Here is a 56,247-nt window from a genome sequence, read left to right as displayed (position 1 = left end):
CGAGGAGTGACTCCGGGCGGCCTTCGGCCGCCTGGGCGACTCTAGTCCGCTTAGCGCGAACTCCGGACATTCGCAAATCGGATGTTATGGAATTTTGACAGCGACTTCGCAGCCTCAGATGAAAAACGTCGTCCAACTCTTGGCCACTCGACCATCCCCGATAAGTTCATAAAACTTAGTGCGCCCGAGTTCACTTCACAGGCCTCCGTGATGGTGCAGGTCAACCGCTGCGCAAATGGGAGGCGACACATGGCGGGGCATCAACTCATCTGCGGCTGCACCACGTTCAACTTCGATATCGTCTTCGAGGTCTGGACCACGCCGTCTCAAGATTAGGCCTCCTTCACAGCCGAAGGAGCTACTCTGGGGCGAGCCGCAGTCCACATCAAGGAAGCAAAGAGCAGAATGGAGAGCCTTAGCGAGGAACAGAAAACGTCGGAGAAGTCTAGGCTATGAAAAGCGTCGCAATTTTTCATAACTGGTATTGACGTACAAGTTCGATGTCGGCCAGCGGCGCTAACTACATCGATGCGCCGTGGCAGTTTTCTGCTGAACATCGATACGACGCTGACGACCGACCCACCAAGGATCGGGCAATTCAGGGCAGCACACGATGGAGCATGAACATGTACTTTGCAGCTGTGCAGCAGTGCCTCGATGCGAACCCGCAAGCCATGCGCCAGCGTCGCGAGACGGCCGAGCATCCATTCGGCAAATCGACGCTCCCAAGGGGCGACGCAGTCCCGGGGTGTAGTAGCACCCAACGCGTCGGCACTCGGGTGAAATTGCTGACAGAGTATCTTGAATAGGCTATTCGGGTCGAGCGGCTGGCGAGCGGTGAGCCGGACTCGGGCTCAAAGAACAGCTTTGCAACAGGCTGAAGCGCATCGGAAGCTCGCATCCGGGCGGGCAAAGCACTGTGGGATGCCCTCTAGTCCGCCGGAGAACGCAAATTTGGGACCTCGAAGTTCCACTCAGGGCACTGACGTCTTCAGTGCGTGTAAATCGACAAGGCCCTTGATCCCTCTTGCCCACTAACATCGTCCTTTGGCGTCTCAGAGCTGACCAAGTTGTACCGTGATATCGCCTGGCAGTAGCGCTCCCGATTCTGCGGGGACTCCTCGCCACAAGCAATCGCCTGCGACCAAATCCGGCATGGGCAGCTGGTGGTCGCCAAAGTTGGCGACAATCTGCAGAATGTCCCCCCTCTCAGTCTGCCAGCGCACGTCCACACCGCCACTGCCGCTATCCTGGCCCAGTAGCTCACGTCGCGCCGAAACGAAGCCCTGTTTGATAAGAGGTACGATCTTGTCGTGCCGTATCTTCAGCAGCTGCGTCGTCAGCGTCCGAAACTTGGCGCTCCCGGGAGAATGGTCGATGCTATTCCAGTCGAGCTTCGAGGCCTGAAACGTCGTTTCGTCGCACGGGTCTGGAATCCTGGCACGCATTTCGGGCGTCGAGAAGGCCTTGAACTGGGAAAACTCCTTGCGCCGCCCTTCCCGCGTCAACTCGGCGGCTTGTCCCGTCCAGTCTGCAAAGAACAGGAACGGCGTTTCGACAGCCGCTTCCTCCCCCATGAAAAGCATCGGAATGTGCGGATTGAGCAAGACCAACGCCATCGCCTGGCAAAGCTTTTCCGGGCTCACCAATTTTGATAGTCGCTCGCCCAAACCCCGATTGCCGATCTGATCATGGTTCTGCGCGAAGAAGATCGTGGCGTCCGGCGGCAGATGGGCGCTCGGCTCGCCGCGAGGCTCGTTATGAAGCGCGAAGATCTCGCCTTGGTAGGCAAAACCTTCCGTGAGCGATCGCGCAAGGTGTTCGAGCGGCTTGTCCGCAAACGCGCGGTAATATCCCTCCTCTTCTCCCGTCAGCAGGACATGAAGCGCATTGTGGAAATCGTCACCCCACTGGGCGTCGTAATATCTCGGGGCTCCGTCCACTCGGTCCAGCAGGTGCGCCTGATTGGCCTCATTCTCCAGCATCAGATGCACGCGCCGGCCCGGCAATTCATGCCGGATGGTCTCGGCAAGCTCGACCAGGAAATGCCGTTCGGAATCGTCCTTCAGCGCATGAACGGCATCGAAGCGTAGCCCGTCAAAGCCGTAGTCGCGCAACCACATCAGCGCGTTCTCGATCAGGAACTCGCGCACGAACGCGCCATCGCGTCCCTCGAGGTTGACGGCAGGCCCCCAGCCGGTGCTGTGGCGTTTGTTGAAGAAATTCTCCGCGTAGCTGTGCAGATAATTCAACTGCGGTCCGAAGTGGTTATAGACCACGTCGAGGTAGACCATGATGTCGAGATCGTGGGCTGCCCGCAACAGCCGCTTGAGATCCTGCGGCCTGCCGTAGCGAGCATTGGGCGCATTCAGCAGCACGCCGTCATAACCCCAATTGTGCCGGCCGGGGACGTCGTTGATCGGCATCAGCTCGATGGCCGTGATGCCGAGATCGCGCAGATAGGGCAGCCGCTTCTCGACGCCGGCATACGTCCCCTCCTCGCTGAAGGTGCCGACGTGCAGCTCGTAGATCACGGCGTCCGCCCATGGCCGCCCCGGATAGAGGGTGGCATCACGTAACCCCGACGTATCGATCACCTCGCTGGGCGCACCGACATCATCAGGCTGGAAGAACGAGGCCGGATCCGGGACGATGAGGTCCTGGTCGATCCTAAACTGATAGCGCGTGCCGACATGCGCTGTCGAGCTGAGCAGCTGGTACCAGCCGTCGTCATCGCCCACCATCCGCTGTGGCGGTCGCCCCACCTCCAGCAACTCCACCGAGCGAGCCGTCGGGGCCCAGAGGTTGAAGCTTATCCCCTGATCGACGATGTAAGCACCGTGTCGCCGGGCCTGTCCGGCAATTCCCAGTCTCTGAATCAAATCTTTCCCTTTCGCGCCCCATGCACGGAGTTGGGCATGCCTCGGCGAACTGCGATGGGTCGGTCGTACGATCGCTTGAAAGATGCCTGCGCAGGAAAAAGCTGGCGTGCGTGCATTCGTTCCTCGCCACAGGCGTTCGCGCCAGCCACAGCCGATCCGAGCCCTGCCACCGTGAACCCGCAACCGAAGAGGCGATCCGGATGCCCATACCTTCCGCCGGTCTGGAGATAAGCGCGACCAGCTAACGCCATTTGCTACCCGCTGGAACGGAATGATCAGGCGACTGTTACGACCAACACACAGGAGTTGCCACCATGCGCCGCTCGACGCCAAAATCGATTCGCAACAAGCTCGACCTGACCGACCGCACTCAAATGCGCCTCGTGAGAAAACGTTTGGGTCTGTCCGATGCCGAGCTGACCGCGATCGCCGAGCGTATCGGCAATTCGATCTCCGCGATCAGCAAGGAAGTCGCCAAGCAGCGCGCCAACCCGCCGGCCAAGCCGGCCGACGTACCTCCCGCGGCCGTGATCGCCTCGGCTGCGGCCACCGAGCAGGCCGCAACCGAGATACCCACACCAGCGTCGACATCCTGACCGGATTGTCATCGGAGGCAGACATGGACCAAAAGACGCAATCGGACGACGCCCTGACGCGGGCGGCGTCGAGCCTCCGCCGATCCCGTATCACCGAGGGCAAACCGTTTCCGCTCGGCGCCACCTGGGACGGCCTCGGGGTCAATTTCGCGCTGTTCTCGGCCCACGCCACCAATGTCGAGCTCTGCCTGTTCGACGACAACGGTGAAACCGAACTCGAGCGGATCGAGCTTCCGGAATACACCGACGAGGTCTGGCACGGCTATCTGCCCTCGGCCCGTCCCGGCACCGTCTACGGCTATCGCGTCCATGGACCCTATGAGCCTGACGCCGGACACCGCTTCAATCCCAACAAGCTCCTGCTCGATCCGTATGCCAAGCAGCTGGTCGGGCAACTGCGTTGGGCGCCCGAGCTGTTCGGGTACCAGCTCGATCACGCCGACAAGGACCTCTCCTATGACGAGCGCGACAGCGCGCCGCTGATGCAGAAGTGCCGCGTCATCGACCCCGCGTTCACCTGGGGCGCGGCGCGCAAACCCGAGGTACCGTGGGAGCGGACGATCGTCTACGAAATGCACGTCAAGGGTTTTACGCAGCTGCATCCGCTGGTGCCCGAGGCAGACCGCGGCACGTTCTCCGGCCTCGCGCATTCGGAAATCCCCGCGTATCTGCGCTTGCTCGGGATCACCAGTGCGGAGCTGCTGCCGATCCATGCCTTCGTCGACGATAGCTACTTGGTCGACAAGGGCCTGCGCAATTACTGGGGCTACAATTCCATTGCCTTCTTCGCGCCAGAGCCGCGTTACCTGAGGACGCCGTTCGCGAACGAATTCAAGGAAATGGTCAACCAGTTCCATGCCCATGGCATCGAGGTCGTCCTCGACGTCGTCTACAATCACACGGCGGAAGGCAACGAACTCGGCCCGACCTTGTCGTTCAAGGGGATCGACAACGCCAGCTATTACCGCCTGCTGCCGGACCAGAAGCGCTACTACATCAATGATACCGGCACCGGAAATACGGTGAACCTCTCCCACCCAGGGGTGCTGCAACTGGTTGCGGATTCCCTGCGCTATTGGGCGACGGAGATGCGGGTCGACGGTTTCCGCTTCGACCTGGCCACCATCCTCGCACGCGAGCCCTATGGCTTCGACGAAGGCGGTGGCTTCCTCGACGCCTGCCGTCAGGATCCGGTGCTGTCCAGCGTCAAGCTGATCGCAGAGCCTTGGGACATCGGCCCTGGCGGCTACCAGGTCGGCCAGTTTCCGCCCGGCTGGGCCGAGTGGAATGACAAGTTCAGGGATACCGTGCGCGCCTTCTGGAAGGGTGATGAAGGCACGCTGGCAAACCTTGCCAAACGTGTGTCAGGGTCCGGCGATCTCTTCAACAAGCGGGGGCGGCGGCCATGGGCGAGCGTCAACTTCGTCACCGCGCATGACGGCTTCAACCTCAATGATCTCGTCTCGTACAATGAAAAGCACAACGAGGCGAACGGGGAGAACAATCGCGACGGCCACAGCAACAACCATTCCTGGAATTGCGGCGCCGAAGGAGCCACGGACGATCAAGAGATCACGGCGCTGCGCGAACGCCAGAAGCGGAACATGCTCGCGACGATGCTGCTGTCCCACGGCACGCCAATGCTGCTCGCGGGCGACGAGTTTGGACACACTCAGCGAGGCAACAACAATGCGTATGCCCAGGACAACGAGACCACCTGGCTCGACTGGATGGGTATCTCGGCAAACGGCCGCAATCTTCGTGAATTCACGCGCAAGCTGATTGCGACACGCAAGGCCTTCCCGATCCTCTATCGCAGCCGGTTCCTGATCGGCTCCCACCACGAAGAACTCGACGTCAAGGACGTGACCTGGCTGTCACCGTCCGGCGAAGAGATGACCGACGAGCAATGGCAGGACGGCAACGCCAAGTGCTTTGGCATGCTGCTCGACGGGCGCGCCCAGGAGACCGGCATCAAGCGACGCGGCTCGGACGCGACGATGCTTCTGGTCTACAACGCCCACCATGACATCGTGAACTTCATCTTGCCGGCGGTCACCGACGGGCGCAGCTGGCTCAGCCTGATCGACACCAACCAGCCGGATGCGTCCATGACGGACTTCGAGCTCGGACACGCCTACGGTGTCACCGCGCGCTCGCTGGCAGTGTTTGGACTTGCCAACGATAGCGTCGCGACCCGCCGCCTGCGTCAGGGGCTCGGCGCGTTGCTCGACATCGCCGATACGCCGTTATCGCGCTAGATCTGGGCCGCACGCTCCATCGTTGACTTCGCCCAATAGGGCCACGCGGACGATCACCTTAATCCTGAAAATGCATCAGTCGCGTGCAAAACATCAGGCGGTACCCAGCCGATCTCTTCAGTCGTGCCGCGACTACCGCACTGCTCGAGAGGCTCCTTCAGGCTGCCCCCCGCGATCTATCAGATCTTGACGTTCTCGAGTAGCTCGGCCGCCTTCGCACGCCTGTCGCCTTGGCCACGCCTGCCCCGGAAGTGGAGGCGTGGCTCTCTTTGGAAATCACCAGGAGAAGGGGCGAGCTCTCTCTCAAATCGCGCGTGTGTGCACATTTGCACAGTCAGTTCCGGTTTGTGGAACTAAGGTGAAAGTGCCGATCGTCCTAGAACATTCCGGATAAATGATGCGACCGACTCCGGCGCATAAAGCCGCCACCACGCGTCCGGCCAATAATCTTCTTCGAAATCTCAGCGATGAAGACCTTCTGCTAATCCAGCCCTACCTCGAGATCCGCCAAATCGTTGCCGGCCAGGTTTTAACCCACCCTGGGGATCCCAATGATGCGCTGCATTTTCCCTGCGGCCCAAATTTTGTCAGCTTGGCCGTTCCGGTCGACGAAGATCGCGAAGTTGACTCAACAATCGTGGGCAGTGAAGGAGTAGTAAGCGGATTTATTGTTTCGGCCCTTCCAACCTTCTCTCGGACCACAGTGATTGTTGGAGGGGAAGCCATCCGGTTGCCTGTGCGGAGGTTCGCACCGGCGATGCAGCACTCGGCCACGTTCCGACCCGTGTTTGCGCAATACTCGATCGTGTCCCTAAGCGTGGTGTAACTGGCGGTGGGAGACCGCGTTCGCCGGCAAGAGCCGGACTGGTCAGCTGGCGATAGCCGGGAGGCTGACGGTTGGATCATCGCTCAACAGAGCGATAGTTTCCAGCGTCATGTAGCGGGCGCGCTGGACGGCCCATTCGTCGTTCTGCTCGAGCAGGATCGCGCCGATGAGGCGGACGATGGCGTCCTCATTGGGGAAGATGCCGATCACCTCGGTGCGCCGCTTGATCTCACCGTTGAGCCGCTCGATCGGATTGGTCGAGTGCAGCTTGGTCCGGTGCTGCGGTGGGAACGTCATGTAGGCGAGCACGTCGGTCTCGGCCTCGTCGAGGAAGCCGGCAAGCTTGGGCAGCTTGGGACGGAGCTGGTCGGAGACCTTGCGCCACTGCATTTTAGCGGCCTCGGCATCGTCCTGGGCAAACGCGGTGGCGATGAAGGCGGAGACGACGCGACGGCCGCTCTTGCCGGCATGGGCCAGCGCATTGCGCATGAAGTGGACGCGACAACGCTGCCAAGAGGCGTTGAGCACCTTGGCCACGGTGGCCTTGATGCCCTCGTGGGCGTCGGAGACGACCAGCTTGACGCCGCGCAGGCCGCGGCGGGCGAGCTTGCGCAGGAATGCCGTCCAGAACGTCTCGGCCTCGGAGGGCCCGACGTCCATGCCGAGAACCTCGCGCCGGCCGTCGCTGCTGACGCCGACCGCGACGATCACCGCGACAGATACGATACGCCCCTGCTGGCGCACCTTCACGTAGGTAGCGTCGATCCACAGATACGGCCAGTCGCCCTCGATCGGACGGCCGAGGAATGCCTTTACCTTGTCGTCGATCTCCGCGCACAGCCGCGAGACCTGGCTCTTGGAGATGCCGCTCATTCCCAGGGCCTGAACAAGGTCGTCCACCGAGCGGGTCGAGACGCCTTGCACATAGGCTTCCTGCACCACGGCGGTGAGCGCCTTCTCGGCCATCCGGCGCGGCTCCAGAAAGCCCGGGAAGTAGGAGCCCTTGCGCAGCTTGGGGATACGAAGCTCGACCGTGCCGGCGCGGGTCTCCCAAGTCCGGTCGCGGTAGCCGTTGCGCTGTGCCAGACGCTCCGGGTTCTTCTCGCCGTAGGCGGCCCCGGTCTGGCCTTCCACTTCCAGCTCCATCAATCGCTGGGCAGCAAAGCCGATCATCTCGCGCAGTAGATCCGCATCAGGGGTCTTCTCCACGAGCGTGCGGAGGTTCATCATCTCATCGGTCATCGGTGGTTCCTCGAATCAGGTTGGTGTCAGCAACCCGACCCTACCGGCGAACTGCCGGTGACCACCCCAAAGCCGCCCGCCCGCTACGGCACTATGTGACGGCGCGCGTCCGGGCGGCTTTGCTCTACCGAGCTACACCACCACCGGGGACACGACCGCGCCGACGCCGATCGGCAGGTTCGCGAAGACGGGCCCGGCTCTGGTGCCATCGGGCCTTTGTCCAGCCGTCGAACCCTCGGACTATATTTCTCAAGCGATGAGGGACCTACCCGCCTACGCGGCTTGCCATCTCTTTGCACCAGGTTAGCGCTGATGGCCCAAGCCAACTCCAAGACTACGCGCCTTTTGCCTCAACGAACCCTCTGATCGCTTCATCAGCTTAGAAACTTGGGCCACCGGCCTGCGAGCCTTGGAATGTGCCTTGATTAGCCTGACATCGTCCTTGGTGTACTCTTTGCGCTTGCTCTTGGTCGCTTTTGCCACTTGGTGCTCTCCAACTTGATCGCACGCGGGGTTAAAGTGCTCTTGTGAATCCGTCGAGCCAGGATGATCTTCATGGGGCACTCCGATCGCAATTGATGGTTTGTGCCCCAGGCAGCATGTGAGGACTTCGATTCCCAACGGAGTGTGGTTACATTTCGTGATTGAACCTCTTAACTCTGCCATCGACCAACTTTCTATATTCAAAAAATTATGAGGCGTACGATGTCACCTTCAGAAGAAGAAGACGATCGGCGCGAGTTTTTAGAGGCTTGCGGCAGGTTCACCTCCGTAACACCTCCGGCCATTACAGCGTTGCTTTCGACCTCACTTAGTAGCGGCGCAATTGCGCGCTCCGACGGCCGGCGCGGTGTATCCTTGATCACTGCCGCTGAGAACCGGAGGCCGCGATCAGCATCCTCAGAAGCGGCGCAAGAATCCAGGGTCACCGCTCCCACTCAGGCTGCTCCACAGACTTAGCGAAGGAGGCGCTTGCAAGCTGCTGGACTCCGCTGCTGACTTGCCCCACGCCGCTGTCGCTTTGCGCCCGCCTGCCCGCTCCCGGGGACTCGATCCTCCATCGGCACGAAATCGCGAGAGGTAATTTGGGGCGTTCGGATCATGGCGCGAAGACTCTCGCGCGCTGCCCTACCGCTGCGGCCACATGATCCGGCTATCCCCTGGCCGAGGTCGACCAATGCCCGGACGATGTCCGCCTCTCCGGTTTCGGGCCGAAATTCACCTGCACCACATGCGCGGCGCCGACGCATGGCCAGATTTTGAGGGACCGAGGATCGACGCCGGCGATTGAGGCTGGGACGCTGGGACTGACGGTGGATAAGGCGAACGGGCCGCCGCAACCGGCACGGTGGCTCCTTCCCGCCAGGGCAGGAGTGACAACCGCAGACCCCGCGAGGAAGCTCGTCCATGCGGCGCCGAATAACGCACCGGCGGACCGCGCTGGCGGACTGAGCGGCGGGGTTAAGCGGGCGCACCCGGTGTTTCACTGGCAATGCTCGAGATGAGTCTCATTCTGACGATCGGGGAGCCGTCGTTGGGGTGCGTTAGTGGCGCTCTTCGAGATCTTGCCGTCGATCGCGGCGCCGCGACCTGAGGCGCTTGCCACCAGAGAAATCACTGGAGGCCGCGGCGCGTACCCCCCGAACGACGTCTGAGTAGCGGATTTTTCTGCGGCCGCGATTCTTTCCACTCGGCGGGTTTCGCCGCGCAGCTCCTGACACTGGCCAAGATCTTCCGGTCTTCAACCCAAACGATTTTTGGTCGACTTGGCCGCGGGAGCCCCATAGTCCTCGCCCGCTTTGGGCCAGCTCGCGATATGGCCCGGCTAGTTGAAGCAGCTGAATTTCAACGCTGAATCCGGTTCGCTGATCGCCAGATTTAGCTGGACCGCGCGCTCAAGATAGTCGGTCAGAAACTTCATGAGATGGCCTTTTCGCCGTGCCAGCTGCCTGCCCAAGTGCAGTAGGCGGCGCTACCCCTGGTGCGGCCAACCAGTCATTGATTTGCAAAGCAGCCTCAGCCTGCCTGACGCGCTTCATTAGAAGGTCTCGCTGAGTACCGCCCACAACTGTTCGGCGGCTTCCCGAAACTTGGCAGCTTTCTAAATGAGACGCTGCTTAAACGAGCTAATAACAGGAATTGCCGTTTTGCGAGCGCGTGAGATCGATCCTGCAGGTTGTCCTGAATAGGTCTCCGCGAACTGCCGATCGCCTGGCAAGATTACCGAGACGTTTTGACCGCTACTGATTACTGGGCAACGGCCGAAAATTGGGACGCCACCGCACGCTGAAGGCGTAGCTAAGAGCTGACCAACTCCTTTGGCGTTCTGGACAAGCCTATCTGACGCAATCGTCCGGCGGTCTTTTTCCCGTGAAGCGGTCAGTCATCCAATTTACCGCCGCCATCGCGCTCGCCTGGGCTGCGCGTCCGTGGCCGATACCGGGCAACATCACCATCCTGACCTTGCTGCCGGCTTTGCACAACTTGTCCATGTAGGCCTGCGTGACCGCGGGCTGGATGACCTGGTCGTTGGCCCCCTGCGCAAGAAAGATGGGGATCTCAGGGGAGAGCACCCTGGTGCTGTTCTGTTCGAGAAGCGATCGCCAAGGTTCTGCCTTGCTCGGATCTTGCACGGTCAGGAAATATTGCTCGAGTGGCCGCCCTGTCCTCTGCCTGACGATCAGGTCGAAAGGGCCTTCGATGCATTCTTGCGCCAGCCTGTCGATTGCAGGCATGGCGCGCGGATCGACGACGTTGTCTATGGCGACGCCGTAGACCCGGTGCCACGACCAAAGCGTCATCGCTGTGATGTTCTTGCCGCCGATCGTGTTGATGTCGTCGCTCATCAGCTTCACGAGGTCCGTTGCCGGGGCCGCTGCAGCGACACCGAGAAGCTTCAGCTCAGGAGCGTAGGCGTTTGCGATCATTCCGGCGAAGAGCGCGGCCTGCCCGCCTTGTGAATGCCCCCAAACCGTGAAGTCCTTGCCATCGCCTGCGCGGGGAACGGAGCGTGCCGCGCGCACAATATCAATCACGGCTCGACCTTCGCTCTCACCGACCAGATAAGGATGCGGGCCCGGCGTACCGAGCCCTGGATAATCGGTCGCCGCAACGACGAAGCCACGTGAGATCATCGAGCGAAGTCCCTGGATCTGCTGAAACAGAAAAATGGCGAGCGATGGGGCGCAACGCGGGACGATACCCGAAGTCGGATGTGCCCAAGCAACGATCGGACGTCCGCCGAGCGGGGGCGTGCCTTGCGGAACGATGACGACGCCGGACACAAAGACCGGCCGACCGTTCAGCCCCGTCGAGCGATAGAGCACGCGATAAGTGGAGGCGCCGAGCGGAGCACCGTCCATCGGCTCCTGCCGCACTAAGGTGCCCGGGGCGCCGTTGAGCAACGATTCCGGCCCATCATAAAATGTCGTCTGGCCCGACGCCATTCCCGGAAGGCCAAGCACAGCCGTGGCGATGAGCGCGGTCGACATCCACCTGCGCGGCCAGCCACCAAAGAGATTGCTGGTGAAGTATCGCATGGTCGAGCTCACGTGCTTACAGTCCGTAAACTATCTTCAGACCGCCGCTGGCATGAAGGGCAATCAGGATGCCTTCGCGCAGCAAGTGCACTTTTCCAAGCTTTGCGGAGTCAAGGTGGCCCTCCATGCGAAAGCCGTCCTTCAGCGGGCGCGTCAAGCGTTCGTTCGCGGCCATGAGCAGGTTTTGGTAGGAAATGCCGTAGTCGAGATTAGAGCCATTCTTCAATTGCGCCGCGAGCTGTTGCACGGCAGATCCAATCTGGCTGTCCTCTGACGTCGTCAGATCAATTTCGGAAAGGCCAAAGGTCCTATTGTCGGCATCGACTTTTGGCTGGGCCGAAAGATAGATCCATTGGCCCGCGTTGGGATCGGCGTCGGAGCTCATTGCTATGCGAAGGCCGACCACGAGTTTGCCCGAGGACGGGTAGATCTGAACCTCGCGCACGGACGTGTTCTGCGCCGGAACGGCTGCAATTGCCTGGCTTACCTTTTCCTTGACCGCCTCGTAGTTGATGCGCACGGGAAGAATGACATCGAAGGTGCCCGGCTCAGCCACCGCGGCGCCGAGCGGCGGGAGAGCCGTTGCCGTGACAGCTGGCGGCTGCTGCCCGATTAGAGTTTCGGCGGAGCCGGTAAGTTCAAGCGATCCCAACAACACCTTGCCATCGGCGCGGACACCCGCGAACGCCGCGGTCTGCGGGATCAGCTGCAGCCAGATCGGCGGATCCTCCGAGATATTAATGGGGTTAAACGCGTGCCGCCATGCGGTCTCGGCCTTGCCGTGCAGGTCGAGTGCCCGCGCCGCGGCCAGCGCGCGCGACCGGATGCGGCCCAGCTGGGTTCGAATATTGGGCTCGACATAGGGGGCAAGGTCAAACTCGCGACCCAGCACGTGAAGGTAGGGATGTTCACTCCAGTGGAACGAGTCGCTGATGTTGAGCTGGAGCGATCCATCCCTCCGCAGCTCGGGGCGCGCTTCAACCTCGATCGTCGCGCGTGCCTCGGTCTCGCCCCGGATGCGCGCCGTGAACCGATTAGCTCCCTGACCTTCGGCAGCACCATGTATGGAGACCGCGCCGAAGACGCGATCGCCCCGGCCATACAGCGAGACCGGGCTCGTGCGGTCGACAAATCCCCATACGTCGCAGTTGGCGTTGACCCGGAAGATGAAAACATGACGATGAACGCAGTTGATGCGTTCGTCTATGGTGGCAAGTCGCTTAGGAATGTCCCGCTCGATCGCTGCAGCGAGAGCCGGCAGCCCGAGCTCGACCGTCGCAGAGATGCGTGAAGTCGTTACGAGTGGCGTTGCAGCGTCCGGGCTATATGCCGGCTTCTCAGCGGCGAACGCGATCGACGGGAGCACTAAGACAAGGAGTGCACCTAGGCCGACGATATCCATGTGTGATCTGCTAGCTATCGAAAAGCATTCCGGCGCATATGACCATGATGGAAACATCATTCTAGTGCTCCAGCTTCAAGGAAAACCAGAACCACAGCAGCATTCGGTGGGCGGGCGAGTGCTAACGGTCCCGTCCGTTAGGGGGAACGACGCATGCTGCTTCGGACCCGGCCGACACCGGCAATCAGCCATTATCCCTTCCGTCAGGTGTTAGGCCGATCCCCACGCGCTTGAGAACATCAGAGGCAACTCCAAGATGAGCCCCTTACATCGCGCAAGTCAAATGACGAATGAGGCAAATGCTGCGACCTGGTGGGGTGCTTGTCGGCGATGAATTTCGCGGTTGTCCCAGCGGGAGTGATGCCGTGGCGTGCAGGACAATCAGGTACTGTTCTTCGGGGCCGCTACGGGTCTTGTTTGTGTGCAAACGGATAGGTCGGCACGCGGCCGTGGTCGCCCATCATTGCGGGCGGCCGATGTTGTCGCGTCGGATCGTCCAATGGCGGCCAAAGTGGGTATCACGACGCGGTATTGCGCTTTTGGACGCACTTTCCGGCCTTCAGGAGGCGCGGCTGGCGAGCGTCGAGGTCGCGTAGCTGCCGGCTTCCTCCAGGCTCTTGAGCCCACACCCACGCGCAAGCGCTGACCGTCGGCGTAGACGCCAGAGTTGTCGATGATCGCATCCATGCGGCCGATCGCATTGATCTGCTCCGCCGATGGTTGTGGTCTCGGTGGCGCTACGGAGTTCGCCGACGACCATCCCCGCAGTCCGTGACGCGGGATCGCCCGACGGTCGCGGATTCCTGCGATGCGACGGATTGCGAAGTGCCCTACCCTTCCCCGGCCTCTCTCAGCGGCCGACAAACTGTAGCTTGCCACCGCAGCTACTCACGCGGCCGTCGGCTCCCTGCCGAAAGCTGAAGAGTACGCTGCCCGGCTAGAACCAGCCGCAGTACTGATACGGTTCCCAGTCGACAACTCACTCCCTTTGCGACCAAAGCTCATGAGTGAGCCAAACTACCATCGGCGCGAGCCTCGCGAGGCGATGGTCTTCTCGGAGGGGCATGCATTGAGGACGGATTACCGCACGCCGTAGCGCGCGAACTCGTCGGCGATATCGCCCCGGACAGCTTTCGCGGCCGCAACGTCGGCTTCTCCTGAAGCGGTCTCGCCGCGGCGGATCTTCGCCCGGCCCCGGCCGTACAGCGCGGCGGCGAGCGTGGGGTCGATGCGCAACGCGGCGTCGTAGTCGGCTATGGCCGCATCGATTCGTCCAGCCTTGAGGTGGGCGAGCGCGCGGGAATCGTAGGTCGCGGCCGTATGCGCGCCCGACCTGATCGCCTTGTCGCAGGCTTCCACCGCGCCCTGCGGGTCGCCCGTGCTCGCCCGGGTCCAGCAAAGGCCGCTCCAAGCCCCCTCCATGTCGGCATTCAGGCGAGTCGCCGCGGCATAGTCTCTTTCGGCGCGTACGAGATCGCCCTTCTTTAGCCAGGCCTCAGCGCGGTTGACGAAGGCACCGGGGTAGGTCGGCTGGAGGGCGATGGCCCGGTCGAAATCCTCCATCGCCGCGTCGTAGTCGCCCGTCCTCAGTCTTGCCGCGCCGCGGTTGTTGACAGGCTTGGCGAAGGTCGGATCGATGCGGATGGCCGCGTCGAAGTCGGCGATGGCGCGGTCGTAGTCGGCCTTGGCCGCGTAGCCGATGCCGCGGTTGTTGTGGGCGACGGCCATGGCCTGCGGCCCGCCACGGCCGGCCGCGATGAAGGCCGAGCAGGCCTCGATCCTCCGGTCCGGCGACGAGGTGGCGTTGCACAGCTCGACGTTCCGGAATTGACTCTCCGGCTTCTGCGCCGACGCGGGGACGGCCAGCAGCAGGATCATAACTGGCGCCGTCCGGACGACCTTCAGCATCCCCGGCAGACGCCGAGAGCGCGGTCGACCCTGCGCTGCCGGGGAGGCGCAACGGCCGGACCCGGCCTTCCGCTTCATGACGGCGTCCTTACCGTCCTCGATCAAAGTGGCGAACTTGACCGTGCCGTCCTCGGAGAGCTCGATATGGGGCGTGGTGCCCCGGATCCCCAACGTCGCCACCGGGGTGTCCACCTTCATGCTGACGGTCTTGGCGACGCTGCCAGCAACGAAGGTGAAGGTGCCTCTGGTCAAGCTGATCAGGGTCGAATTGTGGTTGCCGTCCGGATCGTAGACGAACTCGTTCATTTCCATGCTGGCGTTGCTCGACAGCCTGAAGGAGCTGCCGTCGGCGAAATTGATACCGAGGCCGCCGTCGGCGCCGGTCCTGACGACGTCGCCTCGATAGACTGGATCGCCGAGCTTCGCTCCGGCCCTGTCATCGGACAGTCTCGCCTGCACGACCGCGGCATCGATATGCTCGATCGTTGCCTTGCCGGCGACGGTCACGACCTTGCCGATCGGCTTGACCTCCTGCGCCCAAATCCGCGCAGGCGGACACGCCACCGCCACGAGCAAAAGGCCGAGGAGTCCTGCAACCGTCCTTTGTCCGCGCATGCGTCCGCTCCCGTCCGTGAAGAGCCCGCTTTCACCCCTGCGGAATAATGGCAGAGCCGCGCCCGGCGCACCACATCGCACGTTGCGACTATCGTTTTCAGTCGTGGGGGACGGCGGTCCTGACCGCTCCGGACCAACAAAAGAGCGCATTTGCGCACACCGAGTCAACAATTTGTGAAGGGGCCTCGGGACGACAAAGCGTAGGCTGGCGTCGAACCGGAAACCTCGGCGGGTGGCGACTTACACTCGGTCGATCGGTCCGGCCGCGTCGGCGGAAGCGGCAGCATGCGAGGCGTTCAGGATGTCGCTCGCACGTGTCTTCAGCGGTCTTTGGCCGGCGCCGGACCAACGCAGTCCGGCGTCCGTCCGCGGCCAGCGTGCAAGGGAGTCGGCGGTCGTCGCGGGACTCGGATGGGCCGGAGGGCTGTCCTTCCTCACGTTGATCCTGTCGGCGCTGAAGGAGGCGTGGGCCGCCGATCCCGATCTCGCCTTGTTCGACGACGCCTCCATCACTTACAAGGGGTTCGAGCATGGCACGTTCGAACTCGTCACGAAGGAGGCGGTGCCGCGGCATATCATCGTGGACGATCCCGGGCAGACGGTCATCCTCAGCAGGACCGGATCTTCCGTCGGCTTCGCGCAGGTCGCCAACAACGCTTCGCGAATGGAGGACCTGCAGAACCAGCAGCAGGACGTGCTCGCCAATTACTCGAAAGACCATGGCCCGGGCGGATCCGGCACGCCTCCGGGCGAAGCGGTCGATCAGTCGCCGCAGCCGATCGACTTCCAGCCGCCGGACGGGCCCATTCCACAACATGCCCTTCCCGGGCTGGTGGTGCCGGCCAGTTTCGCGCCGGATGCGCCCTTGATCCATTCGCCACCCACACTGACACTCGGGTCGGGCCCCGTCGAGGTCGACACGGTCGCGTTCGACGAGTTCTCGGCGAGCAGCGGCAGCTTCTCGGCCGCGAGCTTCGGCTCCGGCGCGACGCCGATCTTTGGCATCGCGGGCGGCGCGGTCGGCCCCTCCACCTTCGCGGGCGCAAGCTACGACGTCGAGAAGGCCGGCTCCTTCGGAATCCTGTACTTGAACAGCGCGACCGGCGCCTACGCCTACGTGCCGAACAACGACGCCATCAACGCGCTGAAGGCGCCGAGCACCGACAGCTTCACGATCATGGCGTCTGACGGCTTCGCCTCAGCGAGCCAGACCTTCACGGTCGAGATCGCCGGCACCGACGACGCGGCGGCGATAAGCGGCGAGACGGGTGGATCCGTCGCAGCGGGTGCCATGACCGCCGCCGCAATCGTGGCGGCGTCCATGGCACCCGACGTCCCGACCGCGACCGGCACGCTCACCGATACCGACGTCGACGATCCGGCCAACACGTTCACGGCGGTGAACTCTCCGCATACCAGCGACAAAGGTTGCGGTAGCTACACGATAACGGCCGACGGGCACTGGACGTACGCGCTGGATCCCGCCAACGCCGCGGTGCTGGCGCTTGCGGCGTGCCAGAACCTGACCGACACGTTCACGGTGACCACCATCGGCGGCACGCCGCAGGTCATGACGATGACCATCCGGGGCGCCGACGATCCGGCCGTCATTTCCGGGGACACCCAGGGTCGCGTGGTTGAAGCGGGCGGGGTCCACAATTCGGCGCAGGGCGTCCCGACCGCGTGCGGCCTTCTGACCGCCACCGACGTCGACGGTCCGTCGAACGCGTTCGACCCCATCAGATGTCCGGAGCCGAGCGACCACGGCTACGGCAGCTTCACCATGACCGCGGACGGGCACTGGACCTTCGCGCTCGACAACGGCAATTGCGCGGTGCAGGCGCTTAACGCAGGTCAGGCGCTGACGGATGATTTCACCGTGAGGGCAGCGGACGGTACGGCACAGACGGTGACCGTCACGATCGAGGGCAGCAACGACGCCGCGGTCGTCTGCGGCGATACTTGCGGACGCGTGACCGAGCCGAGCAATTCCTGCGACCCTCCGCCACGCGCCAGCGGCACCTTGTCCGACAGGGACGTCGACAATCCCGACGACACCTTCACAGCGACAACATGTCCGCAGGCAAGCGACAACGGCTACGGCAGCTTCACGATGACCACCTGCGGCACGTGGACGTATGTGCTCGCGCTCGACAACCCCGCCGTCCAGGCCTTGAGGCCTTGCGACGCGCTGACCGACACTTTCACCGTGACCACGATCGACGGCACGCCCCAAGTCGTGACCGTGGTCATCCAAAGCGTCGGGGACCAAGGCTTACGCGAGCAGGCCGAGTCCGCGTTCCATTTCGAGGCGGGTGCGGAACAGCAGCATGCGAGCCTGACGGCGCCGGTGGTGGTTTCCTCGGCCCCTGTCGCCGCGCTCGATCCGGAGGACGATTCCGCCGCGACCGCATGGCCCCATCCGGCCGATGCAGCGGCGGATGCTTGGCGTTTCGGCGAGCAGGAGGTTGCTGGCCAGGGCCTACACCTGCGCTTCCAACAAGATCTGATCGTCTGAGGCTCGCCGATGCCTTCGTTGCCTCCGGGCGGCTTTGCGGATGAAGAGGTGCGCAGCAAATCAACTCCACGACGCGCCTAATCGAATACTGTATGCGTACAGCGGGCCAAGCAATGGTCACAAAGATTCAGCGAATGCTCAAACGTTTGCCGACGTATGTAGCCGACATCAAGGAAAATCCCCGATGGCTGCCGATGTTTGCACTGGGGCGCGTGATGCTGTTCCGCAAACTCGCATGGAAGTTTACCGCTCCGCCGGAACACATCGATCTCACGAACACGCTTTTCCCGGAACTTAGCGCCGAGCATGTGACGGAGCAGTTGCGGCGAGACGGGCTATTTCAGGGCGTCAGCCTTCCGGCAAACATTACGTCGCAGATCTCTTCCTTTGCCCGACGCACGCCCTGTTTCGGCAATTTCGACCGCAAAATTGAGCTGGTCGCCGAGGAACATCGCCCGATCGAGCTTGCGACCGGGAAGGCCATTGTCACAGGCCACTTCTTCGAACGCGTGCTGGATTGCGAAGCGGCCTGCCGCGTCCAGCAGGATCCGCTATTGTTGCAGATCGCCCAGAACTATCTGGGAGGCGAGGCGCGCGTCACCGCGACGCGGCTCTGGTGGAGCTTTCCGAGCAAGAACGCGAAAGACTACGACCTCCATCTAGCCTCACAGGACCGGTTTCATTTTGATCTCGATGATTGGAGGATGATCAAGTCCTTCTTCTACATCGAAGCGGTAGACGAAAATTCGGGCCCGCATGTCTATGTCGTGGGCAGCCACAGGCAGCGCCTTCTGCGACACCAGTTCACCCTCATGGTCGGCCACCCCTCCGAGGAAATCGAGCGGACCTATGGTCGCGAAGCAATCGTGAAACTGACGGGGCCTGAAGGCTTCGGCTTTGTCGAGGATCCCTTCGGATTCCATATGGGTTCGCTGGCCAAACGCGCGCCGCGCCTCATCTTGGAAATCAGCTTCGGCGTCAGCGAAAAGCTGCACCGCCGTTTCTATGGTGAGCCAGTGATTCATTAGCTCCCAGTTGGCGGTTACGATGTGCGCCGACCCGGCGACGGCGATTAAGCAGTTCCTTCGGCTACGGACGACCGAGTTTCACCGCGCGGGCAACGCGCGGTGGGGTGCCCCAGCTCGATCATAGACCGAGAGGGGCCGCCCCCAGAGGTTGGACCTTCAAGCCTTGAAGAAGGTCGCAAGATAGAACACGGCAGCCAAGACGATGGTGATACCGATGACTGTAAAGGCGGCCTGTCTGGTTGAAACGTCGCGCATATCAACGCCTCCTTCAGTTGGACACGCCTAGCACCGTCAAGGACCGCTTGTTGTTGCCCGGCGTTTGAAATTCGATGGCTTGGCCAACCGACAGGCCGATCAACGCAGCTCCAACCGGCGTGAGAACCGAGACGCGCTTCAGCGTTATGTCCGCTTCGTGGGGATAAACCAATATCACGTCCCGGACTTCACGGTCTTGTCATCGCAGTACCGGACCTGCGAGCCCATGCGGACTACGCCGCGCAGATCGGAATTGTCCGCCACCACGCTTGCACGCTCTATCTCCTGTGCAAGGAAATGGGCCACGCGCGGGAAGAGCACCGCGCTCGAACTGGCCAGAGCGTTGAGACGCCTCGCCTCATCCTCTATCACAGCGATGGGCGGCAACACGATTTCAGGTTTGCCTTTGCGATTAGTCTTGCTCATTACCTTCTCTCCTTTCCTAAGCGGGCGATGGTCCCGGATCATTGTCATCAAAGAGCTTCTTGCCCTTGACCTCCGGATTGCTAAACAGAACCCTGACAACATCATTCGGATCACCTCGGCTGACGCGTTCGATCTTGACGACGTTGGTGCGCCCAGCGGTGAAGAAGGGAATTTCGCTTCCGACCTTCAGCCCGACCAATGCTGCACCCAACGGCGACATCACGGGGATTTGGGTTCGCTCGGACGTGTAGTCTTCGGAGTACACCAGTTGCCTTGTCTCGCGGGGGAAGCCCCAAGTGATCCAGAACGTCACCCCCGAACCCATGGTAACGATGCTGTCCAATCTGGCTGCGCGATCAGGGACGACTTCCGCACGGTTGATCTCACGCAACAGAAAACGTGCGTCCACGTCGCCTTGATCCGCGCCAGCCTGCGCGAGCCGTTCCAAGCGGCGATGGTCAGACGCCGGAAGAGTCACGTTCGGGAAAAAGGGGTTGTTCACGACATGCCTCCTTGTTTGGGCTTCTCCTCGCGGAAGAGCCACACACCAAATCTGTTTGATGAAGGAAGGGGATAATCCGGACGGCACCAACTACCGTCCGGCTAAGCTCCTGCTTGGAGCCGTCCGGCGTGCAGGCAACGCCGCGCATTGCGCGGATCGATGTCGAGGACGTGGATCATGTCGCGGCCACCATAGGACCTTCCGCTGTCCATGTAACGCGACTAAAGAGCACACACGTCGGGAGAGAGTTGTAAGGATTAGTGATGTCCGTTTGGATCACATGCTGGAGTGAAGAGACTTCACGGCCCTAATCCGCTCTCCACCTGAAAGCAGACGGTCGTTGGATGGTCGGGCGAGGCAGCTACGGATGACGCTCGGCGCATAATCTCCGCCACAGAGTAGTTCCGACCTACCCAAAAAATCACCCCAAATTGATGACGCTGTTCCGTTGTATGCTGCTCTGCACGCTCGGGAACGCCGCTTGTTAAAAATCATTGATTCTTTGTTTTCTTGTCAGCGAGTGGAGTTGATCATGCGTCTTCTGTTTGCAAGAATCGCGATCGCGTCCTTATCTGCTTGCTTGCAGTCTCCGTATGCTTCAGCACAAAACTTCGACGACAGATGGTCTATTATTCCGAAGGCGCATGCTGAACCTGCTCCTGAAGAGAAGGAGCAAAAACAAAGTCCTCCTGAGCATATTCAGGCAGGGCCACTATGGACGCGGACGCCAGACAATCTCCGGCCTTCCAAATCATTCAATAAAGCCTTCACCGGAAAAGCGTCCTTCTATTCTTATACAAAAGGTAAAACAGCTAGCGGGTCGCTCTACCATCGCGATGAAATGACGGCGGCCCATCGAAGTCTTCCCTTTGGAACTCGGGTTCGCGTCACCGACATTGCGAGTAGCAGGTCGGTCATAGTTCGTATCGCAGACCGCGGACCGTGGATTCGCGACCGCGTGCTGGACCTCTCCCTTGGCGCCGCACGCGGCTTAGCGATTACCGATCGAGGTGTGGCACAAGTTCGGGTAGAGGTCCTTTAGGTAAGCGCCGCGCTCTATGTGGCAACTCATGTGCGCTGGCAGTGGGCGATTCGCCTCGGCAGCTGACGCGGGCAGAACGCTGTGCTGACAGCATAGGGCGCCTTTGCCGACAGCCACTTCGTGCTGAGGCGCGAGCACTGTGGCCGCTTCGTGCTGAAACGGCTGCAGTTGTTAACCGCGTTGGTTGCGTGAGCTTCGAACACGATCGCCTTAAAGCCGATCGTCATTGAAGGCGTGACGCTTCAGGATGTCGGCGAACGCCCACAGTCTTTCTTCGTCGAATGTCTCTTTTGGGGTCATTGGCGTCAATCAGGTTTGACCGTGACTACGGCCGGTTTACCCCAAAGAGCCGACGCAAAAACGGAGATGGGATGTCCGACGCTAGGGGCCCTTGGTAACATCACTGGCTTCCGAACTGAGGCTCCATCAATAGGATTACAACTGCCCGACCTGTTCGCGCAAATGGGTGAGGTTCCGGGTAAGCGCCGCCAGCTTGTGCTCGAAATCATCCTTGATCGGTCCGCCCGGGAGTCGGTCGCGAATTTTGTCGGCGCTCTTCACGGCTGCCTCGAGATGGCCAACGGCGGTCCGCAGCCTCGCTTTCGTGAGTCTGTCCAGTTCCTCCGCAAGAGCGCGCTCACCGTCATGGATCTCGAACGGCAATAGCGGCCGACCAGCTTGCTTGAGATGAACGACCGTCCCCATGGCTATCTCCAGATCTATTTTTGGATCGCTGGCGTGATTGTTGAATATGCGGCGCTGAAAGTGACTTGAAGTTGTGTGCACGTCATCCAGTAAATTTTTTGGAAAGGTTTAGTTGAAGTATTCGGGACCGCAATTGCGGATTGCATATTTTTTGCTCAGCGCGCCTAAGCTTCGAGCTGTTTGGATGTCCCTGGAGTCTGCATCCAGCAACGACCGCATCGGGCCATCACCGGTAAGCTCGGAAGGAGCATCTCATTTCTGCTTCGCTTCCAAGCCCCGACATTGCTCGCGCTAGCGCGGGGCCGTTTGTTGAAAACTCGCTGCCGGAATTAGGTAAGATTAACCCGAGCTTTACGGAATGCAATCATTGATGATGGCCAGGACGGGCCACAACCCGTCCGCCCATCATGGCCGCTTGACCGACGGCAAGCTGCTATCAACTGTTTTTGCTCTGAGCAATGACTTCCGGTTAGGGTCACGAGCGTCGATAGGCCACGACGGCAAACACGTCCGGTCTACCCCAAAGAGCCGACGCCAAGGCGAGGATTGAGGTTCGACGCTAAGGGCCAGAAGCGGTCTTCTTACTCAACCAGGATGTACGACACGCTGTTGCCGGCCACTATCCCCGCCACCAGCACAGCGGCGCTGGCGACCCAAAGCAAATAGCCAATTCCGTAAGAGATGATTGGACGCATCTCGAAATCAGCGACATTCACGCCTTCGGGTCCAGGACCTAGAACGGACTTGACCCAGACAAAGCACAATGTGAGGCCGAGCGCTGTCACGGCCGAAATTAGCCCCGCGCGCCGGAGGTCGCGAAGATAGAATATCCACGCGACCGCCAGTATCGGGTTTGCAAGCCAAACAAGCAGGCTTGGAACATCGCCAAGCACGCTAAGCCCGCCAAGGATTAATAGCTCCCAGCCGTAAGAAGGAAGTCGTTCCAGGCCTCTATCGGACCCGTCAACTACAATGGCGGTCTGGGTCAAGGAAGCCACGAAAGTAGTCGCGCTCGCAAGTACGACAAGCGCGCGAAACGTCGTCGAATTCCATGGAGTACGCATGGTTGTGCTCTTAGAGCATTTCGCTTCCAAAAGAAACACCAAGCCCACTGCGGACGTCCGCTTCGGGTCAATCGCGACGGTTTGGCCCGGTTTAAGTTAGGTCCGCTCTACCCCTGACAGCCGACATATCCTCGGCCGTGGCATGCGGCAGCGATGGACCAACAGGAGACATCATCGCTTCCCTCGCCTCCGGACTGAACTTACTCCGCTGCCGCATTCTGAAGTTCGCCCAGATGGCGGGCCGCGAAGGCTTCGATGGAGAAAGCATTCTTGAGCCAGAGCATGTTGATCGCTCCCACCGCGCGGGAGCCGTCGCGCAGGGGAACAGAAATTGAAAACAGGCCGTCGGAGTGTGGTGGTCCGCCATAGTAGCCGCCGGTGTGCATGGAATTGCGTATGCCGTAGCCTCGGGCCCGGACCTCGTTGAAACAATGTTCAACCGTGCAGGTTCGCGCGCCAGCCGGTCTTCCGGGCGATTGGATGCGCGCAGCAAACTAATGACGCGCTGACGTTCTTTCGCCGGACAGTACGCAAGATAGGCTGTCCCCACCGCAGACCACAGCCAGTTGACCGGCAATCCAATACGCTCCTGCTGCAACAGGAACGGGCTTCGCGCTCGGGTCGTCTCGCAAATCTCCAGTGATCGCCGGCGGGCACCATCAAATCCGATGGCCAAGACGCGCGCTCGCATAAGCGGTCTAGAATCGGAGCCGCAGCTTCCGCAATTCTGTCGCGACGTTCACGGCGCGAGGGCGCATGCGAAAGCGTCGCGCCGATGCGATAACGGCCGTCGCCAAGCCTGCGGGTGACAAGGCCAGAGCGGGCGAAGGTATGCAGGATGCGCAACAGGCTCGGCTTCTAAATATCGGTTAGAGCGTAAAGCTCTTGCAGCGAAGAGTCCGGCTGCATTTGCAGCGCCTGCAAGACCTGCATCCCTCGCTCTAGGCTCTTGATTGTTTTAGGTCCCGTCACCTGAGACGTTCTCATTCGTACATTCCACATTGTGGAACATATCATTTCACAGTGTGGAACGCACGCCGATTTTTCTGGCCAATCACGTCGTCAAGTTCAAAGTTGGCCCCCTTCTGGTTGCGACTCGAGAATTTCATCGTTGGTTTCATCGCTTGGTGGAGACTTCTATGACACCTCATCGATTTCGCCGATCCACTGCATTGCGGATCGCAGTGATGGCCCTTCTGACGGCTTCAACCCTGCCGATTTCAGCGCAATCCTTCCCATCCGGGACCATTCGGTTCGTGGCGCCCAACTCGCCCAGCACGCCGCCCGACATCATCAGCCGCATCATTTCCAGGGAATTGACGGAATCCGAAGGCTGGCGCGTGATCGTCGAGAACCGGCCCGGCGGAGTCACCACCATCGCGGCGAGCGACGTACTTACCCAGCCGGCGGACGGCGCCAGCCTCTATGCGATGTCGGTACCATCGGTTGCGGCGCCGTCGCTGGTGCCAAACATCGCATTCAAGCTCGACAGGGATTTCGACCCCGTTATCAAGGCGACCGTCTCCTACAACGTATTGGTGGTGAACCCCTCAGTTCCGGCCAAGACGGTCCCCGAGCTGGTGACGCTGCTGAAGAGCCAGCCTGACAGGCTGACCTTCTCGTCCGGGGGCTTCGGTACGCCCGCGCATCTGATAGGCGAACAGTTCAAACAGCAGACCGGTACGCGCGCCCAGCACGTTTTCAACGGCACGAACACTTTCCAGGTCATCACCATATTGCCCGTGGTCGACCTGATTAAGACGGGCAAGCTGCGCGCCCTGGCGGTGACCGGCCCGAAGCGGGTCCCCGCCCTTCCCGACGTGCCAACCATCGTCGAAGCGGGCTATCCGTCTCTGGTGGTCGAGGATTGGACCGGTTTCTCGGTCAAGCACGGCACGCCCAAGGAAACGGTCGCGCGGCTCAACGCCGCGATTAACAAAGCGCTGAACAAGCCATCGGTGCAGGAAGCGCTGGCAAGGATCGGTGCCGAAGCGGCAGGCGGCACGCCCGAGCAATTTGGCCGCATGGTCGGCGATCAGGTCGCGCACTGGCATCAAGTCATCTCCGACGCCGGCATAAAGGTCCAGTAGCAGTGACCGCGAATTTCCGGGTGACGCTGCTCGGGACGGGGGTACCGATTCCCCTCCCCGATCGGTTCGGGCCGAGCACGCTGATCGAGGCCGGCGACCACACACTCCTTATGGACGCCGGCCGCGGCGCCACTATACGGCTGTTTCAGCTCGGCGTTCTCATCGGCAGCATCGACGCGCTGTTGCTTACGCATTTTCATTCCGACCACACAGTGGGCATTCCCGACCTCTGGCTTACAGGCTGGCTGAGCTCTTATTTCGGCAACCGCCGGCGGCCTTTCAATGTGATCGGGCCGCTCGGCACGGCCAAACTTATGCATCATATCGAGGCGGCCTATTCGCAGGACATCGAGATCAGGGTCGCGGACGAGAAGCTCGCGCGCGAGCATGCCTCTATCGCCGTGAAGGAATTTTCCGGGGACAGCGTCGTTTGTCAGGCCAACGATCTCAGGGTTGCTGCCTTCACGGTCGACCATGGCGAGGCCATTAAGCCGGCTTACGGTTATCGGATCGAGTACCAGGGTCGGGTCGCCGTAATCGGAGACCCGCTATAACGCCAACGTGCTACGCTACGGCGCGGGCGCCGACCTGCTGGTGCACGAGGTCGCGATGGCGCGGCCGGAACTTCTGGGCGAAGTTTACATCCAGCGCATCCTCAATCATCACACCTCGCCTCAGGAGGCTGGACACGTGTTTGCGACGACAAGACCCAAGCTCGCTGCCTTTACTCATCTCGTTCTGCTTGCGAACAAAACCGTCGCGGCACCTACTATAGAGGAATTGATTGCGGCGACCCGCGAAACCTATTCCGGGCCGCTCGTCGTCGGCGAAGACTGGTAAGCTTCGACATAGGCACGACAGTGAGACATTCAAAATTGGAGAGCTGAAAATGTCGGCTTCGGGGTCACAAGCGACCGATCACGCTCGGGCCGAGCCATGTCCGTTCATCCCGGCGAGCCGACCTAGGGATGGATCATGCGGTCCTCGGCAACGGGCCAGCAGCGGAAGTGCGACATTGCTGAATGGCTATTCCACCTTACCGTTCTCAACGTGCCTTGCGCGCGAACAATTCCACAGGCGCGATCACCCCCTTCGAGATGCTTGCGATCATGTTTTTGATCTGATCCTGCCGTCTGTCGCCCATCAGCGTGTGAAGGCCCAGGGGCGCGGGATCGGTGGCCGGCGAGGCGCGTGATCTCAGGCCCTCAAAGTATGCGAGCGCAAAGTCCCTTCGATTGCGTTCTGATAGGATTTCAAATCCTGTATGCTCCAGCGCCCGCCTGTAGCATTGCGGCGAGCCCAACGCACTGGATTCTCGCGTGGTCGCCCATGGAAGCGGGTAAGACACTTCGCCATCGGCCATTCGCATGACGTCATACACTGCAAACAGGGCGCCAGGCCGCAGAACTCGCGCGACTTCGAGGCAGAGGCGCTCCTTGTCTTCGATGTTCATACCGACATGGAGCATATAGGCTGCGCTGAAATTCCATTGTTGGAATGGCAACGAAAGAGCTGTCGACTGGTAAAGCTTGACGCGATCGTTCAGCCCAACCCATTCGCACAAGCGATTGCCCGTCGCGACATAATCCAATGTCAGATCGACGCCGCTAACCCGGCACTGGTAGCGGTCGGCTACAAATCGCGCCGGCCCACCCAGTCCGCAACCGACATCGAGTACGTGATCGCTTGCGTCGATGCCAAGCTGTTCCATAAGCTCTTCAGTTGCCCTGCGGCCGCCAATATGGAACTCGTCCACTGCTGCAAGATCGTCGATGGTGACAGTATCGATCGCTTTTCCCATTCGAACGACACCGTTCTCGATCGCATCAATCAGGCCGCTTCGCGCGTAGTGATCGGAAAGGTTCGATCGATCTGAGGTCTTGTCCACTGCGGTCGACTCCGGCGGATTGAACGTCATGATGCCTTAATGCCCGCCTCTCGAATGACTTTACCCCATTTTTCATATTCAGCGGCCATGCGCGCGGCACATTCATCTGGCGTATTCGCCACCGGCTCATATCCGGACGAAGCAAGCCGGTCCTTTACGTCCGGTTGCGCCATCAGCTTCGCGATCTCGCGCTGAAGCAAGCTGGTCAACTCTTTCGGCGTCCCGGCCGGAGCGAGGAGAGCCGTCCAGATGTCGGCCGCGATGTCCGGGTAACCGGCCTCCGCGATACTCGGGATTTCCGGCAGCGCCTGTGATCTGGTCGTGCTGGTAAGGGCAAGGGCACGCAGCTTGCCGTCCTTGACGTGTTGTATGGCAGGCGGAAGCGCGCCAAACGAGACAGGGGTGTGACCGGCGAGCGTCGCTCCGATCGCAGCGCCGCCGCTGTTGAACGGGACGTGCACGATATCGAGCTGGAGGGAAAGCCGAAACAGTTCACCCAACAGATGCGGTGGAGTGCCTGTTCCGGGAGAGGCATAGCTAAATTTGCCCGGGCTGCTCCTGATCAGTGTAATTAACTCCTTGACCGTCGTCGCCTGAACTGACGGGTGGACCGTCAGCACTGTAGGCGCGGTTGCCACGAGCGTCACGGCATCAAAGCTCTTCTGGACATCATAAGGAACGCTCGTGAAAAGCGTTGGGTTCACGACATAGCTGGGTGAAGCCACGAAAATCGTATAGCCGTCGGCCGCCGCTTTCGCGGCCTGTCCTGCTCCAATGTTCCCTCCAGCACCACCGATATTCTCGACGTAGAACTGCTTACCGAGTTGATCGGACAATCCTTGCGCGATAATGCGCGCCGCCAAGTCATTTGGACCTCCCGCGGCAAAAGGGACGATGATGCGTACAGGCCGGGCCGGATATTGCTGTGAGAACGCCGTGCGCGGCAAGGCTGCGAGCCCAACGGCTGAACAGGAGGCGGTCAGAAAACGGCGGCGGTTCAATCTCATGTGAGGACCCCACTTATGCTGTCTTCGCTCCCCCTGAAGACTAGGCTTCCCTGCCAGTCCGAGCCATAATATGCAGCTGACGAAATCTATATCTAATGGATATGACAATGGAATTGAGACATTTGCGATACTTCATCGCCGTGGCCGAGGAATTGCACATCACGCGGGCTGCTGAGCGTCTCGGCATGCAGCAACCGCCCCTGAGCCAGCAGATCAAGGCAATCGAGCTGGAGCTGGACGTGCAACTATTTCTTCGGAGGGCCCGAGGAGTCGAATTGACTGATGCTGGGCGCGCATTCCTGGAAGAAGCGCGTGCCACACTCAAACATCTGGATCGAGCGTTCGAGACCACCCGGCGAGCGTCCAGGGGTGAACAGGGCCGTCTCTGCGTGGGGGTCACATCCACGACGCCTTTTCATCCATTGGTACCACGCGCCATTCGAGCGTTCAGGGCGGCGTGTCCAATGGTGTCCCTCACATTGGAGGAATGTCTCAGCAACGCGTCCGTGGACCGTTTGCGGAACGAACAAATGGATGTCGCATTCATACGTGCCAATTCAGGCGATGGGCACGGTCTTGTCGTAACCTTTCTGCTGGAGGAGCTCATGGTCGTTGCGTTGCCCAGCGCGCACGTCCTTGCTCAAAGCAAACCCGAAACAACAATTTCTGTCGAACGATTGGCCAGCGAGACATTCATTCTCTACGGACCTCCGGGGACCGGAATGTACGATTCCACGATTGCCGCGTGCCAGGCCGCGGGGTTCAGTCCGCGCATCGGCAATCTTGGTGCATCCACCCAGTTGGCCCCTCGCATCACTTCCACGCTAAGTCTGGTCGGGGCGGGTCTCGGCATTACGTTTGTTCCGTCGTCGCTTCAACGCATGAACATGGAGGGCGTAGTGTATCGCGCGATTAAAGGTCCCATTCGGCCAAAGGCAACGCTCAAGCTCGCTTCGCGCCGGGGTGACCAGTCTGCAGTCGTCAAGCAGTTCATCAACTTTGTCCGGAAGGAAGCGAAGGACTTGGCCGCCCGAATTAGTTGATGTCGTGGGCCTAAACACTCTGCGCCTACGAAGGTCCGCTTCGGGTCTTGGTCGTGTCAAAACGCTGTTGCATGACGCGGACCGGCGCGGTCGAATTCAAGCTGCCTCACTCCGATCAATCTGGGCAAATTTTAGGGCCACTCAGATGAGGCGTTGTCTTGGATAGCCCGCGTGTCAGAAAAGAGCCGGTGATCGACCCGCCGACCGTCAAACCAGGTTTGCTGAATAAATTGAAGATACGACCTGCGTCCAGCTTGAGCAGCGTTGCTAGCTATCTGCTAGCTCGCCCAGATGTTCTCACTACTAACCAGGGTGCAAGTATTTGACATCGCTGGCGCACCCGACACGATTCGAACGTGTGACCTTTGCCTGCGGAGGGCATCGCACCTGAAGAGGTCGACCCACTGCTCCGGCAGGGACGCTGGGCGCCCGAAACCTGCGTTCCGCATTCGCTCCTGCACCACCGGGAGCCGTCCCAAGCCCCTGCAAGTGGGTTACTGTGGAACCATCTGTCAGGTGAGGCGTTAGAACTGGTTCGGCGGGCCAACGGGGCGTCCGCCCATACATATACATTTTCGAAATTGCCCTGCCGCAGGGCCGTCGCTCCTCTCGCCGCGAGAGTTTACTTGATGACCAATATTGAAGAATTTCCACTCTCCCCTCGCCGCGAACCGACGGAGTTCGAGGCGCTGGTCGCGGCGGGTCACGCCGCACTCGACGCCATTCCTGGGGCAGTCTACCTCTGCGACGCGGAGGGATTGCTCGTCGCTTACAACACCGAGGCAGTGGGATTGTGGGGCCGAACCCCTGATCTTGCCAGGAAGGAGCGCTTTTGCGGTTCGCACCAACTCTACCTGCTCGATGGTACTCCGCTCGCCCACAGCGACTGTCCCATGGCCACCGCGGTTTGTGCGGGCACGCCGACGCGCAACGCCGAAGTCATCATGGCCCGACCGGACGGCTCTCGCTTTACAGCCTTGGTCAACATCCGCGCGTTGCGCGACCACTCCGGCCATATTCAAGGCGCCATTAATTGCTTTCAGGACATCACGGGACGCAAGCAGATCGAGGAGGAAGTCCGCCGGAAACGGCAGGATTTGGAGGACTTCTTCGAGAACGGCGCCGTTGGCCTTCATATTGTCAGCGGCGAGGGAATTATCCTTCGCGCCAACAAAGCCGAATTGGATCTGCTCGGGTACAGACCCGAGGAGTATATTGGCCGCCACGTTGCGGAGTTTCATGCCGACGCCCCGGTGATCGGCGATATCCTTCAACGCCTTTCATGCGGCGAGCCGCTCGATCGCTATCCTGCGCGGCTGCGGGCGCGTGACGGCTCCGTCAAGCATGTGCTGATTACATCGAACAGTCGCTTTGAGGATGGCAAGTTCGTCAATACGCGCTGCTTCACCATCGACGTATCGAAATTGCATGCTGCTGAAGAGGCACGGCAAGCCAGTGAAGCGCGACTCGCTGCGACATATGAGGCGGCCAGCGTAGGCATCTCGGAGACCGACGCGAAGGGGCGCTTCTTGCGGGTGAATGATTCCCTCTGCCGGATCACGGGACGCTCGCGCGACGAGCTGCTCGGAATGACTTTCTTCGACTACACCGATCCCGATGACGAGGTGGAGGATGCCGAGCTATACGCCCAGCAGGTGCGTGGTGACATCGCGAACTACACCACTCGCAAGCGGGTACTACGGCCCGACGGGTCCGTCCGACATCTTGATATTTTCAGCTCGTCGGTTCGCGATTCGGAAGGTCACTTTCTTTACGGCGTGCGTGTCGCTCAGGATGTCACGGCCACCAAACAGCTGGAGGATCGTCTGCGCGAAGGGGAGCAGCGCATGCGCGATCTCCTTGAGGCGTTGCCCGCCGCGATCTATACCACCGATGCTAATGGCCGCATCAATTTCTTCAATCGGGCCGCGGTCGAGATGGCGGGTAGAACGCCGCAGCCCGGCGATGAATGGTGCGTCACGTGGAAACTGTATTGGCCCGACGGCTCGCCTCTGCCGCACAATGAATGTCCGATGGCCGTCGCACTGCGCGAGAACCGCGCGGTGCGCGGTGCCGAGGCGGTTGCCGAGCGTCCGGACGGCAGACGTGTGCCGTTTATTCCCTATCCGACGCCGCTGCGCGACGCGGCGGGAAACTTGGTCGGCGCCATCAACATGCTCGTCGACATCAGTGAGCGCAAGCAGGCCGAGAATGCCCAAAAGGTTCTCATCGACGAGCTGAATCATCGTGTGAAAAACACGCTCGCCACGGTGCAGTCGCTCGCGAGCCAGACGGCTCGCCATGCTGCCGACATGAAAGAGTTTCTGCCGACGTTTACGGGCAGGCTGCTGGCGCTTGCCCGTGCGCATGACCTGCTCACGACGCGAAACTGGCAAGATGCCCCTTTCGAAAAGCTGGTCCACGACATCGTCACGCCGGTGTCAGGCGGACGAGTCGTAACGGGCGGGCCGCACGTCAATCTGGACGCGCGCACGGCGCTGAGTGTCACCATGGTGCTCAACGAGCTTTTGACCAATGCCGCGAAATATGGCGCTCTCTCCACGCCGCATGGATCCGTGTCGCTCACCTGGAGGATCGCCGAAGGCGAGCGGTCGCGAGGCACGCTCGAATGCGAATGGCGCGAACACGGGGGACCCCCGGTGAGGCCGCCCAAGCGGCGAGGATTCGGCACACGACTGATGGAGCGTTGCGTGGAACACGACCTTGCGGGGGAATTCGATCTGGTCTTCGAGCCGGAGGGCACACGCTGCGCCCTGACATTTCCCGTTATGCTTCCGGCGCCCAATGACTAAAATGTCCGGTGTCCGGGTTCTCCTCGTCGAAGACGAAGGGTTGGTGGCCCTCATGATCGAAGACATGCTCGAGGAATTGGGATTGAAGGTAGTCGCCTCGGCCGCCCAGGTGAAAAAGGCTTGCGAACTTGCGACCACGGCATCCTTCGATTTGGCGCTGCTCGACGTGAACCTGGCTGGAGAGTTTGTTTTCCCGGTAGCTCGCATCTTGCGCGGCCGAAGGATTCCCTTCCTCTTTAGCACGGGCTATGGCGGACCTCCCCTGGAGGAGGAGTTCAGGAATGCGCCCGCGATCGGTAAGCCCTTCTCGGCCGACCAATTGAACGAGAAATTGCGCACGCTTCTGTCGCCCCCTAAGCCTCTGAAGCATTGTTGAGACCGCAAGCGTACACCCTTCTCAATCGGTTGTGGGAAATCAAGCCTTGTGGCCCCGCAAAGCTTCGAGGCGACCCATCAAAACGGTGAACTTCTTCTTGTTGGCAGCTGTCGATCACTCTGGTTTTTCAGCGTTGATGTGCAGGATGAAAAGAGTGTTTCGGAACTCGTCTGTAACTTCCATCCGCCATTCCCGTCCGGGCAGCAGCTTTCCGTCAATGCCCTGCAATGTCTGACCGGCCATCACAGTCGCTTCCTTCCAAGCGGCCTGCTTATCCGGCAACTCCTCGCCCACCCGATCAATTTCCGTGTGGTCGTGAGTAACGTTGAAATAGTAGCGCGGCATCACGAAGACCTGCGTGTAAAGGTATTTTCGTAACGCCTTTGCAACTTCCCCGTTCCGCCTTCAGGCGCCATCCAACAGCTTGGCTATACAGAGTTCGAGCTGATCTATTTGAAAAGGCTTTGTGAGAAGCGGGCGCTCCTGAAATCCGGCAGGCACTCCGCCGGGCCGTAACCGCTCGCGAAAGCGAACGGGATGTTGCGTTGTGCGAGGACCTTTGCCACCGGCTCACTACTGATGCGGCCAAGCAAGACGTCCAGCACAGCGAAATCAAAATTGGTGTTGTTGGCATGCTCTAGGGCGGAGGCTAGATCACCGGCTTCGGCCGCAACCGTGTGACCCAGCTCTGCGAGCATGTCGGATATCATCATCTGCATGAGTGCTTCATCCTCTACCAGCAACACCGAAGCCACGAACCACCCGCCTCATTGCCGCGTGATTTCTGCTGCACTTGCGAATGCACGCAGCGCAACAGCCCGTAGTTCGTTCAATGTGCCGTGTCCAGCTTCGGCGGCTTGAAGAGCTGCTCGGCGATAATCTTGCGGCTCTCATGATCACCGCCATTCGGAAGCTCCCAGCACGTCTCCTCCAGCACCACTTCCAGGTTTGATTTCAGGCGGCCCGACAGCGTCATTTAGCTCTCTCAGGCAAACCGCAAGATTTTGGAACTATGGAACTGAAGACCCGGCGGCGTCAACGGAGGCTTGTGCGGTTTTAGCGGGAGCGCCCCCGGCCCTCGAATGCCCCTCCGGGAAATCAACGGCCCCAAGTCAGATCGCCGCCATCTGGGACGGGATGGAGCGGCAGTCTACTATCGTGCGGCCGCTCGTTGGAGTCCTAACAACTTGAGGCCAGTCATCCTTGGCCCTCGGGTCCGCCGTCACGTGTCGGTCTACCCGGCCCGAATTACAGCGGGCTCGTCTGGAAACATTGAATGATCAGCTGACTTGGTAGGCGGTTCCGGCGGACTGGGCGGCGGAAGCCCGTATTCCCTTGCCCGCCTGGCGGCGAGCTTGCGATATGAGCCGGCTTGTTGAAGCAACTGCGATTTGAACGCGGAATCCGATTCGCTGGCCGCAAGATTTTCAAGCTGGACCGCGCGCTCAAGATATTCGGTCAGCAACTTCATGAGATGTCACCCCTTATCGCCACCAGCTGCTCGAGTGCAGCAGGCGGCGCTGCGCCCGGTGCCGCCAACCGGTTATTGATCTGCACGGCAGCCTCAGCCTGCCTGACGCGCCTCATCAAAAGCTCTCGCTGAGTACCGGGCGGCAACTGTTCGGCGGCTTCCCGAAACCTGGCAGCCTCCTCAATGAGGCGCTGCTTAAACGAGGTTGTGTGCTTTATGCGGCGACGCTCACTCATGCGTGGATACCCCGGAACGCATCTCGGCCCGTACTCTGAGCCTTCGACTCCTAAACTTCTAGATTCTTCTCAGGTTCCTCTCCCCGGAACGGTACACCAGTGGGACTAGCTGCCCGGCCGGCGCTCGCTTGCTGGGTGTGTTGGACCTTAAGAGACCCTGTCGTTTGCTGCATCGCGCGAGCTAATTCCTGTTCATCGTTTCCTAATGATGCGATAGGCGTCCCGCCTTCGCTCGCGGCCAATGGCAATGACCTCTCCCGTGGAAAACGGCTTCTAGTCTTTAGACGTTCCGGTGCAATGACGGCCACACTTCGCCATGCTGCTAGGTTTGCCGCGAAGTCACGCACGATCGCCGGAAGCTAGGGGCTTGCCGGTCGGAGAACCTTTGCGAGGAGCTGCGTGTTAGGCTGCGTGACGTTTCCAGGCCGGTGCGGCTGCAAACGGACTGCGAGACCCGTTCGCACCTCCCAAGCGCGCGTGTCCCACCTCCCGGCGCCCTCGGACAAGAGGACTGACGTCGCAACTGGACGATTACCGGAATGCCGCAGCTGTCGTAGCGGATACAAAAAGGATGGCCCCAGCTAATGGCTGCGGTTGGCCGTCGGACGCTCCGGCACGCACGGGGTTACGGAAAGCGACAAACCCGCACACGCGCGCTTGTTCCAGACGGCTCGAAGGGGCCACAAAAGCAAACTCCTCTATTCCGACGGCAACAAAGCGCAAATGCACTACGTTGAGCGGCGTGAGCAAAACGCCGGGTTGACAACATCGATCATCGACGCGGGGCTTAGAACTATTTAGTGAAGGCTCAGCTCCGAGCCACGATTGGGGACGCCCACCAACTTGTAGCAAGTGGCCGTAGTAATTCATGCCGAGGTTCAGACACTCAGCTGAAATCTATGCAGCTCTCGCTACTTGCATTTCAGAGTGTAGAGGAGTCGATATCCTCTGAGTTGATATTTTGGGACTAGGGAACATACTCGGCCTCCGCGAACATCCACCTTTCGAGGCTCATTCCCGCACCCCGCTCCTGCCTACACTTCAGACCCCGCGTTGCCGCGACGCCCGCAAGACTGGTCCCGGCTTGCCTGCTGCGGCTTTGGCCGGATGGGCCATGCGAGATCACATGCAGGTCGAACTCGCATCCGCGGCACTGGCGATGGCCATCCAGCAGCGACGGCCGCAGGCCGGATTGATCCACCACTCCGATCGCGCCCAATATGCCTCCCACGCCTAGCGCAATGCTCTCACCGGTGCCGGCATCACCGCATCGATGAGCCGCAAGGCAATTTGCTGCGGCGACGTCCTGATGGAGAGCTTCTTCCACACCCTGCACCTACGACATCCGTGGATGCCTGTGGATCAGCTGAAGAACATCCTACCCCAAGTGTTCGGTGCCAGGTGGCGCTGAGTTCTGATATTCGGACCTTTTTCTGATGCTCTTTACGGTTGCAATGCAGCTGACCCTCTGTTCGTGTCAACGTGGCCTCAGGTTACCGCATTTGTAGCTCGTCACCGTAGCTAATCACACGGGCATCCGGGCGATTGTCGGAAACTTCAGCCACTTCAACGTCCTGGATAGCGTGCTATGGAGGAGCCCCGTTCCGCGATCTCCTCTGGATCGGGTCCCTAACCTAATCAGCGGGCCTCCACATCTGCCCTCCAGGCTCTGATTCCTCGCCGGCAGAGCGTCAGGATCAGGAGCTTGACGATCTTTCCGTACTCGATGCCGGCGGTCCCTTCCAGACCGCGATCAGGTCGTAATTCGGCTTCTCGCCGTCCATCTGAATCAGGGACCGCAAGAACGCTTATTCGAACGCTAACGAAGTACGCCAGCCCCCTGCTCCCGTCATCGCGCCGGAGGACATCCCGCGGAGGAGCGCCAACCCCGCAGCTCAGAAGATCGGTACGTCCCGCTCTTTGGTTTTGACTCCGTTCGATTTGAGGGTCCCCCGATGTGCGGAGACAACACAATACACTTCCGCAGTATCGTCCCCCCACCATTCGCAATCGTTCAGTGTCTGGGCGTTTACGAGAACCCCTGTATTAAAACAATGCGGATTAGTGTCGTGAATTGCGAGCTGGAAGCTCTCATCGGTCTTCAACTTGTCGTCCGAAAACCAGTCAGCATCTAGCACATCGACCTTTATGGTCAGGAGCTGCTCGCCAAGCAGCCGAAGCGCTTCTGTATTCAACTGAATAGTTCCGCCCACAGTCAGATTAAGATCCTCGTTTTTGGTTCTGTTAGGGTTATTGACGACCATCCAACCCGCTAACATCGTTGTCTTCGGTGCCATCGCGGCCTCCCCTTCTGCTTGCAAAATTCACATCTTCATCCCTGTAATTCCCTCGCAGCGTTCTTCCGCTGCCTACCTACGATAAGCTTAGACCCCGGGTGCTCGTGAGAGACAATTCACAGTTTCCAGCCGATTTGCGTTCAGATGAATACGAACTCGTAAATCAGTTGGTTAGGAAATGAATCGAAGGAAATGGAAATTGCCGCGCCGATGCCAGACGCCTTATCGAGCGTCGCCGGCTGTCCGGAGCTTCCCGCCGTGGTTTACGTACGGCCGTTGTACTCCAGTCTAAGATCTGGCTCAGATTCATCGACTTCGGAGTTGGAGGACCCCGTTCCGCCGATTGCCCCCGGATTGATGATGAGACAGATTGCCGGCGCATTTCACCAGTATGAGCAGGCTAGGCTGGTCGCAAAGTTGCAGGCGGCTCGCCAGCGCAAACGGTCGTCGGCAAGGTCGAGGGTCGCAAGTCATGGGCTGAGGTTAATCCCCAGTTGGTGAAGGAGGCTCCGCGGCTCAGACGCCGATCGCCGAACGGAGGCCAGCGTTCTTTGCGTGCTATTGCTAAGGAGCTTGCCAAGCTCGGCTATGTGAACGAACGCGGAGTGCCGTTCTCACCCTCATCGGTGCAATCAATGTTGTCCTAGCGCGCGAACGCCATCGTTGATGTCTGCTATGCCCTTAGCAGCGGTCCGAAGGCGGACAGCGCCGGAGGTCCGAGTCGGGCCAACAGCGGAAGTACACGTGGCTGGAAGGAGTCGCCAACCTGAGGCCCTAGTTCAGCTTACGACACAGCTTCTGGTGATCCTCCGCAGGTCGGCGCCGTACTCTTCGATGATGCGCCGCGCCTGGTCCAACCAAGACGGCTTGGCTTTCTTACAGGCTCTTTGTCGCGGTCGGGCATGGCCCGATGGTGTGGCGTAGATGCCCGGTTGCTTGAGCTAGATGAACTGGTCTGCGCGAGCTGTGGCGGCCTCCTCGCAGTGCCGCTCTATGGCCTCAAGGGCTGGCCGAAACCGCCGATATTGGTTGAAGTGCCCGGCGTTGTGACAGACGCGCCCTCCCGAGTGGCTTAGGTCAAGACAGAGGAGCCAGACCGATCCAGCATTTCGCGAACTTTGAGAGCCAACTTCGCTTGGGTAACCGGCTTTTCCAGAAGATCAACGCCTTCATCGAGCCGCCCTTGGTAGACGACCGCATTTCGAGAATAACCCGTCATGTAAAGTATTTTAAGCTCTGGTCTTATCTGTCGGGCTCATCGGCCCAATTCACGGCCGTTTATGCCGGGCATCACGACGTCTGTGAGGAGCAGATTCACCTGCTCATCTTGTTGTAAAAGGATGGTCAGCGCAGCTTGCGCCGTACCGGCCGATAAAACGCGGTAGTTGAGATCCCGCAATACGTCTGCGACGTAAGTCCTGAGGTCAGGGTCGTCCTCAACGACGAGGATCGTCTCCATCAACTCGACTGAATGAAACAGAGGGTGCCGACGGGGCACACAGAAGATGAGGGAGATGCATGAGCAGTTGAAGAAGCTCCGCAACGATGCCGCCGACTGCAAATCGATCAGCGATGTCATAGACCTGCAAAAAAGAGAATTGTTCGCGAGGCTTGCCGATCACCTGAGCGTGTTGGCTTCAGAGGTCGAGCGCGCCATTGCTGCGGCAGTCTCTAGCGCCCAACCCGAGCTATAAAGGTGCGCTGGCATCCATGATCGAGGATGCCATGGTCAGTAAAGCGCGACTTCGCGACGGCGGGCTACCTGGCATCAAGTAATCTCGTTCGCGTCGCCTATTCCTGTATGCGGTGCCGAGCGGTCTCCTTGCGGCGCTCCGCGCGACGGGGCACGATGTTATCGAGACCTAGATCGAGGTGTCGAAAGACGAACGTACGCGCCCATTGTGCTGCACAATCTGTCCTGGTCAGGTGTAAGGGAGCATCTCCTGCAGCAAGCGATCCGCGGCGGTTAGCTGATCAAGCCGAAGCACGAGCAGCTCGTTCAGCCGCGCCACCCGAGATTGAGATTCCTCACGTATCGACCTGTCATCCACACCTTCAAGCAGGCCATTGAGAGCTCTAAGGCACTCGATAACGACATTGACGTTCCGTCGCAGCAATTCGCAGTCCGTTCTGGTCTGGACAATCAGGTACCGCTCTCGACTGAATGGCAGCGGGACGATGTTGGCAGCCGCCCACTCGGAGGCCCCATCACGGATTGTGGCTGCGACCACGCCAGCGTAACTCGCTGATGTTGAGGTGCTTGTCATAGAGGCACCTCAAGCTGCGCGTACGGTGGTCAGGAACTTCTCGACCTCTGTCTTTAACCTCGCGCTGTCGTTTGACAACGTTTGCGCCGAAGCGAGCACCTGACATGAGGCTGAACCGGTTTCCGTGGCTCCCTGCTGCACCTCCGTGATATTGGAGGCGACCTCATGGGTACCTTGCGCAGCCTGCTGGATGTTGCGCGATATCTCTTGCGTGGCCGCGCCCTGTTCCTCGACCGCGGATGCGATTGCGGAGGAAATTTCCGAGATCCGGCCGATCGTGCCGCTGATTTCCTTGATCGCGACGACGGAATCCGGGGTGGCCGCCTGTATATCGGTGATCTGATGACTGATCTCCCCAGTCGCCTTCGCGGTCTGTTCGGCGAGCGCCTTGACTTCGGAAGCAACGACAGCGAAGCCGCGTCCGGCCTCGCCGGCCCGCGCCGCTTCGATCGTCGCGTTCAGCGCCAAAAGGTTAGTCTGTCCTGCGATCGTATTGATCAGTTCGACCACGTCGCCAATGCGGGTTGCCGCCTGTGACAGCTTGTTGACACGATCGTTGGTTTTCTGTGCCTGGTCCACTGCCGCGCCGGCAATCCTGGCTGCGTCCTGCACCTGGCGGCTGATTTCAGTGACTGATGAACTCATCTCTTCGGTCGCGGAAGCAACCGATTGAACGTTGGTCGAGGCTTCCTCTGAAGCCGCGACGACCATGCCGGAGCGCTGCTGGGTGCTCTCGGCCGTCCTGCTCAGAGTCTTGGCGGCCGCCTCGAGTTCGGTCGAGGATGACGACAGCGTCTCGATGATCTCTCCGACCGCATCCTCGAACCGGCCAGCGAGTTGTTGCATGTCAGTCTTGCGCTGGGCGGCGGCACGAGCCTCCGATTGCGCCTGTACGGCACGCAGCCGGTCGGTTTGTCATTCGGCCTGCAATATTGACCCCCTAAGCAGGGGGATCGGCGTCCAAAATTGACCCCCTACAGATTGGTCTGTTGCGCTGCCTGCTTTGGAACGAAGCAGGTGGTGGGGGATGCTGATCGTGGAGACGATTGCCCGGATTAGGCGCGAGCACTTCATCAAGGGCAAGACGATCAAGGAGATTGCCCGTGACCTGAAGGTGTCGCGGAACACGGTTCGGAAGGTGCTGAGGTCGGGAGAGACCTCCTTCGAGTACGAGCGGCAGGTGCAGCCGCGGCCAAACGGCAAGGACGGCTCGCCGAGCATCTGACCCGGATGGACTTCATCGTGCTGGATGAACTCGGCTATTTGCCCTTCGCCCAGTCCGGTGGCCAGCTTCTCTTCCACCTCGTCAGCCGGCTCTATGAGCGCGCCTCCGTCATCGTGACCACCAATCTCGCTTTCGGCGAATGGCCGAGCGTGTTCGGCGACGCCAAAATGACCACCGCGCTGCTCGACCGATTGACCCATCACTGCGACATCGTCGAGACCGGCAACGATAGCTGGCGGTTCAAGAGCCGAGACGACGATCACGCCACCCGCGCTCGTCTCGCCTCCGCTATCCCGGCCAGCTCCGACGAGACGAGCGCTACCAGCAAAACCCGCCGCGCGAAGGGGTCAAAATTGGACGCCGATGAGGGGTCAAAGTTGGAAGCCGATTGACAAGCTAGGTCGGCATCCTGCTCCAGACCCGCCAGGAAGAATGATAGAGCCAAGGTCATCTTGTCCCCGGCACTGAGGGTATTCTTGAAGCTCGGTTGCGTTTCCGGGGTACGGCTGCCGCCAACGTCAACGGGGGTGCCGTTGATGACGAGCTGATACGATGTGCTCGCGATACCGCCTGGATAACTGTGGGTGGTTTGCGCGATTCTGAATCCGGCGTTGAACAGGTCGAGAAGGTCGTTGATGCGGTTCTGGTAAGGCGCAACGACAGTTCTTGTATGTTCGTTGAGTTCAGCCCGGATCGCACCTCGTTCTTCATCAATGGCCGTCTTTTCTGCCACCAACCTGTTGTGTTCGTCGCACAGTGTCAAAATGGTCGGCGTATGGCGGGCCTTCACGGCCTCAAGGTGGCTTAAACGCCGCTTCGCCCCTTCAAGATCAGCCGTGCCAAGCTCCTGTTTCTTGGCGACGATCGCAGCGTTTGCCCGCGCGACTCTTGCATTAAGTTCGGCCAGATCTTCAAAAACCTTGCGATAGGATTCAACGGCAGCTTCGCAAGTGGGAGGAATGTCAACCACCTCCAAGGGAGCGCGCGCCTTACGATCAAGCAGGTCAAGCAGTGCTTGGCGAAGGTTTCGGACCGCGTCCTCAAATGCCGGCGGCAGCTTGAGGCTGTCCCACTCAAACGCAAGGTACTCCTTCCAGAATTCGCCGCCGGAACTGTTGCGCTCAGCCTTTGCGGCCTGGGTCGCGATGAAGCCTCCCCCGAAATCCGACGCAGTACGCTCTCGCAGAGCCGATACGTCCTTGTGCAGCCGAGCGTATTCGTCGCTGAAAACGGCGCGGAAAGCTTTTACAAGCGGTAGCCCGGCGATCCCCTGCCCGCAAAAAGGACAGTCATCATTGGCGAAATTCAAGCCGGTCGACACCCAGTTGCCGCCACCGTTCTTCATGTTGTGAGCGGCGAAGTGCTTTTCGATCATCCGCTCCGCATCATCGGCAATTCCATCAAGCGTTCGGCGCAGCGTTTCCTGTATTCCCGATGGCATCATATGAAGGTCGAACGTCGACAATTCCGGGCGCGCAAGGATCGTGTCGATCTGAGAGAGGGCTGCCACTTCGACTTCTTGCCTGTCAATTTCGGCGTCGATGTCCGCCTGAGCCTCCAGATTCAGGAATGTCTCAAGTGACATTCCCGTGCCGAGATGCGGCTGTAAGCTCCTTGTTGAAGCAGAAATCTCGGTGGTCCTGGCGCGACTGTCTGCGGCAAGCTCGGAGTCGCGTTCGGCCAGCCCGACCCCGGCGCTTCCTACGATGATCCGGTAGAGGTTCCGCTTCTGGGCAACATCAACGACTTCACCGGCGTGAACGTTCTCTGCGACAAAGAGGCCATCAAAGATGCCGAAGGAGGGCTTGGCTTCGCTCCAGCGCCCCCCATCGAACCGGATGACCCCCGTATCAAACAGAAGTTCGACCTTGCTGGCCTCCGTGGTCCCGAGCGATTTTCGGCCGATGAGTTGATCGGACTGCCCGGTGTGAAGGGAGCGCAGGACGGCACACAGCGTGCTTTTGCCAAACCCGTTGGCGCCCGAAATGAACGTATGCTTAAACAATTGCGGATTTGGAGAACCGGCGGAATTGCGAAACCGCCCGATATTCTTGATGGAAATAAACTTCGTCAGCATTCATGCCCCCTTGAATGCCCGTGACTCTAGGTTGTAGCCGGGCGTAAATAAAGCCGGGCTGTAACCTACTCAACAATTTCCTTGATGGGACGAAAGGCTAAGGCGCTGCAGATGGCGAGCGGCTGCGCTCAGAATCTGCTGAACCATGTTTACAGCGAGCTCGCCTCGTAAGCCCGTATTGCTGCAATCTCCTCCTCGACCAGCTTCTGAAATGCACGAAGGCGAGATAACATTGGTCGCGCTCCTTTTCGAGGAGGTCAGCCATCTCAGCCAGATCGAGCGGCTCATTGCCTCCGAACGTGTACCTGATGCTACCAGCCGCCCCCTCGGTTCTGCTAACCGTTCCTGTCAGTCCGATCATAAACCGGGACGAGAATCCATGGTTGTAGTTGTGTCGGAAATTATCTGACTCCTCGTTGAACGCTCTGCCTGCGATCAGTTCGACGCGGAGCTTAAAGCGGCGGTATTTCTTCCACCCTTTGCAATACGGTTCGATGTCGTTGAGGTAGAGGTTTTTTAGCGGGAAATTGTCTTCCCAGGTCGCTGGGCTCTTGGCTCGGTTTGCTTGGTGACAGAGGTGCCCTGCCGCATACGCAAAACGCGACTTGATTGCATAGGGGTGGCCAAGTGCGACTGTGCCCAGCATACCAATAAATTCATGCGCAACTTCAAGCTTCTCGTCGTCCGATAAAGGAGCTGTGACCGTGGCCCCCGCAGCCGGTGCACGTGATGGGCCAGGTCGTTGATGATGTTCGCGAGCTCCGATGCATACTCCTGCAACATCAGGCTGTACGCCAACCAGGCAACCGGCAACGGATCAGGAAGGGTCCACCAAGAGTAGGGCATGAAGCAACCGCCTACCGCGCTGGAATCCAGCTCTTGGCGAAATCGAGCGTAAAGCTCGGTGAGACGCTTCGAACGTTGAAACGTGAATTCATCTGGCATGGACTTGCATCCTGAAAATGGCGCGAGGTCGGGTTACGTTTGTACAGTCCTTCAGGACAGCGCCAAACGAATTTAAACGCTCTTTTTCCCGTGCAGATCGACATTAACGGCCAACTCGCCGCCCTGCTCAGGATTTCCGAGAGGGCGGCTGAACCCTAGAGTCTAGGGAAGCGTTGGTTGCAGGGACAGGATTTGCACCTATGACCTTCAGGCTATGCCCCTGACGAATCGTCGCGAAGCTGCCCTCGCTTGATCGGCTTTTGTTGGATTCTTTTAGCTGAGGTCTGTCGTAGCTCCTCGACGTCCAGATTCGGCAGGTGCTTGTAGTCGTATTTAACTTCGGCTTTCAGGACGGTCGTGTTTTGCTCGGCAGCCGCAATGATCGTGGCGAAAGTGATGCCGCACATTTGCATCAGCACGGCGTGCCGCTCGTCAAACTCTTGAGCGAACAGGGAGGGTAGGCTTGCTCGATTGTGAAGGCGCTAGTATTCGTCCGCCCTCTGGAGCGATGTAGCCTTGAACTGAAAGCAGGTTGCGACGCGCTCAGCCGTTCCCCGCCCTAATATTCCGCACCTGATCCATAATGGCCTCCGTCGCGTGGTCACCCGGAAGCTCTCGCCGAACCGGCCGTTCTGCCGCCGCGTCAGACGGCGCGCATCAGGTTTGCGGGATTGAGTGCAAGGATCTTGCACTTGCTTGCGCATGGAACTTTGATCAGTCGCAGTTTCGTTCAGCGTGAAATATCGCGGAGGGCAGAACGTTCGAAGGGCGGCAATGATCCGTGCCGCCGCGGTGTGATAAAACTGCAATTGTCGTCAAGCAACACTGGGGCGACGCAGCACCATCATCTGGCGCGGCCACTCTGGGAACGGGAATACGCTTGGGGCCAATACGGATTGTTCAAGCACATGGCGGGCAGTCCCGCCGCCGCTGCTTTACACTGATCCCAAGACGTAAATTTGCACTCGAAATATGTGCTGCCACCCCAGACCCACCTTTGCAAGCAAACCGGATACTTGGGATCGTAGGTTTGCGCTGTTGCAGGTACAATCGTCGACAATGCCGTACCGCCGAACAACAACCAACGTAGCATTTTGCGCATGGCCCGCCTCATTGCCAATCGACCATCTGAGAACCTAATAGGCGCACCAACGGGCAAGTCGGTCAAGTCAGGCCAGCTTGTGAATCGCCGGCAACGTCCCGCCAGAACAAGTGGACATCTCCCGACAACCTTCGTCCACGATCTAGCGAGCAGGCTCCGCTGCAGCAAGTGCGCCAAGGCCAATCGCCGGCCTGCCGCCACACTGCTACAGTTGGCGCAGCGCCCTCGCCAGGCCGCTGCGGAGACCTGACGAATGTGCAATTTGTACTCGATCACGACCAACCAAGCTGCCATCTCGGCGCTGTTCCGCGTCGTCAACCAGTACGTCGGCAACCTCGCCCCGATGCCCGGCGTGTTTCCGGATTACAAGGCGCTGATCATCCGGACCGGAGCCGACGGCCGGGAGCTCGCGCTTGCCCGCTGGGGTATGCCGTCGTCGTCGAAAGCGCTCATAGACGCGACGAAGAAGCGCACCGAGAAGCTACAGGCCAAGGGCAAGACGGTGGATTTCAAGGAATTGCTCCGGCTGGAGCCCGACGGCGGCACGACTAACATCCGGAACGTGAAGAGCAAACACTGGACGCGCTGGCTGGGGGCCGAGCACCGCTGCGTGGTGCCGTTCAACTCCTTCAGCGAGTTCAACAAGGCCGAAGGAGGAGACGTCTGGTTCGCGCTCGACGAGACCCGCCCGCTCGCTTGCTTCGCCGGAATCTGGACCGAGTGGACGTCCGTCCGGAAGGTCAAGGAAGGCGAGACGACCAACGACCTTTATGCGTCCCTGACGACCGAGGCGAATGCCGAGGTCTTCGCCATCCACCCGAAGGCCATGCCCGTGATCCTGACCACGCCCGAAGAGGTGGAGACCTGGATGACCGCGCCGGCGGAAGAAGCGCTGAAGCTTCAGCGGCCGCTGCCGGACGGGACGCTCCGGATCGTCGCCCGCGGCGTCAAGGAAGATCCCGCGCCGGCGACGTAGCGTTCTGCACAGGCGCTGCGGAACACGTGGACAAGCCTTTGCTCTGCCGATTGCGAATCCCTGCTGCGTGCTAACCGCCCGGAACGAAAGGCGGGACACAAGGATTCGTCCCGGCAGGAGCGATGTCGATGCTGATGATGAAGGAACAACGGCCGGCGATCCGGACACTGCGCGGCTGGGCGATCTTTGTGCTGCAGGAGGCCGGCGCCATCCGCGAATGCGACGAGCACGGGTGGATGCAGGAGCGGGCCGATCCGCACGCCCGCGAGCGGGCCAGCCACATCGCCCGCCTGAATCCGCCGGAAGGCATCTCTCCGGATGAAGCCGCCGCCGAAGTTCGCGATGTCCTGGAATCGATCGGGGACACCTGCCCCGAATGCCCGGAGCAAACGGACTAGACCAGCGGCTGCTCGGACGCGCCGTGGGTGCCGGGACGAATGCGGGCGATCTCGAGCCAAGCTTGCGCAATCTGGATCCAGCGCTGCCGCTCGAAGCCGTCCGCGCGCACGGCTTCCTTCATCGCCGCTTCCGCTTGCGACCGAGGATCGTAATCTCTGCCCATGACACGGAATATCGTAGCCGACCGCGGTTAACCGCAAGTGGCGTCCGGTCCGTAGGAATGCGGACCACGAGGCCGGTGCGCGCCGCCCATCGCCACTCCGGCGCGGCGCTCTCGCGATGCGGCTGTCCCCATCGCCCCCGGGAACGACCACCAGCTTGGGCCGTTCGACATTGCGTAGCAAATGCCATCGTGATGAGCGACCAGTGAGCGTGCTTCTCGTTGAGGACGATCCTCTCATCCGCGAATTCGTCGTCGAAGCCCTGCGCGACGCCGGCTATCACGTCATCCATGCGAGCACGGGCGAGGAGGCGCTGGCCTGGTGCAAGCGGCACGCGGCGGACGTTCTCGTCACGGACATCCGGCTGCCGGGGGACGTCGACGGATGGCAGATCGCGGAGCGTTGCCGCGAACACGACCCGGACTTGCCGGTCATCTACGCCACCGGCTTCTCCCCCACTACACCGCGCCCCGTGCCGGGCAGCCGCACCTTGAGGAAGCCCTTCCATCCGGACGAGATCGTGCGGATGGTGAAAGAGCTCGGCGGCGGAAATCGGACGTCACCGCACTAGCGGAATCCTCCGACGCCAACCGCCTCGCTTCAACGTCACTGCTGATCCGGCTTCTTGGCCGGCGGGCCGCTCTTGTTGCCAGGCAGCCCCTTGATGTTGGACGTGTCCTGCTGCTGCACCGTGGGATTCTGCTGGTTGAGTGTCGAGCCGGAGCCGACGGTCTCTCCCGCCTTTGCCGCCGGACCATTCTTGTTGCCCGCCTGGCCGGCTATGCCGGCACCCGAGTTCTGCGCACTCGGAGCGCCGGAGACGTCCGGCTTCGTGGTCTGGGCAAGTGCGACGGGGGCGGAAAGCGCCAGAGCAAAGACCAGCGCGCTCGCAATGGACCTCATGGTGAATCCTCCTCTGAAGCAATTCGGAAGCGCGGATTGCGGCTACCTTCGACTCGAGCTTCGCGTTGCCTCGCGCGTTCCTGCCGTGGCGGCGAGGCCGCTTCTTTGCGCTGGGCTATTAGCCGTCAGCATCGTTCTGGGATCTGAGTGGGCGGCGTCTGCCTGAGCTTCTTCTCTCCGCCCCCACCGCCTTGGCGCGCTCCTGGCAGCGGGTGCTGCAACTCCTCCAATTCGTCGGCCGAGAGATGCTCGATGCCGACGAAGGAATTTTGGACGCTACCGGTCCGGATGAGCTCGTCCAACTTGACCTGGATCGCAGCGCTGTCCCGGTTTTGGGAGTTCTGTATCGAAGACCATCAGAAAGGTCACGATGGTCGTGCCTGTGTTGATGACGAGCTGCCAAGTGTCCGAGAAGTGGAAGAGAGGTCCAGTGATTGCCCAAATCACAACTACCGCGCAGGCCAGAACAAAGGTCGATGCACGGCCGGCCGCCTCGGAGGCCTTGTTTGCGATGGACGCGAACCACCGCCGCGGGTGCCGCTCGCTTTTCCTGGTGGCGCATGCAATCCTCCTTCTATCGAGCCGTAGCCGGACGTGCTGAACAGCGCCGCTCACCGGGCGAGCGGAGACGCGGGCGTACCGAGGTGTTCGGCGGCGACCTGCGGGACGATACTGGCGAGCTTCTGGTAGTGCCGCACATATGCGCGTGCCATCCGTTCCGACGTGAAGCGTTCCTCGAACCGCTCTCGCACGGTTCGCCGGTCGATGCGGGCCAGGTTCTTCACGGCCCTGACCGCGTCCTCCTCGCTTTCGACGATGAAGCCCGTGACGCCTTCATCCATGACCTCCGGCACCGATCCGGCCCGATACGCGATCACCGGCGTGCCGCAGGCCATCGCCTCGATCATGACCAGGCCGAAGGGCTCAGGCCACTTGATCGGAAACAGCAGGGCCGCAGCGCCCGACAGAAACGGCTGCTTTCCGCGCTCGTCGACCTCGCCGACGAGCTGGACCTCGGCTCCATCGATCTGAGGCTCGATATTCTTCTTGAAATAGGCCGCCTCTCCTCCCGGGACCTTCGCCGCGATCCGCAAAGGCATCCCGGCGGCGCGGGCGATCCGGATGGCGTCCTCCGGTCCCTTCTCGGCCGTGAGCCGTCCGAGAAATGCCAGATAGGATCCCCGTTCGTATGACGGACGGAACTGGCCCGCCGGCAGACCGTGATAGACGGTGCCGCACCAATTCGCGCTTCGGATCGGGGTGCGCTGGTGATCGGAGATCGAGACGAAGCACGCGTCCGGAAATTCACGAAGCGCCTCGGGAATGCCGGGCAGATCCAGGCGTCCGTGCATGGTGGTGACGAACGGAATTCCACGGCTCGTCAGCACCGGCAGGTGCAGCCAATCGATATGCGAATGGATGACGTCGAACTCCCGGGCACGCCGGGAGATCGCCTCCAACAGAAGCGCAGCGGCCAGATTCGGGTCGACGCGGGGACGGCCCAGGCGCAGCGCGCGAGGCCAGACCGGATGAAGTTCTGCGCGCGTGGTGGAGTCCCCGCTCGCAAACAGGGTCACGTCATGGCCGAGCTCGACGAGCTCGTCCACGAGCCAGGCGACGACCCTTTCAGTGCCGCCATAGAGCTTCGGGGGAACGCTCTCCGCGAGCGGCGCGATCTGGGCGATTCGCATCGGAGCGGCCTCAGTCCGCCGCGGCGCTGCGCGACGTGAGGCACAACAGAGCCAGCGCGGCGCACACCATCGCCAGGAAGGTCCCGGCCGAGATTTCCACGGGTGCTCGCGAACGCCGGCGCGCGATGGCTGCTTTCATTGGCAACCTCAATCGATCGCCACCAACCGCCGCACCGGGGGAACGTTCCGCTGCTCCGCTCCGGGCAGGTGATCCCATGCCCGCCGCGTTGGACCAGCCAATGCGCACGCCGCCTCGGGGCATCGTTGCCGAAATCTCCCGGAACGACCACCCTCAGTCAGGCGGGGCCCTTGGCATGCGCCTGCGGGCCACTCCGATCGCCGAGCAGCTTGCCTGATGTCGTGTTGACCACATGAAGTGAGCCGCAGGCAGGGCAGCATACAGAGACGTGCATCTTCGCTGCCAAGGACGTCGAACGGTCGTGCACCTCGTGCTGCACGTTCATTTAAAGAGGGCCGGCTGCGTCATGCCCAGACTATGCGGCAGCAGGCGTCTCCGCGAAATTCCGGATGTTCACTTAGGGGCTACCTCGATCGACGGGTCTAACCGTCCTTGAGCGCGTTCTTGACCTCACGCGCGGGCCAGCTTTCGCCTTCAGGAACGACGCGCACCCTGCCCCCGCCGCCGATCAGCACATGCGAGGCGCGATCGTCTTCGGCCGGAGCGACGACGATGGCCGTCTCCGGCTTCCAGTTCAGCGTCAGATCGAGATCGCCCGGAAAGATCTGCCAGCGCGAGCCGTCGTCGAGCTCGACGATGTGACTCTCCGAATGCGCCCGGATCTTCATGGCGGCGGCTCGCCATTTCGGGCGCTACTTCTGAGGCGCCGGCGCCTGGGCGTTCGAGTTGTTCGGATTGGTCTGCTTGTTGGCCTCGTGATGGCCGATGGCGCAGCCGGCGGCAGCTCCGAGCTTGCCGTGTCCGGCCATGTGGCCCGCGACGCCGCCGACGATGGCGCCCTTGATGCAGCCCTTGGCTTCCGCCGGCGAAATGGAGGCGAGCGCAAGGACGCACGCCGCGGCCAGAATTGCTTTCATGATCGATCTCCGAACAGAAATGGTCCGGTGGATCAAGTCCCCGGACGGCCTGCCGTTCCCCCGGCGGCGGCCCTGCCGTACCGGCTACCACGTCAAGTTCGAGGGCCGTCAGCCGGCCAGCCCTGCGCGGGAGGCGGGGAACGGCCGGATTGGCGCAGCGTTGGCCGGAGAGCAGGTGCTGGAGGTTGGCATGGCCCGCGTAGTCCTCGTCGTCGACGACGAGCCGTCGGTACTCGATGTGACGACCCTGATGCTGGAGGATCTCGGGTGCGACGTGGTGTCTGCCGGCAGCGGCGGCGAAGCGCTGGCACTCCTGTCCGAAAACCGAGAGATCGAGGTCCTCATCACCGACCTCAACATGCCTGGAATGAACGGCTACGAACTGGCGGACAAGGCGGCGGATCTGCGGCCGGACCTCCTAATCCTGCTGTTGTCGGGGCGAGAGGGCGATGGCCACGGCCATCCAATCCTTTGCAAGCCTTTCCTAGAAGAGGATCTCGCGCGGACGATGAGGCAGACCACGGGGCTCTGCTAGAGCCGGACTCCCGCCGGACTACTTGGCGGGAGGCCCAATGGACTGTCGGCCCGCTTGCGGTGCAGCAGGTCGACGTCGCAAACCGCGCAGACGTGGTGTCGCCCGCGCGGCCGCACGTGCGTCATCCGTCCTTCAGCGCCGGCTCAGGCGGCATCGCGACCGCCAGGAGCCGAAACCGGCGAGAGGACCCCGCGACGGAACCGCCCGCTTTCCTCGCTGCCGCACTTCGGACATTTGAAGGCGATCTCGCGCTGCGCGGACATATCCTTCCCGGAGCTGACGGCCATCGGCCACGCGCCGCAACGAGGACAGTTCACCAGCAGGTCATTCGTTTCCAACATCGCGATGGCTCCTGAACCTGCGCCCACAGCCGCCAACGAGCCGACAGTGACGCCGTTCCTCGCAGGGCGCGCAGGACTGCCATCACCTCAGCCATCCCCGAGCTCCATCACATGCACTGGGGCGTCGAGATGGCCCGCAAGGGCGGCGTCTCTCCGCACCGGGTCCTGAACGCGATGGCTCTCCGGAGATCACGCGCTACCTGCCGGAGAAGCGGCGTCCGTTCGCCCGGGCGGCGCGGTGCAGCAGGCGCACGCGGTCTCGCTGGAGGGCCTCGCGGTCGCCGACAACGGCTGCAAACAAGGTAATGCCGCTGCGGAGGTCGGCGACTACCAAGCCCTAAGAGGAGTCTAACCGCGCTCTTTTAGAGAGGGCAGATCTATCCTTCGTGAGTAACAGGCCTCCAGTTGTGGAGGCCTCTCGTCAGGAAGTCGCGACGAGGGGTCTTCTGCTTGGATCTAATCTTTTTGTTTCTCTTCTGCGGTTTTTCCATCCGAGCTTTTAGAGCGTTCTTCGAAACGATCAGCGCCCCTAGCTAGATCGTCCCCCATCTTGCTCTCGTTTTTCGCTTCTTCCTTGGAAGCTGCTTCGCGCAAGCCCTGAGCGGCCCGTTCCCCCGCTTTTGATGATTTTCGTTCCTCACCCATCTGCGGCTCCTTGCTCTAAAGACAATCCCCGGAAACTTCCCAGCCCTCGCTTCGCCATCAATTCGCGAGCTGCCTAAAAGCCGGCATCAAAGCATTCCGCGGCGCATGTTCAACTCCTAACTCCACGGGCAGTAGCGCGTGAGAGGGCCCACCGGCCCCTCCCTCACAACTGCTTCTGCTTGCTCTTTTCCTTGGCAGCGTGAGCGGCATCAGTTCCCGCCTGCTTCATGCGATCGACCGCTTCTGCTCCGATGTCACTCGCTTCGGCTGCGATCGTATCAGCAGCTTCGCGCAGCGCTTTCGATACAGCGGTACCGCGTCTGCTCAGGTCATTCTTCACTTCGTCGCTGACCCCGCCGATGTAGTCGTCTTCAGTCTGGGTCGTTCTGAACGCGCCTGCGAGAGCAGCACCGATCGCCAAACCGATCGCGCCGATGACCAGCGGCTGGCGCTCCATCAGGTCGCCGAGCGACGACTGCACTTTCGTTAAGGTATCTCCCCCTGGCAGAGGATTGCCCATCTTAGCAAACTGTTCGCGGGCGTAAGCAACGCCCTCGTCAAACCGGTCGCGTACTCCGTCTACTGCTTCAGACATCGACTCGGTTGGCGTTTGCGCTGCCTCGCGTGAATTCCCGGCCACGCCCCCTTCATGATCCATCTCAGGTGCGGTCGGCGGCGCCGCGGTCCGCTGCAATCCCGAGGCTGCGGCCCTCAAATTGCTGGCGCCGCTATCGACCACACCGGATGCGACGTTGGCGGCGGATTGCGCAGCGCCCTTCAGTTTCTCGTCGCCGACAAGCAGCCAGAGTGCTCCGCCTCCGATAAGCGCCGCGGAAAGCGGGTTCTCTCTAGCGGCAGCGAGTAGACTGTCAAAAAAACCGGTTTGCGCACTGCTCATCGCACCATTCCCTTCACGGTATCTTTGTCCTTTTCGAGCTGGCGGATTGTTTCCCGCGGCGTGAGGGTGCGTGCGTCCAACCGCTTCATGCCGACGGCAAACAGAGTGCCCGATATGGCGGCGGCGACGATCGCCGATGTCAGGTAAGCCAATGCTGGTGACCAACCGGCACTTATCAACGCTGATGACAACGCGAACAGCGCCATCACGATGGCGGGGATGACCAGAACCGCGCCACCGACCAGAAGTCCCAACGCTCCGCCGAGCTTTTGCACCTTTTCGGCAAGTTCGGCCTTCGCCAGATCGACCTCATTCTGAAAAAGCTTCGCGACCTGAGCCATAGCGTCGCCGACGAGGCCCGAGACGTTGTAAAGATCGCTTTTCCCGGTTTCGATGTCGCGCTTGATGCTCATGATGCACCGCCCCCGCCCGAAGTAGGATTCTGCCGCTGTCCCGTGGTGTATCCAGCAGAGGCTTGCGAACCGAAGCCGCCTGCATACGCCGTGCGGGCTCCGGAGCCGCCGGCTTTCTCGCCTGTCCCCGAGTTCGACTGCGGCGAGCTCGACGACCCGCCAGACGCCTTCAGGAACCGCACAGCCGCGAAGCCCGCCAAGACAGATAAGCCGAGAAATGCCGCCGGTTGCCGCTTCGCAAAATCGGTCGCACCATCGACGAGTTCCCGGAAGCTGCCATCGCGGACCTTCGCAGCTGCTTCTTCCACATAGTCCGCCGCTGAATTGATTCCCCGTGCGGCGAATGGCACGTCAGTTTCGAATGCGCCGGCAGCCTGGCGGAAGTTACCCGCCAAGCGCTCGATGAAATCGGCACCGGTCTGTTGCTGCTCCCGGGCCCGTTCCTGAACTTGGTCGACGGTGCCGCTCGCTACATTCTTGGCTGCATCGGCGGCTTCGCCGAACTTGTCCCGAGCCATGTCCGCCGATGCCTGCAGGGCCTCCCCTGCTCGCTGCTTCATCTCGGCCCCTGCGTCGCTGATCTGGTCCTTCAGACCCGTGGAGGAGCTGCTCTTGCCTTTGTTGAAGTTGGTCGGTTTGACCACATCTGAATCGCTCATGCTTTGCCTCTCAAGTGCTCGATTTTGGGGAAGGGCTGAATGCTGCGTCAACAACCTCGGCGGCCGCTTCCTTGAGGTTGTCCGCCAGGTTACGGGTCATTCGACTTGCATGCCGCCCAAGGTCAGCGTCACTCACGCTTCTTGTCGCGGCATCGGCCGCAGACAACGTGGCATCCTTTGCTGCCTCGAATCCCGACTGAGCGGCCTCGCCTGCAGCGCGCTTTAGGCTGTCGCTCGCCGGCCCTGCGGCCCGGTCTTCGAACTTCGTTTGGGGAAGGGCGGCCGCGATAATGGCGCCAATGGCGATACCGAGTCCTCCGATCAGCGCGGCGTTGTCACTGATGATCTGACGTGCCTGTTCCGGAGCGGCGGAGGCCGAATCCTTGATGGAGTCCATCCCGTCCGTGATCTTGTCACCGATCGTCCCTGCGGTCTCCGTCGCTCGGGTCTTGAGGTCTTGGGCGGCTGTCTTGGCCGAATTTATCGCATCGTTGACTGCGCCAGCGGCACGTCCTTGGGACTCGGAGATTTTCGCCTGCGCCCCACTTCTCACTTCCTGAACTCTGTCGGCAGTCTGGTCGATGACCCGACCGGCACCATCCATCACGGGCGATATCGCTCCAGCAGCCCGGTCGCGCACTGTCTTGGAGGTAAGAGCGAGGCCTGCAGCAATCATGAGCAGCGGCAGAGGCACGCCTTTTGCCAGTCGCAGCAGCGGCACAGCTATGGCGGTACCGGCAGCGACCGCGCGCATCGGGTTATCCATCGCCTGCTGTTTAAGCCCCTCGACCCAGCCTTGGGCCTTGTCGCTCACGTAGCCCGACATTTCCGATTTAACGTGTTGAGGCGAGACCATGTGACCCAGATCCCGCGTCGTGTCCGATATCCCCTGCTTGAGACGTTCCACCGTAGCCGCCAATTCCGCCCGGTTACGTTCGGACTCCCGTCGTAGCTCCTCCACCGATCGCGTCATCTCACCCTCTTGTCTTCTTGGATTGTGCTTCGAGGACGAACTCCCCCTTTATTGGATGGTTCCTAGTAGCCTTTGAGCACCTTCCGCCGCTTCGCCGCGCGCCGACGCGGCCGGTGCGTTCTCCCGCCGGCTGCCGCAGAACCGACTGCGGGGCGGTCTCAACGGCCGCGCTGGTGCTTCTTCAGCAAGTCGTTGAAGGCCTCAATTGCGAGAGCCACCAGAGTGGTGTCTTTCTCTGCTCGCGGGCGGCGAGGGCCTGCGCGCGCTGCCGCTGGAGATGCGCAAGACCAATTTGCGCGGCCGGCACGGCCACGCGGGCGCCGACGTCAGGCCGGATTTCGCGAGCGGCAGGCCGCCGCAACTCGCGATCTCGAGTCCGCTTGAAGCAGCCAAGTGAGGCGGATCGTTTAACGCCGCCGCCCTTCGTCTCTCGTGAGTGCTGCTAGTCTATCCAACTGGGTGGCTAAGCCGGCGAAGCTCCTCGCGATGTTCTTCAAAAGGGACATTCGAGCCGCGGAAATACCCGGTACTCTGGAAAGTGCTTTGTAATGCTCTGCTGCTTCTTGGCAGGCTGCGGGGGTAATCATTTTCCGGCTCCGTGGCCAAAAACAACCAAAGGTGAGAATGGCTGCCATACTATCGCGGGCCGCGGAGACTCCCAAATCACGGCAGCGGCAACGGGGCAGTAGCCCACAAAAAAGCGGCCTCAGCAGCTGGGCGCAGCCGAGGCCGCTAGGGTCTGCTCCGGAGCTCTTGGGCACACCGGAGCAGAGACCCCAATTGCCGAAATTGCCACTTGTTCCCGACTCGTAAAAAGCTCCGAACTTCCTTATCTTTCGCCCATGCGTATGGCGTACGAGCTCTGCCTGGCGACCGCCGGCAAGCAGGTCCCGTCAGCGCCCGACTGGCTCCATGAAGTAAAGCACGATGGCTACCGAATGCTGGTCATTCGGGAGGACAAGCGCGTGCGTCTGCTGTCTCGCAATGGGACCGACTGGACCAAGCGCTATCCCTGGATCGCTGAGGCCGCGCTGAAGAACCAGGAGACGCACTTCGTCGTCGATGGTGAAGCCGTGATCCTAGGCGTCGACGGCATCTCTGATTTCAACGGCCTGCACTCTCGCAAGCACGATAATGAAGTCCAGCTCTATGCTTTTGACGTGCTGGCTCTTGGTGGCGACGACCTGCGCGATTTGCCGCTGCACCTGCGGAAGACAAAACTGGAGAGGCTACTGGCGCGACGACCGGACGGCATCACCGTGGCTCCTTTCGAGCGCGGCGAGATCGGACCTGACTTGTACCGCGCGGCGTGCCGTATGGGCCTTGAGGGCTTGGTTTCGAAGCACCGCGAGCGGCCGTATCGTGGCGGCCGGCAGAAGCACTGGATCAAGGTGAAGAACCGGACGCACCCAGCAATGGGAAGGGAGCTATGAACTCCCTCTGATCGGGATAAGCCCGCAGAACTCGCACGGTCGAATTTAATCTGGTTGCATATCATTTGAGACGCCGCCTCTACGTGTTGAGGGCGACGATATTCAGCGGCGCGCCGCGTACGTGGTGGTGCGTCGGGCGGCCCTGGTGCGTCCGCAGGCCAGCCCCCGGATGCCCGGGGTCGTTCCTAGCAAAATGTCATGGGATTCACATTTGATGGTGCGGGAACATCGACCGCAATTGACCATCCCTTCACCGGGGCTGGCGCCTTTCATCCCGAATTTTATTATAACCCGGTAGGGCCGCTGTTCCAGAGCAGCGGCCCTTGCTTTTGACCCCGCTAGCCGTGACCCCCACCCGAGGGGCGGGGTACTGTCCGTATTTAACCCCTAGTGTCCCAAGTGGGGAGTGTCCTAGTTTCACTCACGGAACCGAATTTTGGCAACGTCGTTTTGGAGTCATCTTCAATGTTCATGGGAGGCGCGCCGTGACCGAGCGTCGCCGCAGAATAAAGCAGACCCGCTCCCTTGAAGAACGGATGGCCGAACAGGCCGCCAAGCTCAAGGAGCGTGCCAGCCAATTACCCGCAGGTAGAGAACGCGAGGGATTGTTGAAGCGAGCCAGGATTGCAGAGACCGGTGCCCATCTTAGCAACTGGATTAATTCCCCCGGCTTGCAGCCACCCAAATAACCTTCTGTGCTAGGCTCCAAAAGGCGCTAAAATCACAGACAAGGAACCGCCAAAGAAGCCCGCCGCCAGCGAGAAGCTGCCTCCGGACGAGGAAATGCGTCAGATGGTTCGCGAGGACATCGAGGAGCAGCGGAAGCTAATCGAAAAGCTCCACCGCAAGATGAATCGAGGCCGCCTCAGTGGGCGGCCTCTCCCATTATGTCCCATCATGGCTTTGACTCTGGCCCGTCTGAGGAAGGCGCGGCAAGCTCAACCATCAGCTCAAGCCATGCCTTCAACGCGGCATGGCTCTTTCCCGACATCCCCTTGGAATTTCGAGTGCGACCGTTCCCTCAGGAATTGGAAGGGTTGCGCGAGGGGCGTTACCTTTTCAGGCGTCTACGATCCATCGCTGCCTTGATCTCGAATGCGGCGATGATCGCCGCGCACACCGTTATGCCGCCAGTTGCCAGTATGAGGATCATTTCGACCATACTAGACTAACACTGAGGCGGGGCGCTTAATCCAGCCCGCCACCGTGAACCATGACAGGCCATAGAGGCGGCCTTACTTCTTGGCGCGGGCAGGGATACCGACTTTCTTGACCTTGCGTGCCACTATCAGATGATCCTCAGAAGGTAATTCAGCACAATCGTTGGCTGCACGTTGTTGTGCGCGCCGCCCCCAGTGTTGTTGGAGGTTGCGGAACCGCTCATCGAGCCGCTAACAGAAACGCCAATGTTCTGGTTTGTCAATCGGCGTTCGACTGGGACCCCCTATCGGCATCCAAAAGGGACCCCTTTGATCGGCGTGCTCTGCTGGGAGCGCTCGGGTCGTCGGAGCTGGTC

Annotated in this window: 55 protein-coding genes and 4 pseudogenes; 23 read left to right on the top strand and 36 right to left on the bottom strand. The window is 60.8% G+C overall.

Annotated features, from left to right (window positions below):
* Positions 1-1,055 precede the first annotated feature (1,055 nt).
* Entirely contained in the window at positions 1,056-2,882 is a 1,827-nt protein-coding gene (gene treZ / locus IVB12_RS10905; RefSeq protein ID WP_247298724.1) for a malto-oligosyltrehalose trehalohydrolase, read from the bottom strand.
* Positions 2,883-3,196: 314 nt separating this feature from the next.
* Between treZ and IVB12_RS10900 the strand changes: the two genes are divergently transcribed.
* From IVB12_RS10900 to IVB12_RS10890, 3 genes are all read left to right on the top strand, one after another.
* Positions 3,197-3,478 (top strand): DUF3606 domain-containing protein, encoded by a 282-nt coding sequence (locus IVB12_RS10900; protein WP_247298722.1) that lies wholly within the window; start codon positions 3,197-3,199, stop codon positions 3,476-3,478.
* 23 nt (positions 3,479-3,501) lie between these two features.
* Positions 3,502-5,739, top strand: coding sequence for a glycogen debranching protein GlgX (gene glgX / locus IVB12_RS10895; RefSeq protein ID WP_247298717.1), 2,238 nt, complete (start codon positions 3,502-3,504; stop codon positions 5,737-5,739).
* A gap of 394 nt (positions 5,740-6,133) precedes the next feature.
* On the top strand, positions 6,134-6,565 hold the full coding sequence (locus tag IVB12_RS10890; protein WP_247298715.1) for a hypothetical protein: 432 nt from the start codon (positions 6,134-6,136) through the stop codon (positions 6,563-6,565).
* Between the two features lie 42 nt (positions 6,566-6,607).
* On the opposite strand, the gene IVB12_RS10885 is transcribed toward IVB12_RS10890, so the two are convergent.
* The 4 genes from IVB12_RS10885 to IVB12_RS10870 form a co-directional block, all read right to left on the bottom strand.
* Entirely contained in the window at positions 6,608-7,807 is a 1,200-nt protein-coding gene (locus IVB12_RS10885) for an IS256 family transposase (protein ID WP_247298713.1), read from the bottom strand.
* Positions 7,808-10,143: 2,336 nt separating this feature from the next.
* Entirely contained in the window at positions 10,144-11,346 is a 1,203-nt protein-coding gene (locus tag IVB12_RS10880) for an alpha/beta fold hydrolase (RefSeq protein WP_247298710.1), read from the bottom strand.
* 16 nt (positions 11,347-11,362) lie between these two features.
* Positions 11,363-12,748, bottom strand: coding sequence for a DUF4403 family protein (locus IVB12_RS10875; RefSeq protein ID WP_247298707.1), 1,386 nt, complete (start codon positions 12,746-12,748; stop codon positions 11,363-11,365).
* Between the two features lie 1,080 nt (positions 12,749-13,828).
* Positions 13,829-15,163: a tetratricopeptide repeat protein gene (locus IVB12_RS10870; protein ID WP_247298706.1), complete on the bottom strand. Its 1,335-nt coding sequence runs from the start codon at positions 15,161-15,163 to the stop codon at positions 13,829-13,831.
* A gap of 598 nt (positions 15,164-15,761) precedes the next feature.
* Here IVB12_RS10870 and IVB12_RS10865 point away from each other — a divergent pair.
* Entirely contained in the window at positions 15,762-17,789 is a 2,028-nt protein-coding gene (locus tag IVB12_RS10865) for a VCBS domain-containing protein (RefSeq protein ID WP_247298703.1), read from the top strand.
* Positions 17,790-17,923: 134 nt separating this feature from the next.
* Positions 17,924-18,817, top strand: a complete 894-nt coding sequence (locus tag IVB12_RS10860) for a hypothetical protein (RefSeq protein WP_247298700.1) — start codon at positions 17,924-17,926, stop codon at positions 18,815-18,817.
* Positions 18,818-19,085: 268 nt separating this feature from the next.
* Here IVB12_RS10860 and IVB12_RS38380 read toward each other — a convergent pair whose 3' ends face one another.
* The 3 genes from IVB12_RS38380 to IVB12_RS10850 are packed head-to-tail and all read right to left on the bottom strand — an operon-like array spanning position 19,086 to position 20,000.
* Positions 19,086-19,250 carry a GreA/GreB family elongation factor gene (locus IVB12_RS38380; protein ID WP_346015865.1) on the bottom strand — a complete coding sequence of 55 codons (165 nt, stop codon included), beginning with the start codon at positions 19,248-19,250 and terminating at the stop codon, positions 19,086-19,088.
* Positions 19,247-19,498, bottom strand: a complete 252-nt coding sequence (locus IVB12_RS38375) for a hypothetical protein (RefSeq protein WP_346015866.1) — start codon at positions 19,496-19,498, stop codon at positions 19,247-19,249. Before IVB12_RS38375 ends, IVB12_RS38380 begins: the two co-directional genes overlap by 4 nt.
* 16 nt (positions 19,499-19,514) lie before the next feature.
* A complete protein-coding gene (locus IVB12_RS10850; RefSeq protein ID WP_247298697.1) occupies positions 19,515-20,000 on the bottom strand; it encodes a GreA/GreB family elongation factor in 486 nt (161 codons plus the stop codon).
* 481 nt (positions 20,001-20,481) lie between these two features.
* Here IVB12_RS10850 and IVB12_RS10845 point away from each other — a divergent pair, with 481 nt between their 5' ends.
* Positions 20,482-21,042 (top strand): septal ring lytic transglycosylase RlpA family protein, encoded by a 561-nt coding sequence (locus IVB12_RS10845; RefSeq protein ID WP_247298694.1) that lies wholly within the window; start codon positions 20,482-20,484, stop codon positions 21,040-21,042.
* Positions 21,043-21,477: 435 nt separating this feature from the next.
* On the opposite strand, the gene IVB12_RS10840 is transcribed toward IVB12_RS10845, so the two are convergent.
* From IVB12_RS10840 to IVB12_RS10830, 3 genes are all read right to left on the bottom strand, one after another.
* The gene (locus IVB12_RS10840) at positions 21,478-21,747 is read right to left on the bottom strand and encodes a hypothetical protein (RefSeq protein ID WP_247298692.1); all 270 of its coding nucleotides are present in this window, start codon (positions 21,745-21,747) and stop codon (positions 21,478-21,480) included.
* A 581-nt stretch (positions 21,748-22,328) separates the two neighbouring features.
* Positions 22,329-22,736: a hypothetical protein gene (locus tag IVB12_RS10835; RefSeq protein ID WP_247298689.1), complete on the bottom strand. Its 408-nt coding sequence runs from the start codon at positions 22,734-22,736 to the stop codon at positions 22,329-22,331.
* A gap of 275 nt (positions 22,737-23,011) precedes the next feature.
* Positions 23,012-23,197 carry a hypothetical protein gene (locus IVB12_RS10830; RefSeq protein ID WP_247298687.1) on the bottom strand — a complete coding sequence of 62 codons (186 nt, stop codon included), beginning with the start codon at positions 23,195-23,197 and terminating at the stop codon, positions 23,012-23,014.
* 801 nt (positions 23,198-23,998) lie between these two features.
* Between IVB12_RS10830 and IVB12_RS10825 the strand changes: the two genes are divergently transcribed.
* Genes IVB12_RS10825 through IVB12_RS10815 form a run of 3 tightly spaced genes read left to right on the top strand, consistent with a single transcriptional unit; the run spans position 23,999 to position 25,741 of the window.
* Complete coding sequence (locus tag IVB12_RS10825) at positions 23,999-24,901, top strand: tripartite tricarboxylate transporter substrate binding protein (protein WP_247298684.1); 903 nt, start codon at positions 23,999-24,001, stop codon at positions 24,899-24,901.
* Positions 24,902-24,903: 2 nt separating this feature from the next.
* Positions 24,904-25,455, top strand: coding sequence for an MBL fold metallo-hydrolase (locus IVB12_RS10820; protein WP_247298681.1), 552 nt, complete (start codon positions 24,904-24,906; stop codon positions 25,453-25,455).
* Between the two features lie 7 nt (positions 25,456-25,462).
* Positions 25,463-25,741: a hypothetical protein gene (locus tag IVB12_RS10815; RefSeq protein WP_247298679.1), complete on the top strand. Its 279-nt coding sequence runs from the start codon at positions 25,463-25,465 to the stop codon at positions 25,739-25,741.
* Positions 25,742-25,946: 205 nt separating this feature from the next.
* On the opposite strand, the gene IVB12_RS10810 is transcribed toward IVB12_RS10815, so the two are convergent.
* Positions 25,947-26,789 carry a methyltransferase domain-containing protein gene (locus IVB12_RS10810; protein WP_247298676.1) on the bottom strand — a complete coding sequence of 281 codons (843 nt, stop codon included), beginning with the start codon at positions 26,787-26,789 and terminating at the stop codon, positions 25,947-25,949.
* Between the two features lie 26 nt (positions 26,790-26,815).
* Positions 26,816-27,796 (bottom strand): tripartite tricarboxylate transporter substrate-binding protein, encoded by a 981-nt coding sequence (locus IVB12_RS10805; protein ID WP_247298673.1) that lies wholly within the window; start codon positions 27,794-27,796, stop codon positions 26,816-26,818.
* A gap of 107 nt (positions 27,797-27,903) precedes the next feature.
* Between IVB12_RS10805 and IVB12_RS10800 the strand changes: the two genes are divergently transcribed.
* From IVB12_RS10800 to IVB12_RS10790, 3 genes are all read left to right on the top strand, one after another.
* Positions 27,904-28,839 carry a LysR family transcriptional regulator gene (locus tag IVB12_RS10800; protein WP_247298670.1) on the top strand — a complete coding sequence of 312 codons (936 nt, stop codon included), beginning with the start codon at positions 27,904-27,906 and terminating at the stop codon, positions 28,837-28,839.
* Positions 28,840-29,468: 629 nt separating this feature from the next.
* Positions 29,469-31,652: a PAS domain S-box protein gene (locus IVB12_RS10795; protein ID WP_247298667.1), complete on the top strand. Its 2,184-nt coding sequence runs from the start codon at positions 29,469-29,471 to the stop codon at positions 31,650-31,652.
* Positions 31,645-32,028 carry a response regulator gene (locus tag IVB12_RS10790; protein WP_247298664.1) on the top strand — a complete coding sequence of 128 codons (384 nt, stop codon included), beginning with the start codon at positions 31,645-31,647 and terminating at the stop codon, positions 32,026-32,028. The genes IVB12_RS10795 and IVB12_RS10790 overlap by 8 nt, the downstream gene beginning before the upstream one ends.
* 114 nt (positions 32,029-32,142) lie before the next feature.
* Here IVB12_RS10790 and IVB12_RS10785 read toward each other — a convergent pair whose 3' ends face one another.
* The 4 genes from IVB12_RS10785 to IVB12_RS10770 form a co-directional block, all read right to left on the bottom strand.
* Positions 32,143-32,373 carry a hypothetical protein gene (locus IVB12_RS10785; RefSeq protein WP_247298661.1) on the bottom strand — a complete coding sequence of 77 codons (231 nt, stop codon included), beginning with the start codon at positions 32,371-32,373 and terminating at the stop codon, positions 32,143-32,145.
* Between the two features lie 104 nt (positions 32,374-32,477).
* On the bottom strand, positions 32,478-32,783 hold the full coding sequence (locus IVB12_RS10780) for a response regulator (RefSeq protein WP_346015867.1): 306 nt from the start codon (positions 32,781-32,783) through the stop codon (positions 32,478-32,480).
* A 74-nt stretch (positions 32,784-32,857) separates the two neighbouring features.
* A complete protein-coding gene (locus IVB12_RS10775; RefSeq protein ID WP_247298660.1) occupies positions 32,858-33,004 on the bottom strand; it encodes a hypothetical protein in 147 nt (48 codons plus the stop codon).
* 258 nt (positions 33,005-33,262) lie between these two features.
* Positions 33,263-33,499: a hypothetical protein gene (locus tag IVB12_RS10770; RefSeq protein WP_247298657.1), complete on the bottom strand. Its 237-nt coding sequence runs from the start codon at positions 33,497-33,499 to the stop codon at positions 33,263-33,265.
* Positions 33,500-34,849: 1,350 nt separating this feature from the next.
* On the opposite strand from IVB12_RS10770, the gene IVB12_RS38165 reads away from it, so the two are divergent.
* Positions 34,850-34,972, top strand: coding sequence for a hypothetical protein (locus tag IVB12_RS38165; protein WP_256464575.1), 123 nt, complete (start codon positions 34,850-34,852; stop codon positions 34,970-34,972).
* Positions 34,973-35,630: 658 nt separating this feature from the next.
* Here the strand turns inward: IVB12_RS38165 and IVB12_RS10760 are convergent.
* Positions 35,631-36,032 carry a hypothetical protein gene (locus tag IVB12_RS10760; protein WP_247298651.1) on the bottom strand — a complete coding sequence of 134 codons (402 nt, stop codon included), beginning with the start codon at positions 36,030-36,032 and terminating at the stop codon, positions 35,631-35,633.
* Positions 36,033-37,287: 1,255 nt separating this feature from the next.
* Positions 37,288-37,491, bottom strand: a complete 204-nt coding sequence (locus IVB12_RS10755) for a response regulator (protein WP_247298649.1) — start codon at positions 37,489-37,491, stop codon at positions 37,288-37,290.
* A 55-nt stretch (positions 37,492-37,546) separates the two neighbouring features.
* Here IVB12_RS10755 and IVB12_RS10750 point away from each other — a divergent pair, with 55 nt between their 5' ends.
* Complete coding sequence (locus tag IVB12_RS10750; protein ID WP_247298647.1) at positions 37,547-37,726, top strand: hypothetical protein; 180 nt, start codon at positions 37,547-37,549, stop codon at positions 37,724-37,726.
* Positions 37,727-38,308: 582 nt separating this feature from the next.
* Here IVB12_RS10750 and IVB12_RS10745 read toward each other — a convergent pair.
* Positions 38,309-39,214, bottom strand: a pseudogene (locus tag IVB12_RS10745) (methyl-accepting chemotaxis protein); the annotation flags it as partial.
* 112 nt (positions 39,215-39,326) lie between these two features.
* Here IVB12_RS10745 and IVB12_RS10740 point away from each other — a divergent pair.
* Positions 39,327-39,488, top strand: a pseudogene (locus IVB12_RS10740) (helix-turn-helix domain-containing protein); the annotation flags it as partial.
* Between the two features lie 14 nt (positions 39,489-39,502).
* A pseudogene (locus IVB12_RS10735) lies at positions 39,503-39,775 on the top strand (ATP-binding protein); the annotation flags it as partial.
* Positions 39,776-39,783: 8 nt separating this feature from the next.
* Here the strand turns inward: IVB12_RS10735 and IVB12_RS10730 are convergent.
* The 4 genes from IVB12_RS10730 to IVB12_RS10715 form a co-directional block, all read right to left on the bottom strand.
* Positions 39,784-41,601: an AAA family ATPase gene (locus IVB12_RS10730; protein ID WP_247298645.1), complete on the bottom strand. Its 1,818-nt coding sequence runs from the start codon at positions 41,599-41,601 to the stop codon at positions 39,784-39,786.
* Between the two features lie 97 nt (positions 41,602-41,698).
* Positions 41,699-42,247, bottom strand: a complete 549-nt coding sequence (locus IVB12_RS10725) for a hypothetical protein (RefSeq protein WP_247298642.1) — start codon at positions 42,245-42,247, stop codon at positions 41,699-41,701.
* A 511-nt stretch (positions 42,248-42,758) separates the two neighbouring features.
* Positions 42,759-42,965, bottom strand: coding sequence for a hypothetical protein (locus IVB12_RS10720; protein ID WP_247298639.1), 207 nt, complete (start codon positions 42,963-42,965; stop codon positions 42,759-42,761).
* Positions 42,966-43,390: 425 nt separating this feature from the next.
* Positions 43,391-43,639 (bottom strand): DUF3551 domain-containing protein, encoded by a 249-nt coding sequence (locus IVB12_RS10715; RefSeq protein WP_247298847.1) that lies wholly within the window; start codon positions 43,637-43,639, stop codon positions 43,391-43,393.
* Positions 43,640-43,901: 262 nt separating this feature from the next.
* On the opposite strand from IVB12_RS10715, the gene IVB12_RS10710 reads away from it, so the two are divergent.
* On the top strand, positions 43,902-44,624 hold the full coding sequence (locus IVB12_RS10710; protein WP_247298636.1) for an SOS response-associated peptidase family protein: 723 nt from the start codon (positions 43,902-43,904) through the stop codon (positions 44,622-44,624).
* A 128-nt stretch (positions 44,625-44,752) separates the two neighbouring features.
* Positions 44,753-45,022 (top strand): hypothetical protein, encoded by a 270-nt coding sequence (locus tag IVB12_RS10705; protein WP_247298633.1) that lies wholly within the window; start codon positions 44,753-44,755, stop codon positions 45,020-45,022.
* On the opposite strand, the gene IVB12_RS38160 is transcribed toward IVB12_RS10705, so the two are convergent.
* Positions 45,019-45,144, bottom strand: a complete 126-nt coding sequence (locus IVB12_RS38160; protein ID WP_256467106.1) for a hypothetical protein — start codon at positions 45,142-45,144, stop codon at positions 45,019-45,021. The two genes, IVB12_RS10705 and IVB12_RS38160, sit on opposite strands and share 4 nt — an antisense overlap.
* A gap of 245 nt (positions 45,145-45,389) precedes the next feature.
* Between IVB12_RS38160 and IVB12_RS10700 the strand changes: the two genes are divergently transcribed.
* The gene (locus tag IVB12_RS10700; protein WP_247298630.1) at positions 45,390-45,755 is read left to right on the top strand and encodes a response regulator; all 366 of its coding nucleotides are present in this window, start codon (positions 45,390-45,392) and stop codon (positions 45,753-45,755) included.
* A 35-nt stretch (positions 45,756-45,790) separates the two neighbouring features.
* Here IVB12_RS10700 and IVB12_RS10695 read toward each other — a convergent pair whose 3' ends face one another.
* The 6 genes and pseudogenes from IVB12_RS10695 to IVB12_RS10675 form a co-directional block, all read right to left on the bottom strand.
* On the bottom strand, positions 45,791-46,087 hold the full coding sequence (locus IVB12_RS10695) for a hypothetical protein (protein ID WP_247298628.1): 297 nt from the start codon (positions 46,085-46,087) through the stop codon (positions 45,791-45,793).
* Positions 46,088-46,205: 118 nt separating this feature from the next.
* A pseudogene (locus tag IVB12_RS10690) lies at positions 46,206-46,654 on the bottom strand (low affinity iron permease family protein).
* Positions 46,655-46,698: 44 nt separating this feature from the next.
* Positions 46,699-47,778 (bottom strand): glycosyltransferase family 4 protein, encoded by a 1,080-nt coding sequence (locus IVB12_RS10685; protein WP_247298625.1) that lies wholly within the window; start codon positions 47,776-47,778, stop codon positions 46,699-46,701.
* A 10-nt stretch (positions 47,779-47,788) separates the two neighbouring features.
* Positions 47,789-47,917: a hypothetical protein gene (locus IVB12_RS38155; RefSeq protein WP_256467105.1), complete on the bottom strand. Its 129-nt coding sequence runs from the start codon at positions 47,915-47,917 to the stop codon at positions 47,789-47,791.
* A 422-nt stretch (positions 47,918-48,339) separates the two neighbouring features.
* Positions 48,340-48,585 (bottom strand): hypothetical protein, encoded by a 246-nt coding sequence (locus IVB12_RS10680; protein ID WP_247298622.1) that lies wholly within the window; start codon positions 48,583-48,585, stop codon positions 48,340-48,342.
* A 24-nt stretch (positions 48,586-48,609) separates the two neighbouring features.
* Positions 48,610-48,834: a hypothetical protein gene (locus IVB12_RS10675; RefSeq protein ID WP_247298620.1), complete on the bottom strand. Its 225-nt coding sequence runs from the start codon at positions 48,832-48,834 to the stop codon at positions 48,610-48,612.
* Between IVB12_RS10675 and IVB12_RS10670 the strand changes: the two genes are divergently transcribed.
* A complete protein-coding gene (locus IVB12_RS10670) occupies positions 48,833-49,369 on the top strand; it encodes a response regulator (RefSeq protein ID WP_247298617.1) in 537 nt (178 codons plus the stop codon). The two genes, IVB12_RS10675 and IVB12_RS10670, sit on opposite strands and share 2 nt — an antisense overlap.
* Before the next feature lie 797 nt (positions 49,370-50,166).
* On the opposite strand, the gene IVB12_RS10665 is transcribed toward IVB12_RS10670, so the two are convergent.
* From IVB12_RS10665 to IVB12_RS10645, 5 genes are all read right to left on the bottom strand, one after another.
* Positions 50,167-50,355: a hypothetical protein gene (locus tag IVB12_RS10665; RefSeq protein ID WP_247298614.1), complete on the bottom strand. Its 189-nt coding sequence runs from the start codon at positions 50,353-50,355 to the stop codon at positions 50,167-50,169.
* Positions 50,356-50,518: 163 nt separating this feature from the next.
* Positions 50,519-51,253 (bottom strand): hypothetical protein, encoded by a 735-nt coding sequence (locus IVB12_RS10660; RefSeq protein WP_247298611.1) that lies wholly within the window; start codon positions 51,251-51,253, stop codon positions 50,519-50,521.
* A complete protein-coding gene (locus IVB12_RS10655; protein ID WP_247298609.1) occupies positions 51,250-51,666 on the bottom strand; it encodes a phage holin family protein in 417 nt (138 codons plus the stop codon). Before IVB12_RS10655 ends, IVB12_RS10660 begins: the two co-directional genes overlap by 4 nt.
* Positions 51,663-52,325: a hypothetical protein gene (locus IVB12_RS10650; RefSeq protein ID WP_247298606.1), complete on the bottom strand. Its 663-nt coding sequence runs from the start codon at positions 52,323-52,325 to the stop codon at positions 51,663-51,665. Before IVB12_RS10650 ends, IVB12_RS10655 begins: the two co-directional genes overlap by 4 nt.
* A 10-nt stretch (positions 52,326-52,335) precedes the next feature.
* Positions 52,336-53,298 (bottom strand): DUF3618 domain-containing protein, encoded by a 963-nt coding sequence (locus IVB12_RS10645; RefSeq protein WP_247298603.1) that lies wholly within the window; start codon positions 53,296-53,298, stop codon positions 52,336-52,338.
* 205 nt (positions 53,299-53,503) lie between these two features.
* Between IVB12_RS10645 and IVB12_RS10640 the strand changes: the two genes are divergently transcribed.
* From IVB12_RS10640 to IVB12_RS10630, 3 genes are all read left to right on the top strand, one after another.
* Positions 53,504-53,695 (top strand): hypothetical protein, encoded by a 192-nt coding sequence (locus tag IVB12_RS10640; protein WP_247298600.1) that lies wholly within the window; start codon positions 53,504-53,506, stop codon positions 53,693-53,695.
* A gap of 445 nt (positions 53,696-54,140) precedes the next feature.
* Positions 54,141-54,731: an RNA ligase family protein gene (locus IVB12_RS10635; RefSeq protein ID WP_247298597.1), complete on the top strand. Its 591-nt coding sequence runs from the start codon at positions 54,141-54,143 to the stop codon at positions 54,729-54,731.
* 485 nt (positions 54,732-55,216) lie between these two features.
* Entirely contained in the window at positions 55,217-55,420 is a 204-nt protein-coding gene (locus IVB12_RS10630) for a hypothetical protein (protein WP_247298850.1), read from the top strand.
* Positions 55,421-56,247 lie beyond the last annotated feature (827 nt).

The sequence above is a fragment of the Bradyrhizobium sp. 179 genome (assembly GCF_023073535.1).
Classification (GTDB): Bacteria; Pseudomonadota; Alphaproteobacteria; order Rhizobiales; family Xanthobacteraceae; genus Bradyrhizobium.
The sequence above is the reverse complement of the archived record's forward strand: the minus strand, read 5'-3'. Positions and strand labels throughout refer to the sequence as shown.

Bases quoted from the DNA above. Each gene is read 5' to 3' on its own strand.
- IVB12_RS10635 (WP_247298597.1), top strand. From the start codon at position 54,141: ATGCGTATGGCGTACGAGCTCTGCCTGGCGACCGCCGGCAAGCAGGTC.
- IVB12_RS38165 (WP_256464575.1), top strand. From the start codon at position 34,850: ATGCGAGATCACATGCAGGTCGAACTCGCATCCGCGGCACTGGCGATG.
- IVB12_RS10880 (WP_247298710.1), bottom strand. From the start codon at position 11,346: ATGCGATACTTCACCAGCAATCTCTTTGGTGGCTGGCCGCGCAGGTGG.
- IVB12_RS10670 (WP_247298617.1), top strand. From the start codon at position 48,833: ATGATCGATCTCCGAACAGAAATGGTCCGGTGGATCAAGTCCCCGGAC.
- IVB12_RS10860 (WP_247298700.1), top strand. From the start codon at position 17,924: ATGCTCAAACGTTTGCCGACGTATGTAGCCGACATCAAGGAAAATCCC.
- IVB12_RS10840 (WP_247298692.1), bottom strand. From the start codon at position 21,747: ATGGGGACGGTCGTTCATCTCAAGCAAGCTGGTCGGCCGCTATTGCCG.
- IVB12_RS10760 (WP_247298651.1), bottom strand. From the start codon at position 36,032: ATGGCACCGAAGACAACGATGTTAGCGGGTTGGATGGTCGTCAATAAC.
- IVB12_RS10795 (WP_247298667.1), top strand. From the start codon at position 29,469: ATGACCAATATTGAAGAATTTCCACTCTCCCCTCGCCGCGAACCGACG.
- IVB12_RS10825 (WP_247298684.1), top strand. From the start codon at position 23,999: ATGGCCCTTCTGACGGCTTCAACCCTGCCGATTTCAGCGCAATCCTTC.
- IVB12_RS10800 (WP_247298670.1), top strand. From the start codon at position 27,904: ATGGAATTGAGACATTTGCGATACTTCATCGCCGTGGCCGAGGAATTG.
- IVB12_RS10785 (WP_247298661.1), bottom strand. From the start codon at position 32,373: ATGCCGCGCTACTATTTCAACGTTACTCACGACCACACGGAAATTGAT.
- IVB12_RS10675 (WP_247298620.1), bottom strand. From the start codon at position 48,834: ATGAAAGCAATTCTGGCCGCGGCGTGCGTCCTTGCGCTCGCCTCCATT.
- IVB12_RS10725 (WP_247298642.1), bottom strand. From the start codon at position 42,247: ATGCTGGGCACAGTCGCACTTGGCCACCCCTATGCAATCAAGTCGCGT.
- IVB12_RS10885 (WP_247298713.1), bottom strand. From the start codon at position 7,807: ATGACCGATGAGATGATGAACCTCCGCACGCTCGTGGAGAAGACCCCT.
- IVB12_RS10790 (WP_247298664.1), top strand. From the start codon at position 31,645: ATGACTAAAATGTCCGGTGTCCGGGTTCTCCTCGTCGAAGACGAAGGG.
- IVB12_RS10770 (WP_247298657.1), bottom strand. From the start codon at position 33,499: ATGAAGTTGCTGACCGAATATCTTGAGCGCGCGGTCCAGCTTGAAAAT.
- IVB12_RS10830 (WP_247298687.1), bottom strand. From the start codon at position 23,197: ATGCACACCGGCGGCTACTATGGCGGACCACCACACTCCGACGGCCTG.
- IVB12_RS38155 (WP_256467105.1), bottom strand. From the start codon at position 47,917: ATGAAAGCAGCCATCGCGCGCCGGCGTTCGCGAGCACCCGTGGAAATC.
- IVB12_RS10660 (WP_247298611.1), bottom strand. From the start codon at position 51,253: ATGAGCAGTGCGCAAACCGGTTTTTTTGACAGTCTACTCGCTGCCGCT.
- IVB12_RS10730 (WP_247298645.1), bottom strand. From the start codon at position 41,601: ATGCTGACGAAGTTTATTTCCATCAAGAATATCGGGCGGTTTCGCAAT.
- IVB12_RS10710 (WP_247298636.1), top strand. From the start codon at position 43,902: ATGTGCAATTTGTACTCGATCACGACCAACCAAGCTGCCATCTCGGCG.
- IVB12_RS10890 (WP_247298715.1), top strand. From the start codon at position 6,134: ATGATGCGACCGACTCCGGCGCATAAAGCCGCCACCACGCGTCCGGCC.
- IVB12_RS10715 (WP_247298847.1), bottom strand. From the start codon at position 43,639: ATGCTACGTTGGTTGTTGTTCGGCGGTACGGCATTGTCGACGATTGTA.
- IVB12_RS10775 (WP_247298660.1), bottom strand. From the start codon at position 33,004: ATGACGCTGTCGGGCCGCCTGAAATCAAACCTGGAAGTGGTGCTGGAG.
- IVB12_RS10705 (WP_247298633.1), top strand. From the start codon at position 44,753: ATGCTGATGATGAAGGAACAACGGCCGGCGATCCGGACACTGCGCGGC.
- IVB12_RS10755 (WP_247298649.1), bottom strand. From the start codon at position 37,491: ATGGAGACGATCCTCGTCGTTGAGGACGACCCTGACCTCAGGACTTAC.
- IVB12_RS10645 (WP_247298603.1), bottom strand. From the start codon at position 53,298: ATGACGCGATCGGTGGAGGAGCTACGACGGGAGTCCGAACGTAACCGG.
- glgX (WP_247298717.1), top strand. From the start codon at position 3,502: ATGGACCAAAAGACGCAATCGGACGACGCCCTGACGCGGGCGGCGTCG.
- IVB12_RS10805 (WP_247298673.1), bottom strand. From the start codon at position 27,796: ATGAGATTGAACCGCCGCCGTTTTCTGACCGCCTCCTGTTCAGCCGTT.
- IVB12_RS10665 (WP_247298614.1), bottom strand. From the start codon at position 50,355: ATGGGTGAGGAACGAAAATCATCAAAAGCGGGGGAACGGGCCGCTCAG.
- IVB12_RS10750 (WP_247298647.1), top strand. From the start codon at position 37,547: ATGCATGAGCAGTTGAAGAAGCTCCGCAACGATGCCGCCGACTGCAAA.
- IVB12_RS10900 (WP_247298722.1), top strand. From the start codon at position 3,197: ATGCGCCGCTCGACGCCAAAATCGATTCGCAACAAGCTCGACCTGACC.
- IVB12_RS10650 (WP_247298606.1), bottom strand. From the start codon at position 52,325: ATGAGCGATTCAGATGTGGTCAAACCGACCAACTTCAACAAAGGCAAG.
- IVB12_RS10875 (WP_247298707.1), bottom strand. From the start codon at position 12,748: ATGGATATCGTCGGCCTAGGTGCACTCCTTGTCTTAGTGCTCCCGTCG.
- IVB12_RS38375 (WP_346015866.1), bottom strand. From the start codon at position 19,498: ATGAGCAAGACTAATCGCAAAGGCAAACCTGAAATCGTGTTGCCGCCC.
- IVB12_RS10680 (WP_247298622.1), bottom strand. From the start codon at position 48,585: ATGAAGATCCGGGCGCATTCGGAGAGTCACATCGTCGAGCTCGACGAC.
- IVB12_RS38160 (WP_256467106.1), bottom strand. From the start codon at position 45,144: ATGAAGGAAGCCGTGCGCGCGGACGGCTTCGAGCGGCAGCGCTGGATC.
- IVB12_RS10695 (WP_247298628.1), bottom strand. From the start codon at position 46,087: ATGAGGTCCATTGCGAGCGCGCTGGTCTTTGCTCTGGCGCTTTCCGCC.
- IVB12_RS10685 (WP_247298625.1), bottom strand. From the start codon at position 47,778: ATGCGAATCGCCCAGATCGCGCCGCTCGCGGAGAGCGTTCCCCCGAAG.
- IVB12_RS10655 (WP_247298609.1), bottom strand. From the start codon at position 51,666: ATGAGCATCAAGCGCGACATCGAAACCGGGAAAAGCGATCTTTACAAC.